The sequence below is a fragment of the Pseudomonas sp. Marseille-Q5299 genome (assembly GCF_943737035.1).
Taxonomy (GTDB): Bacteria; Pseudomonadota; Gammaproteobacteria; order Pseudomonadales; family Pseudomonadaceae; genus Aquipseudomonas; species Aquipseudomonas putida_E.
On sequence record NZ_CALSFR010000007.1, the window covers coordinates 230,687 to 287,668 of the forward strand.

Here is a 56,982-nt window from a genome sequence, read left to right on the forward strand (position 1 = left end):
GTTTTGAACAGCGCATAAGCCGACAGGTTGGTGCCCCAGAAGCGCGCCGGGGTGTTGTCGGCAAACACCAGTTGTTCACCGGATGCTTTGACGAAACCACGTTTGCCGGCTGGTATTTCCCCCGCGTTGAGGAACGACAGGTCCACAGGTGACGTGCGCCAGTCCAACTGGTCATCCGGCCATTGCGTGGGGTCGGCCAGGCCGAAGCGTTCGCTGGGCGTGGGGCCTATGGCAATATCCCCGGCAACGGTCAGCACCGCCTTGATCTGTTGGCGGCCAGGCAGAATCGGGTCGGTGTAGAAGAAGGTTCGCACCTGGCTGGTATCGCCCCGCTCGAAATAGACCTTGGCCAACGGGGGATCGAAGCGCATTTGCACACGTGGCCCGCCGCTGTTCTTGCCCCAAGCCCAACCGCGGTTGCCGGGCAACAGCACCGGGTCGCCCATTTCCCCGGCGATCAGCGCCGGGTCGAAGCGCCAGACGATGCCGCCGCCCATCACATCGGCCTGCTTGCTCTGTGCCTGCAGGTCGAAGTGCCAGGTCAGGGTTTGCCCCTGGTCCTTCTGGATATCGGCTTTCAGGTCGAAATCAAGGTCCTTGTTTCGCCCCGTCAAGGTGTAGCGGTAAGGCCCCTGAACCTTGAGTGTCGGGTAGAAGCCCGTCCAGCTCCAGTCTTCACCCCAGAAGTCGAAGCTTGAGGCAAAGGCAGGGCCGCCTCCGCGCGTCAGGTTGGGCAGGCCGTTCTGTTCGTCGACGCTGACGACCCACTCCGAGGCCATGCCGGCCAGCGGCAGCATCAGCAGGCCAACCAGTGCCGTTGCCCGGGTCAAGGGGCAGAATGAAGTGCAGGTCATTGAACTACCTCGGTTGCAGGCTGGCGTTGGCAGGGTGTTCGGCATCGGCGAAAGCGTGCCTGCGGACCATCTGGATGTAGGCGATGCCGAGCCCGGCAATCGACCAGTACACCACCGGGATTACCGTGATGCTGCTTACCGTGAAAATGGTCACCAGGATGCCCAGCAAGGTCGCCAACAGCACCCTGCCGAGCTGGCGGTAAGGGTCACTCTTGTCGGGGAAGGTACGCATGCTCTTGTTGATGCCCATCAGGACGCAGGCGAAGAACCCCACGAACAGCGCCAGCCCTACCAGGCCGATCCTAAGCGCCAGGCCGATGTAGGTGTTGACGATGTCGATGATGCCCTCGCCCTGGATCATCGATTGCATTTCCGGCGTGTTGCGGAAATCGAACGATCCGAACAACGGGTAGCGCTGAATGACGATCCACGAATTGTCGAGCAGACGCTCGCGGTAGGTTATGTTCTCATTGTCCACGCTGCCGATGAACGGCAGCAGGTCGAGGATCTTTTCGCCGCCGGGCACGATGGTCAGCAGCGGAATGCTCAGCACCCCTGCCAGTGCGAGCAGGGACAGGCGCGTGACTGCACGCTTGCCCATGGCGATGAACACGACAATCATCACCACCGCGCCCACCCAGGGGCCCCGTGACAGTGGCGCAAACAGGCCGGCGGCCAGCAGCAAGGCCCCAAGGGTGCGCTGCAGCTGGCTGCGCACGAAGCCCTGCACGAACAGGAACAGACCAATCGCAACCGTGATCACATAGCCCAGGGCAATGGCCTGGCCGGCGGTGACGCTGGCGCGCAACGAACCGCCCCGGCTCAGGTAGCCTTTCATGCTCCACTGCACACCCAGGGCGTCGAGCAACGCGTTGTACAGCAGCCAGTGGCGCGCGTACTCAGCGACGGCCAGCAGCGACAGGACCAAAGCGGCAATGACGAAGGCCAGCATCGCGTCCTTGAAGTCGCTCAGCTCCCTCAACCCGCGGCTGGCGACGTAGTAGGGCAAGAACACGTCGACATACAAGTACACCGCCTGGCGCAGGGTATCGGTAATCGTGGTCTCGCGCAGGTACAGCAGCCCCATCAGCAACAGGCTGGCGGCCAGCAGCTTGTCGGCCCACAGGCGGCCGAAACGCAGCGTATCGCTCTGCTTGCTCAGCACCAGTGCGGCGGGGAGCAGCACGCACAGGGTCAGGATGCGCTGATGGTTCAGCTCGATCAGGTAGTTGACCACGCCAAAGCCGGGCACCTCTTTCGACGCGGGCGGTATGACGAACAGCAACAGGAAGAACAGCGCCATGGGGTTGCGCTCGCGGCGCCTGGCCGTGAGCAGCATGACGGCGGCAACGGCGGTGTAGATCCAGTAGCTGTGGGCAAAAAAGGCCACCAGTGTCAACGCGAACCACAGGTTGCGGCGGCGCTTGAAATCGCTCTCGGCAATCAGGTCCTTTGCCGGGCTGCGTGCGAGAAAGAACACCACGCAAGCCAGGAACAAAATGACGATCAGCGCACGTAAATGTTCGGGCATGGGAGAGGTCACCTGTCCCCGGGTGGATGGGCACTAGCATCATGGCTAATTGAAACTATAGTGACTTCTAGCCATTCAGTCAGAGATTCAAGTCATGCCGTCGATTGATGTGCAAGCACCTGCCAGTCTGCGCAAGCGTGCCATGGGCGCAGGCGCATGGAACCTGGTCTCGCTGGTGGCCTCGCAGGTGCTGCGCTTGGGCGGCAACCTGATCATGGCGCGGATACTGCTGCCGGAAATGTTTGGGGTGATGGTCATTGCCACCACCGTTTCTGTGCTGCTGCACCTGCTGTCCGATGTCGGCCTGCGGCAGAACATCATCCAGAGCCACCGCGGCGACGACCCATTGTTCCTCAACACCGCCTGGACGGTGCAGATCGTGCGCGGCTTTGTGCTGTTCGCGCTGACGCTGCTGCTGGCCCTCGGCGCCTGGTGGGCGCAACTGGCCGATCTGTGGCCGGCGCATTCCACTTATGCAGCGCCAGAGCTGCCGCTGGTGCTGGCGGTGACCGGCATTTCAGCGATCATCTGGGGTTTCCAGTCCACCAAGATAGACGTCGCGGTACGCGCCTTCCAGCAAAAGCGCGTGGTGCTGATAGAGCTCGCATCGCAGGTCGTCGGGCTGGTCACGATGCTGGTGATCGGCTATTTCACCCGGTCCATCTGGTCTTTGGTGGTCGCCGGCCTGGCCTCGGCGCTGGTTGGCACGTTACTGGGCCATTTCGCCTTGCATGGCCCGCACAACCGCCTGCAATGGGACCGTGCAGCGCTCACCGAACTGATCGTGTTCGGGCGCTGGATACTGCTGTCTTCGATGGTCGGGGTATTGGCCATGTATGGCGACCGCATCTGGTTCGGCGGCACGATGACGGTGGCGCAGCTTGGGGTGTATTCCATTGCCGTGCTGATTCTCGGGTCGATCCAGACCGGCTTGCTCAAACTGGTCGGGTCAGTGGCGCTTCCAGCCTTCAGCGAAGCGGCCAGGGCCGGTGACCAGGCGCGCCTGAAAAAACTCTACTTCCACTTCAGGCTGCTGGTCGATCTGGTCATGCTGTTCCTGTGTGGCGGTTTCCTGACTGCCAGCCCGCTGCTGATCGGCTGGATGTACGATGAGCGCTATGCCGACGCAGGCCCGATGCTGGCCATCCTGTCGCTGTCGTTCTTCACCTTGCGCTATACCTTGGCACATCAGTTGTGGATCGCTTTGGGCCATACCAAGTACCAGGCGATGGACAACATCATCCGGCTCGTCTCTTTGTGGGCACTGATACCGTTGTTGCTGGCCATTGGCGGAGTGAAATACGCCATATGGGGGGCCGCTCTGCATACCTTCCCGACGCTGGCACTGATCGTCTATGTCAATTCCAAGCTGAATATCTGGAGTATGAAGCGTGAACTTGTGGTGCTACCGATGATTGCGGTCGGCGCATTGTGTGGCTTCCTGATCACGCGTTTGTTCGACTGGCTCTGAAGCCTTCCCGGCAGGCTGCACATAACGATACCGGGCTAGATAAAATCAACGGCATAGGTCTTGTGATCATGGGGAAGCTACAGTTTCTTGATCGGCAATCGGGTCGCCGCGGCTTTCTTCGCAATGGCGTGTTGCTGGGCGTCGGCGTAGCTGTTTTCGGTATCGTCCCTGGCGCTGGGCGCAAACCGGCGGAAAAGGGCGGGTTCGTTGTGATCAACGGCTGGGTCTTGCCTTCGGAATACTTCAAGGACGGTCGAGCATGATCAAGGACTTCGAGGCTGAGAAAACCCTGCGCGAAGCCTACGACGTGTGCATCATCGGTGCCGGCCCGGCCGGCATCACCCTGGCCCTGCAGCTGGCGCAGGCGGGGTGGAGTGTGGTGCTGCTCGAGGGGGGAGGGCGTGAGTATGAGCCGCGCTCGCAGGAACTCTACGCGTGCACCTCGACCGGCCTTGAGCTGTATGCCGAACAGACGCGCCTGCGTTACCTGGGCGGCACCTCCAATCATTGGGCAGGCCGTTGTCGCCCCTTCACTTCGTCCGATTTTGCCGTAGCGCCGCCTGTCGGCCTGCCGGGCTGGCCGATCGACTATGCGCAGATCGAGCGCTACCTGCCGGCGGCCATGGCGATCGTTGACCTGCCGAACGGGGCTGGTTTTAAAACCGTGAACACCGGCTTGAACGGTGGCGAATTCGATGCTGACTGTTTTCTGCTGAGCCCGCCAACACGGTTTGCGCAAAAGTACGCATCGGCGCTCAACGAAACGCCCGGGCTGGAAGTGTTCATCAACTGCAACTGTGTCGACCTCGAATTCGATCAGGCTTCAGGGCAATTGAAGGCAGCGGTGGTGTCCGATTACGACCAGCATCGCGAGCGTGTCGCGGCCAGTCAGTTCGTCCTGGCGATGGGGGCGATCGAGAATGCCAGGCAATTGCTCAACAGCGCTTCGCTGGTGGGTGCTGGCGTGGTGAAAAAGGAGGGCCTGACCGGGCGTTGCCTGATGGAACACCTGAACATCGACTTGGGTACCTTCATACTCAAAGATGGCTTGGGCACCGAGCCGCGCCAGTATTACACCACTGATGCATTCGTCGCTGAGTACCATGCCGGCAAGGGCAATGTTTCCGCTACGGTGCTCTCCGATGTGCAGACCTACGGCAGAACGGCCGAGGTCAAATACTTTCTGGAAACCCTGGCGTGTCAGATGGGGCTGGCCAGCAAGATCGAGTTCGTCGCCAAGTTCAGTTGCCCCGGCGATGGCGTCATGACCACGATGATCGAACAGTTCCCGGATGCACAAAGCCGCATTTCGCTGCTCGACGAAACAGATGAGCTGGGCGTGGCCAAGGTCAATGTCAATTGGGTACTCAGTGCCACCGACAGGCATACCATCAAGTGCATCGGCGCTGAACTGGCCAAGCAATTCGCCCAGGCGGGGCTCGGCTTCGTCAAGCTCAACGATTTTGTCTATGACACCGAGTTGCCCCTGAAACTGTCGCCCCATGCCCATCACATGGGCACCACACGCATGGCGGCATCCCCCGAGTTCGGCGTGGTCGACGCCAACTGCAAGGTGTTCGGCAGTGAAAACCTCTATATAGCGGGCAGCAGCATTTTTGCCACAGGTGGCGCCTCGAACCCGACGATGCCGCTGTTGCAGTTCGCACTCAGATTGGCCGACCACCTCGATACGAAGATGAAGGCGGCCAGTGGGGCAGTTGTTCGAAGGGATGAGCAATGTGGGGAAAGGGTTGAGCGCGATACGGTCAGCATAAAGAAGAACGAGACCGGTTCGCCTCAGGGACAGTCCAGGACCGCTTGACGTGCGAGGGTAGCAGAATGATTGGATGGATACGCAATGCCATGACGCAGTATGTCTACTCAACAGGACGGGGAGGCTCGGCTTACAAGAAATTCTGCAACCCGACGCCCTTGGAGTGGGGTACCTACCTGGCACGGTGGGGCAAATTCCACTCGGTGGGCAGCAATGTCTATATCAATTGCGGCTGCAATGTCACCGACCCCACTCTGGTACGCATCGGTAGCAATGTGGGCCTGTCGGACTGCACCTTGATCGGACACGACGGTGTGGTTGCGCTGATCGAGATCTGTTACGGCAAACACCTTGATTCGGTCGGCTACATTGACATCAAGGACAACTGTTTTGTCGGGCATGGTGCGATCGTCATGCCGCGCGTGACCATAGGGCCGAACGCTGTGGTCGCTGCAGGCGCTGTCGTCACCAAGGATGTTCCACCCGGCACGGTGGTCGGGGGCAACCCGGCCAAAGTCATCTGTACGACTGAAGAACTGATCAGCCGGGTCGAGGCGCGCTGCAATGCCTACCCCTGGATCGAGACGGTCAAGCAACGCAAAGGTGCTTACGACCCGACCGTGGAACCTGCGCTGGCACGCCAACGCAGCGAGTATTTCTTCGGAGACGGCAGCAATGGATAGCAAACCCGTCGACGTGATGGTCGTCAATTTCAATACCGCATCGTTGCTGCAGCCGATGTTCGATGCGCTGCGCCAAGCCGGGAGTGAACGGCTGGCCAGTTACCTGGTAGTGGACAACGCATCCGTCGATGATTCGGTGCAGCGCCTGGCCGAGGTCTGCCCGGAAGCTGTGCTGCTGAGCAACACGCATAATGTCGGCTTTGGCCGCGCCAACAACCAGTTGCTGGCGCACCTGCAGGGCAAGTACGCGCTGCTGCTCAACACCGACGCCTTCGTCGCTGCTGACAGCCTGCAAAAAACCGTCGATTACATGGACGCGCACCCGGACTGTGGCGTTCTGGGCGTGCGCCTGGTGGGGCGCGACGGTGACCTGCAACCCAGTTGCCGCTACTTCCCCACGCCCTTGAATGTGTTTGTCGCGCGTACCGGCCTGGGGCGCTTTTTCCCCGGGCTGAAGATGGTCGACGAGATGGCCTGGGACCATGCCTCGGTGCGTGAATGCGACTGGTTGCCGGGCTGCTTTTACCTGGTGCGCCGCGAGGTGCTCGATCAGGTGGGCCTGTTCGATCCGCGCTACTTTCTTTATTACGAGGAAGTCGACCATTGCAAGCGAGTGAAGGAGGCCGGTTGGAAGGTGGTGTTCTACCCGCACACCACCGTGGTGCACATTGGCGGGGAAAGCTCCAAGTCGGTCGCCGAACTGGAGGCTGCAAGCCGGCAGATCTCCAGCTACCAGATCGAGAGCGAGCTGCTGTACTTTCGCAAGCACCATGGCGTGCCGGGCTTGATCCTGCACATGCTGCTGGTGAGCCTGGGTGACCTGGTGCTGGCGCTCAAGGCATTGCTCAAGGGGCGAGGCTGGGGCGCGATCAAGGCCTGTTGGCTGCACACGCGCGCCACCTGGTCACTGTTGCTCAAGACCCAGTTTGCCAGCCAACCCACACGGTAGGTGAAGCCATGTTCCAGAACATACGCGCGGACTTGCGTGCACACGGTGGAGATTGGGGTGCCCAGGGCTTCTGGGTACTGCTGGTCTATCGTTTTGGCCGCTGGCGCTACGGCGTGCGGCCGGCACCTTTGCGTAAAGTGCTGTCGTTCGTCTACAAGGTGCTGTTCAAGTTCGTACAGATCATCACCGGCGTCGAGTTACCGTGTGAAGTGGTGATCGGTCGCAACTTCGTCATCGACCATTTCGGCGGCATCGTCATCAGCGGCTATGCGCGATTCGGTGATGACTGTCGGATTCGCAATGGTGTGGTGGTCGGCCTGAAGAATGTCAATGAACCGATTGCGCCCGTCTTTGGCAACAACGTCGATATCGGCGCCGGGGCCAAGGTGCTGGGCAACATTCGCATCGGCAACAACGTGTCGATCGGCTCCAACGCTGTAGTGTTGATCGATGTGCCGGACAATTCACTGGCTGTGGGCGTGCCTGCGACCATCAAGGCCCGAAAACCCAGCGAAGCGATGGAGTTCACATGAGCCAGGCAATGGCTGACCGTACCCGGGGTGGTTCCCTCAAGCGCTGCGAGTGAGGCTCAAGGTGACAGGCATTGGAGTGGTGGTTATCGGCCGTAACGAAGGCCTTCGCCTGGAACGCTGCCTGGCGTCGCTGGCGGGGCGTGCGGACAAGGTGGTGTACGTGGACTCAGGCTCCACGGACGGCTCCGTGCAACGAGCATCGGCCTTGGGCGTCGAGGTGCTGACGTTGGACATGACCATACCTTTCACCGCCGCGCGTGCACGCAATGAGGGTTTTGCCTGCCTGCAAAAGGCCCTGCCTGCAGTACACCATGTGCAGTTCGTCGATGGCGATTGCGAAGTGCATGCCGGCTGGCTCGTCACGGCGCAAGCCTTTCTCGACACCCACCCGCAGGTGGCGGTGGTATGTGGGCGGCGCCGCGAGCGCTTTCCCCAGCACTCTGTCTACAACTGGCTGTGTGACCTGGAGTGGGATACCCCGCTGGGGGAAACCAAGGCCTGTGGCGGTGATGCACTCATGCGTGTCGATGCCTTCGTGGCCGTCGCAGGTTATCGCTCTGCACTGATCGCTGGGGAAGAGCCCGAACTGTGCGTGCGGCTGAGGGCGGCCGGCTGGAAGGTCTGGCGCCTGGCTGCTGAGATGACCCTGCACGATGCCGCCATGACGCGCTTCGGCCAGTGGTGGCGGCGCAGCGTACGCGCAGGTTATGCCTATGCCGAGGGCGCCTCACTGCATGGCGCACCGCCGGAGCGGCATTGGCTGCGCGAGTCGCGCCGTGCCTGGGTTTGGGGCTTGGGCATTCCACTGCTGGTCGCGTTAGCAAGCATCTGGATGGGCCTGTGGGCACTGGTACTGCTGCTGGTCTACCCGCTGCAGATGCTGCGCCTGGCGCGCCGTGGCGGTAGGTCGGCGCGTGAAAACGCAGTACAGGCGGTATTTCTGGTGCTGGGCAAATTCCCGGAGATGCTGGGCCAGATGAGGTTTGTGCTGAACAGGTTCATGGCCGGTAACCCGGCGTTGATCGAGTACAAATGAGATGCCTAAGATGCTCGGATCGTTAGCCAGAAGCGTATTCACCTTGCAACCCGGCTATTCGCTGCGGGCGCTTAACAACAAGTACAAGCTGGCCACAGCAATGATCAGGCAGTGGCCGGACTTGCGCACGTTCATGCAGCGCATGTCAGGTGCGCTGGGCAACGAGCGCTTCGCCAGGCTGGGCGTGGACTGCATCGGGGTGGTGCAGTGGCCCTACATCAGCAAATGCTGGGACGCCCGTGAACGGCTCGATGTGGTGGCATCGCACTATGAAGTGGTCGCCAGCCATTGCCCGGCACTGTTGCTGTTGGAGCGCGAGGAGCGCCAGGTTGTCTGCGACCTGTCCGCCTACTCCAACGGGTGCACCCTGGTGCTGGATCGGCCCATCTGGTTCAAGCGGGAAGGGGAGTTGGTGATCAACCTGTTCCAGGCTGACCTGCGTGTGGCGTCGCTGGCGTTCACGCTGTGCCGCACAGAGGGCGAGCTGTGCCTGTTCATTGGTGCCGTGCAGGGCATCCATAAAGGCATCGACAGCGAAACCTCGCTGAACATCTACCGCGACCTGACCAAGGATTTCGAAGGGTTGCGCCCCAGAAGCTTTCTGCTAGAAGCCCTCAAGTGCCTGGCCAGAGCGGCCGGGGTCGCCCGCATCTATGCTGTCGGCGATCAGTGCCGGCACCACCGTCACCCGTATTTCGGGGTTGAGAAGGCTCAGGACCTGGCAGCCAACTATGATGTGATATGGCAGGAGAGCGGTGCCGAAACGTCGGAGCGTGAGGACTTCTTTGTGGTCCCCCTGGCAGCTGCCAGGCGTAACCTGGAGGACATCGCGCCGAAGAAACGGGCCATGTACCGACGGCGTAACGCGCTACTGGACGACGTTTTCGCCAAGATAGAAGCAGCACTGCCCGGCACCGCCGCGCAAACAGAGCTGCCGTTGCATCCTCAGCTAGCCTGTAGTCAGTGAGCCACAGCATGAGGTAAAGGTCAGGGCGTCGCAGAAGCGGCCCGACCCTATCAGTAAACGGATTTCGATTTGGGGGCGTATGCGCATTGCTTATTTCATCAATCAGTATCCCAAGGTCAGTCACAGCTTCATTCGTCGCGAAATTCTGGCGCTCGAACGTCAAGGCATGGAGGTTCAACGCATCGCCCTGCGCGGCTGGGACGCCGAGTTGCAGGACGATGAAGACATCGCCGAGCGGGGCAAGACCCGCTACGTGCTGCAAGGGGGCGTCAAGGGCCTGCTCAAACCGATGCTGCAGGTAGCGCGCGCCGAGCCGCGGCGTTTCATGTCAGCGTTGCGCCTGGCGTTGCGCATGGGGGTGCGCGCCGACCGACCCTGGCCCTATCACCTGGTCTACCTGGCGGAAGCCTGCCGTGTCGTGCAGTGGTTGCAAGGCGCTGATGCTGAGCACGTGCACGCGCACTTTGGCACCAACTCCACCGAAGTGGTCATGCTGGCCAACGCGCTCGGTGGCCCCCGCTACAGCTTCACCGTGCATGGCCCCGAGGAGTTCGACAAGCCGCAATTCCTGCACATGGATGAGAAGGTCCGCCGCGCAGCATTCGTCGCTGCGGTGAGCTCCTACGGGCGCAGCCAGTTGTTTCGCTGGGTGGCACATGAGCACTGGGTCAAGGTGAAGGTGGTGCATTGCGGCCTGGAGCGCAGTTTCCATGAAGGTTCGGCCATTGCGCCCCCGGCAACGCCGCGGCTGGTGTGCGTAGGGCGGCTGTGCGAGCAGAAGGGCCAACTGCTGCTGCTCGAAGCGGCCCGAATCCTGCTGGCCAAGGGCGTAGCGTTTGAACTGGTGCTGGCCGGCGATGGTGAAAAGCGTGAGCAGATCGACGCGTTGATTGCCCGCCATGGCTTGCAGGCACAGGTGCGCGTCACTGGCTGGATCAGCAGCGCCCAGGTACGTGAAGAAATCCTGGCCGCCCGCGCACTGGTGCTGCCGAGTTTCGCCGAAGGGTTGCCGGTGGTCATCATGGAGGCCATGGCCCTGCGTCGGCCGGTATTGACTACCTATGTGGCCGGCATACCCGAGCTGGTTCGGCAGGGGGAAAACGGTTGGCTGTTCCCGGCAGGCGAAGTGCAGGAGTTGGCTGCGGCCATGGCCGATTGCCTGGCGCAGCCTGCCGAAGCCCTGCAGCGTATGGGGCAAGCGGCTTACGAGCGCGTGCTCCAGCGCCACGATATCGATACCGAAGCGGCCAGGCTGGTTCGCTATTTCAAGGCAATTGCATGATTACTTTACTGAGTTGGCTGCTGGGCATCGTGGCACTGCTTGTGCTTCTGCCGGTACTGGTGCTGTTGGTCCAGGTGCTGTTGGCCTGCCTGCCGGCGCGGCCGGTGCCACAGCCCAAGGGCGCACGCCCACGGGTGGCGGTGTTGGTACCGGCGCATAACGAGGCGCTGGTCATCGAGTCGGCACTTGCGGCCATCGGCGCGCAATTGCGCGAGGGCGACCAGTTGCTGGTGGTGGCGGACAACTGCACCGACGATACCGCCGCACTGGCGCGTGCTGCCGGTGCGCAGGTGATCGAGCGCCAGGACGCGCACCTGCGGGGCAAGGGCTATGCGCTGGACTACGGTGTACGGCATCTGGCGCACAACCCGCCGCACGTGGTGCTGATCATCGACGCCGATTGCCAGGTCAGTGCCGGTGCCGTCGAGCGCTTGGCACACTGTTGCATCGAGGCCGGCCGGCCTGTGCAGTCCCTGTACCTGATGCATGCGCCTGCAGGCGCCGGGCTGAAAGTGCAGGTCGCCGAATTCGCCTGGCGCGTGAAGAATCTCGTGCGCCCGCGTGGATGGGCTCGGGCAGGCTTGCCGTGCCAGTTGATGGGGGCGGGCATGGCGTTCAGCTGGCAGGATGTGACCGCGGCCAACCTGGCGACCGGCCATCTGGTCGAAGACATCAAGCTGGGCCTGGAGCTGTGCCGCGATGGTAAACCGCCGCTGTTCTGCCCGGCTGCTACGGTCACCAGCCAGTTCCCGACCAGCCAGGAAGGTCTCACCAGCCAACGCACCCGCTGGGAACATGGCCATCTGGGGCTGCTGCTGACGGAGGGCCCCGGTTTGATTCGTCGCTCGCTGACGCAGGGTAACTGGCCTTTGCTGGCCATGGCCGTGGACCTGCTGGTACCGCCGCTGGCGCTGCTGGCATTGGCCATGATGGTGGTCTTCAGCGTGGCATGGCTGGCATTTCTGTTCTTCGGCATTTTACTGCCGGCAGTGCTTGCCACCGTCAACCTGGTGCTGTTGGTGGCCGCGGTATTGTTGGCCTGGTGGCGCTTCTCGCGTGAGGTGATCCCGTTTTCCGTATTGCTGTATGCCCCGTTCTACGCGGCGAAGAAGATTCCCCTGTACCTCGGTTTTCTGCTCAAGCGCCAGGTTGAATGGGTGCGCTCGAAACGGGATGACAACTGAATGGACGCATGGCCCTGGTTGCAACGCTGGAAGACAATCATCGGCAAGCTGCGCGTGGTCGATGACGCGGCTGATGAGCAGAAGGTGCTGCAGGCACTGAGCGCTCCGCGAACGGCAACGGTGCTCGGCTTCGTCAATGCCCATGCCATGAACCTGGTGGCTGCCAACCCCGACTATTGCACAGCGCTGGCGGCAGCGGACGTGCTGCTGCGCGACGGCTCCGGCATCGCGATACTGTATCGGCGCCTGGGGCTGGCGCCCGGGCTGAACATGAACGGCACCGACTTCATTCCCGAACTGCTCGCAGCTTACAACGGCAGGCGGGTAGCGTTCTGGGGCACCCAGGAGCCGTATCTGAGCCAGGCAGCCGAACAGGGTGAAGCGCTTTACGGGGTTAATGTCGTGTCGCTGCATGACGGTTTCGCCAGTATCGACACCTACATTGATCTGGCGCGGCAGCAGCAGCCGGAGCTGATCGTGCTGGGCATGGGCATGCCCAAGCAGGAGAACGTCGCGGCCCGCCTGGCTGAACTGGGCAGGCCCTGCCTGATCGTCTGCGGCGGAGCGATCCTGGACTTCATGGGCGGCAAGGTCACCCGGGCCCCGGACTGGTTACGCCGGTTGGGCGGCGAATGGGTGTACAGGCTGAGCAGGGAACCCAGGCGTCTGTTCGTGCGCTATGTGGTCGGCAACCCACTGTTCCTGCTGCGGGCGCTGCTGTGCAGCAAAGCGACCCTGCCAGAACCCTGAGCGAGGAGGATTCAGCCCCGCACGGGCTGCCGGGTACTGCTACAGTGATATCAAGCGGCGTGGGGTGGCGTGGCAGCTTTTTAATGATTTGGTATTGAACCTAAGGTTGGTTTTATCGCACGGGTGTAATGGCGACGCGTGGGTCACGCACATAAAAAGAGGCCTCATAATGGTATTCGAGCCTAGAAGCAGCCGTTCCTTGCTCCAGCGAAGAAGTAGCGTGAGTAACGCCATTCAAGCCGGCCTCGATGGCATAGCGGTCACCAGTGTCGCGTGGTATCTGATTTACGATCAGTTTGGTTATATTACTTCAGACTACGTCATCATGCTGCTGTTGCTGATCGGTGCGCTGGCCGTCATTTATGACCACTATGCCATTTATCGAAGTAACGTTGGCCTTTCCGTCAAAGCTTTCAGGCTGTTCAAGGCGTGGTCTGCGACGTTTTGTTTTCTGGTGGTTATCGCTTTTCTTACCAAACAAAGCGAAACGTATTCGCGGCTGTTGGTGGGGCAGTTGTTTATATTTGGTTACGCTGTGCAGTTGCTGTTGCATATTGTGGTGCGCGAACTGCAAAAGCGTTTTACTGCCCATGCTCGCCAGGACAACGCATTGATTATCGGTGGGGGCGACCTGGCCAACTTCCTCTACCAGAAAATAAGCAATAACCCCTGGTTCGGAGAGCGGGTGGTGGGTTGTGTGCTGATCGATGAACAGCTCGATGGGCAGGGCACTGCCGATGCAAAATTGCGCTTGCCTGTATTGGGCCGTATTGCCGACCTGGACGAGATCATCGCCAAGCAGGCTATCCGAACGGTGTACCTGGTGACGCCGCTCGGCGGCTCTGAGCTGATCAACGATGTCTACCTGAAACTTTTGGACAAGTGCATTGCGGTCAACTGGGTGCCCGACATTTTCTCGCTGCGCCTGATCAACCACAGCGTCCGTGAAATTGCCGGCATCCCGGTACTGACGTTGTCTGAAACCCCGCTCACGGGCATGAGCCTGTTCCTGAAGAACCTGGAAGACCGCGTGCTGGCCGCGTTCATTCTGCTGTGTGCGTCGCCGGTACTGCTGGTGGTCGCCGCCGTCATCAAGTTCGACAGCCCCGGGCCGGTGTTCTTCCGCCAGGAACGTACCGGGTGGACGGGGGAGTCTTTTCGCATCTGGAAGTTTCGAAGCATGCGCGTTCACCAACCCGACAGTGGCGTGGTCCAGCAGGCGCAAAAGAATGACCCCAGGCTGACCCGGGTCGGTGCCTTCATCCGACGCACCAGCCTGGATGAATTGCCGCAGCTTTTCAATGTGCTGACCGGCGAGATGTCGCTGGTGGGCCCACGCCCGCATGCGTTGCAACACGACACACTGTACTCCCAGGACATCGTCGATTATTTCGCCCGCCACAACATCAAGCCCGGCATGACAGGTTTGGCGCAAGTACGTGGCTACCGGGGGGAAACCAAGGACATCGAACAGATGATCCAGCGGGTGAACTCGGACATCGAGTACATCAACAACTGGTCGCTCTGGCTCGACTTCGTGATTCTGGTACGAACGCTCAATGCCTTTACCGGCAAGCAGGCTTATTGAAGGCCGGTACTCGACCGAGCGCCATCCAGAGGGTCAGTGATCAATGAAAACCATGTCTCGGCTGGGCGGTGTTGCCTCGAGGGTAGTGAAGGCAGAGTGGCCGGTTCTGCTGTTATGGTCGTTTCTGCTGTCGCCGTTGTTCGTAAGGCTACTGGCCGAGTGCAATTGCTCGAAAACGGATTTGCTGGTTATCTATACGTTTGCCATTTCAATGTTATGGCTGCTGGCCACGCGTTTCGTTTCAACCAATCAATTCAAGGTTCATCTTCTGTTGTTGCCATTTTATCTGGCGGCCAGCGTGGACCTGTTTCTGGTGCTGAACTTCGGTTCACGCTTGACGGCGGCCTATCTTTTTATCGGGCTGACCAATTACAAAGAGGCTACTGATTTCCTCAGTACCTACTGGCATTCGATCAGCGCGGTGCTGCTGGTATTCGTGCTGTGCTACGGCGTTGGGCTGGCAGGGTTGCACGGGCGCACGTTTTACAAGAACAAGGCAATTTTCGGTTTGACGATAAGTGCCTTGGTGTTGGGGTATGGCGCCTATTTTTATAAAACCGTAAAGCTCAACTCGCTGGGCAGGAGTGCAGTCCTGGACCTGGCAGCGAAGGACCAAAGTACCCCTGTGGGTTATTTGTCGCAAATCGGCTTGACGGTAACGTTGTATGCCGAGTCGAAGCGCTATATCAAACAGCGCCTGGAGTCCGAGGTAAAAATAACAGCAGTATCGGACGCCGCTGACGTGGAGACCCTCGTGTTCGTCATCGGCGAGTCTTCACGGCCACACAACTGGTCGCTGTATGGTTACCACCATTCCACCACGCCGAACCTTGACAAAGAGTCGGGGGTGTTCAAGTTCAACAACATGTGCACCACGGCGCCGCATACGTCGGTCGCGGTGCCCTCGATGCTCAGCCTGGAGCCGATCGAGCACTGGGACCTGATCGCCTCGACCAAATCGCTGGTTGGCATCTACCGCGCCGCCGGCTACAAGACGTACTGGCTGTCTTCCCAGGAAGTCGACAGTTTTGGCGGGATCATTCCGCAAATTGCTGCCGAGGCCCAGAGCCGGCAGTACTTTGAGCGCAGCTACGACGGTGCATTGATGTCGGCCTACGAAAACATCGTCGAGCAAGGCGGCACGCAAAAACAGGCGATCTTTATTCATATCAAGGGCAGCCATTTCGATTACGCCCGCCGCTACCCACGCGAGTTCGGCACATTCAAGCCTGCGACCGACAGCGCGAAGGACCGGATCACCGCAGATTACGATAACTCCATCTTGTACACCGACTGGCTGTTGGGAAGGATCATCGATCAACTCAAAAGCAGCCAGCGCAAGGCGCTGTTGGTCTATTCGTCAGACCATGGCGAGAATTTGCTGGATGACAGCCGCGGCCTGCTAGGGCACGGTATGGGCAATGAGTATGACCTTTCGGTCGCGGCGTTTTTCTGGGCTTCAGGCAGCCTGCTGCAGCGGCAGGCGCAAACGCTGCAAAAGCTCAAGCAGCGGGAAGGGCAGACCGTCAGTATTTCTTCTCTCCCGCATACGTTGTTGAACATCACAGGCATTTCCATGCCGGGTTATGACAGCGCCCAAGACCTGTTGAGCGACAACTTTGTCTCGTCCAAATGCCCACATTTGCTGGCCGGTGAGTACGTTCCCTCGTTTGATTTCGATGTGAAACGCGTTGCAGTCGAATGATTACGCGGGTGTGCGGGTGGACGCGGTACGGGCTTGAACAGGGTGCTGCAGGAGGAAGCTTTTGGCCTCTTCCACCAGCCAGTCGTGTACCGCACGAGCGCCCGGCTGGTTCAGCCCGCCTGGCGGGTAATGCACTACATAGCGCTTGTGGTTGGCGATCGGCACACCGAAGGGCACGATCAGCGCACCCCGTTCCAGTTCATCATTGAGTAAGGTGCGACGGGCTATGGCCACGCCGATCCCGGCAATCGCCGCTTCTATCGTCAGGTGATTGCGGTTGAAGGTATGCCCCCGGCGCACATCCAGCCGTGGCGCACCAATGCCCTCCAGGTAGAACTCCCATTCGGCAAAGTCTGAACTGCCGCGCCAGGCAGTGATGTCGTGCAGCAGTGGATAGTGGGCAAGGTCCGCAGGCCCGTGCAGTGGCGGGCGGCCGCGCAGCAGGGCTGGCGAGCAGACGGGGAAGATCTGTTCGTCCAGCAGCGGGGTCGAGAGCATGCCCGGGTAGCTGCCATCATTCAGGTCAATGGCCAGGTCGAAGTCGCCCGGGTTCAACGCCTGCGCACTGTCTTCGGCCACCAGGCGCAATTCGATATCCGGATACCGCTGCTGGAAGCGCGGCAGGCGCGGTGTCAGCCACTTGGCCAGGAACGAGGGAATCGAGCGTACGCGCAAGGTGCCGCGGATCTCGCCGGCGTCCAGGCGCAGCAATTCGGCTTCGATACTGCCGTAGGCCTCGGCCACGGTCTGCGCCAGGCGCTGCCCCTCGGCGCTCAGCTCTACCCCCCGCGCCCGGCGCAGGAACAGGCGGTAACCAAGGCGCTCCTCCAGCTGGCGCATCTGCTGGCTGACCGCACCGGGGGTGATGTGCAGTTCCTCGGCGCAGCGGGTGAAAGAGAGATGCCGTGCCGCACAGGAAAAAACATGCAGCCAGACGAACATCTGGCCGTTCATTTGTCGTCGCATCGTTTAGTTCTGCTAAAGCCTTGCTTAGAAAGTTTCGTTGGTCATCAACAGGTGAGCGCGGCAGTATCGCGCAAATCCGCAATAGCGTTCAATTTATCCAGACAGCCGCGTAACGGTGATACAGGCCGGCGCGGTCAGGCATTAGCATGGCTATCAGTGTTTTCGACCTTTTCAAAATCGGCATCGGCCCATCCAGTTCCCACACCGTCGGCCCCATGCGGGCAGCCGCCACCTTTGCCCAGGCATTGCGCACCCAGGGCTTGCTGGGCCAGGTAAGGCGTATCGAAGTACGGCTTTATGGTTCGCTTTCCGCCACGGGTGTGGGCCATGCCACTGACCGCGCCTGCCTGCTCGGCCTGATGGGGGAGTGGCCGGACCGGATCGACCCGGCCACCATCGAGTCACGCATTGGCCAGGTGATGCAGGAGCAATGCCTGATGCTCGACGCCAGCCACCCGCTGACTTTCATCTATGCACGCGACATGCTGCTGCTGGAGGAAAACCTGGCGTACCACCCCAATGCCATGACCCTGGAGGCAATGGACGAGCAGGGCAGCCTGCTCAGCCAGACCTACTACTCCGTTGGTGGCGGCTTCATTGTCGAACAGGGTGAAATCGACGCGCCCCAGAACCAGGCGGCTGCAGTCCCGCTGCCCTACGAATTCTCCAGTGCCGCCCAGTTGCTGGCGCTGTGCAAGGCCCACCAGTTGAGCGTTGCCCAGCTGATGCTGGCCAATGAATGCGCGTGGCGCCCTGAAGCCGAGGTGCGCGAAGGGCTGCTGCGGATATGGGCGGCGATGTGTGAATGCGTCGACAACGGCCTGCGCAATGAGGGCATCCTGCCTGGCGGGCTTGGCGTCAAGCGCCGCGCTGCACGCCTGCATCGCAGCCTGCAGGAACTGGGCAAACCCAATGTGATCGGCTCGACCCTGAGTGCCATGGAGTGGGTGAACCTGTTCGCCCTGGCGGTCAATGAAGAGAACGCCGCTGGCGGGCGCATGGTCACAGCGCCGACCAACGGCGCGGCGGGCATCATCCCCGCGGTGTTGCACTACTACATGAAATTCAACCCCGCTACCTGTGACGACGATGTGGTGGCGTTCCTGCTGGCCGCTGCCGCTGTCGGCATCCTGTGCAAGAAGAATGCATCGATCTCCGGTGCCGAGGTGGGTTGCCAGGGCGAGGTGGGGTCGGCGTGCTCGATGGCCGCGGCAGGCCTCGCCCAAGTGCTCGGCGCTACACCGCCGCAGTTGGAAAACGCCGCCGAAATTGCCCTGGAACACAACCTGGGCTTGACCTGTGACCCGGTCGCAGGCCTGGTCCAGGTGCCGTGTATCGAGCGCAATGCGATTGCCGCGGTCAAGGCGATCAATGCCGTGCAGATGGCCCTGCGCGGTGATGGCGAGCACTTCATCTCGCTTGATCGGGTAATCCGCACCATGCGCGATACCGGTGCCGACATGCATGCCAATTACAAGGAAACCTCGCGTGGTGGTTTGGCGGTGGCGTTCGTCGAGTGCTGAGTCAACCCAGCACCTCGCGCACCCGATACCACAGCATCCCCAACGCCAGCAGCGGCGAGCGCAACGCCTTGCCGCCCGGGAAGGTAAGGTGGGGTACGGCGCTGAAGACATCCAGCCCCTGGCTGTGCCCGGCAGCGATCCCTTCAGCCAGCAGTCTGGCCGTCCAGTGCGTCACATTCAGGCCATGCCCAGAGTAGCCCTGGGCGTAGTAGACATTCGGGTACTGGCTCAGCCGCCCGACCTGAGGGAAGCGGTTGGCGGTGATGCCGATCATCCCGCCCCATTGGTAATCGATGCGCACGTCGGCCAGTTGCGGGAACACCTTGAGCACCTTGGGCCGCATGTAGGCGGCGATGTCCTTCGGGTCGCGCCCTGAATAATGGCAGGCCCCGCCGAACAACAGCCGACGATCTGCGGTGAGGCGGTAGTAATCCAGGCCGACCTTCTGGTCGCACATCGCCATGTTCTGCGGGATAAGCGCCTTGGCCACAGCCTCGGGCAGTGGCTCGGTGGCCACCACGTAGCTGCCGGCAGGCAGCACTTTACCGCTCAGGCGTGGCTCCAGTTCGTCCAGGTGGGCGTTGCAACCGAGCACCAGGCTTTGTGCCCTGACCTTGCCCCGAGCGGTGTGCAGGGTGACCGTGGTGCCATGCTCGATGCGCAGCACCGGGCTCTGCTCAAAAATGCGTACCCCCAGGCCATGGGCCGCGCGCGCTTCACCCTGGACCAGGTCGAGCGGGTGCAGATGGCCCGACCCCATGTCCACCAGCCCGCCGGCGTACTGGTCGCTGGCAACGATCTCATGCAGTCGCTCAGGGCCGACCAGGCGCGTTTCATGGCCATAGCCAAGCTCCGCCAGCTCGCGCTGCTCGTCCTTGAACGCCGCGAACTGGGCAGGTGTATTGGCCAGTTCGCAGAAGCCCCAGCGCAGGTCGCAGGCAATGCCGTACTGCTCGATACGCCTGGCCACCAGGGCCACCGAGTCGATGCCGGCCTGTTTCAGGTAGCGCACGCCGTCCTGGCCGACATAGCGCGCAAAACCGCTGACGTCATGGCCGATGCCGCGGATCAACTGGCCTCCGTTGCGCCCGCTGGCGCCCCAGCCGACGCGCCGGCCTTCGAGCAGGATCACCGACAGGCCACGCTCGGCCAGTTCCAGCGCCGTATTGACCCCAGTCAGGCCAGCGCCGACCACGCACACATCAGCGGTCAGTTCGCCGTCCAGGCTGGGGTAGGGCGCGGTATCACGCGCGGTAGCGGCGTAGTACGACGCAGTGTGTTGGGTGTCGAATGGCATGGCGCGCTCTCGGCTCAGCGGTTGGACTTGATCTTGCTCCAGGAGCGGGTCATGACCCGCATGATCTTCGGGCTCGGCGTGCTGGAAATGTACAGCTTGTCCAGCACCTCCTGGGGTGGGTAGATCTCGGGGTTGTTGACCAGCGACTCATCCATGTAGGCCTTGGCGTCGGGGTTGGCATTGGCATAGCCGACGGTGGCACTGACCTTGGCGATCACCTGTGGTTCGAGCAGGTAGTTGATGAAGGCCAGCGCCTGCTCGGGGTTGCTGGCGTCCTTGGGAATGGCCAGCAGGTCGAACCACAGGTTGCTGCCTTCCTTGGGGATGCTGTAGGCGATCTTCACGCCGTTTTTCGCCTCGACAGCGCGGTTGGCGGCCTGGAACACATCGCCGGAGTAGCCGAAGGCAATACAGATGTCGCCATTGGCCAGGTCCGAAACGTATTTGGACGAGTGGAAGTAGGTGATATAGGGGCGCAGTTCAAGCAGGTGCGCTTCGGCCTTGGCGTAGTCAGCCGGCTTTTCGCTGCGCGGGTCCATGCCCAGGTAATTGAGCATGGCCGGGAACAATTCGTCGGGCGAGTCCATGAAGGCCACCCCGCACTGCTTGAGTTTCTTCAGGTTCTCTGGCTCGAACAGCACCGCCCAGGAGTCGATACGCTCGATGCCCAGTGCGGCTTTGACCTTCTCGACGTTGTAGCCAATGCCGTTGGTGCCCCACAGGTAGGGCACCGCGTACTGGTTGCCGGGGTCGTTCTGCTCAAGTTGCTTGAGCAGTTTCGGGTCCAGGTGCTTCCAGTTCGGCAGCTTGCTGCGGTCCAGTGGAAGGAAGGCACCGGCCTGCGCCTGGCGGGCGAGGAAGTGGTTGGACGGCACGACCACATCGTAGCCGGTGCGCCCGGCAAGCAGCTTGCCCTCCAGGGTTTCGTTGGAATCGAACACGTCATAGACCACCTTGATCCCGCTGCTGGCCTGGAAGTCGGCCAGGGTGGTATCGCCAATGTAGTCGGTCCAGTTGTACACGCTGACCGTGGGCTGAGCCTGGGCGGCTGCACCGAACAGCAGGGTGAATGCTGCAGGAATCAGGGCTTGCAGATGACGCATGTCGACACCTCGTTGGTCTTGTTCTTTGGGTTGGGTGTGAGGGGCTGCACGGCAGCCCCCGCAGATCAGACGCTGAGCAGCAGGAATTCACGCTCCCACGAACTGATCACACGCTTGAAGTTTTCATGCTCGGCACGTTTGACCGCCACGTAACCCTGGACGAACTGCTTGCCCAGGTAACGCTGTACGGTCTGGCAGTCCTCCATGTGCTGCAGCGCGTCCTCGATGGTGATCGGCAGGCGCAGGTTGCGCCGCTCGTAGGCGCGGCCTTGTACCGGCGCACTGGGTTCGACCTTCTCGACCATGCCCAGGTAGCCGCACAGCAGGCTCGCGGCGATCGCCAGGTAGGGGTTGGCGTCAGCACCCGGCAGGCGGTTTTCCACGCGCATGGCGTCGGGGCTCGAGGTCGGCACGCGCAGGCCGGCGGTGCGGTTTTCCTCGCCCCATTCGACGTTGACCGGCGCCGAGGTGTCCGGCAGGAAGCGGCGGAAGGAGTTGACGTTCGGGGCAAACATCGGCAACAGCTTGGGGATGTACTTCTGCAGGCCGCCGATGTGGTGCAGGAACAGCGCGCTCATGCTGCCATCGTCGTTGGCGAACACCGGCTTGCCGCTGGCGATGTCGACCACGCTCTGGTGCAGGTGCATGGCACTGCCCGGTTCATCGGTGATCGGCTTGGCCATGAAGGTGGCCGTCACGTTGTGCTTGAGCGCCGCCTCACGCATCGTGCGCTTGAACACGGTGATCTGGTCGGCCAGGTCCAGCGCATCGCCATGGCGGAAATTGATCTCCATCTGCGCCGGGCCGTCTTCGTGGATCAGCGTGTCGAGGTCCAGGCCTTGCAGTTCGCACCAGTCATAGACGTCTTCGAACAAGGGGTCGAATTCGTTGGCGGCATCGATGGAAAACGACTGGCGCCCGCTTTCGGCGCGGCCGGAGCGGCCCAGTGGCACTTGCAGTGGCAAGTCCGGGTCTTCGCAACGCTTGGTCAGGTAGAACTCCATCTCCGGAGCGACGATCGGCCGCCAGCCCTTGTCGGCATAGAGCTTGAGCACCTTCTTCAGCACGTTGCGCGGCGACAGTTCGATGGGGTTACCCTGTTTGTCGAAGGTGTCGTGGATCACGATGGCGGTCGGTTCGATGGCCCAGGGGATCTGATACACCGCAGTCGGGTCGGGGCGGCAGACCATGTCGATGTCAGCGGCATCGAGCAGGCTGTAGTAGATGTCATCGTCGACGTAGTCGCCGGTGACGGTCTGCAGCAGCACGCTCTCGGGCAGGCGCATGCCACGCTCATGGAGGAACTTGGCGGTCGGTGCGATCTTGCCGCGGGCGATGCCGGTCAGGTCGCTGATCACGCATTCGACTTCGGTGATCCGGTGTTCTTTCAGCCAGGTGGAAAGCTGATCGAAGGGGGCGTTCATACAGACCTCTTGGTTGGGTTTTTGTGGCACTGGTGTGCAGGAGCCTTCCCACATGCCGTGCTGAGGGCTATCTTGGGCGCAGCCCCCAGGGGCAATCTATCCACTTTCTTCGGCAATGAATGCACCAAAAGAGTGCAATTAGGACGCAGCGTGACAACGCCCAATGCCTTGCAGGTCCAGGCCTTCCATACCACCGATGTGACCGAACAGGTGCGCGCCACCCCCGGTTGGCAGCAGCAGTACCGGCAGATGTCGCCCGGCCACTTCAGCGGCCAGCTGCGTTGCCTGGGCCTGGATGGCGTGCAGGTGTACGAAGAGCGCCTGAACACGCGGGTCGAGCAGTTTTTCCGTGCCCCCAGCGGCGCGTTGGCGTTTTGCTTCGACCGCAGCGAAAACAGCCTGTACCTGCTCAACGAACAGAGCCGCAATATCTGGATCACACCGGAGAACTACCAGGAGGTGGCGGTGGTGTTCGACCAGGCCTTCCTGGCCAGCCACGGCCTCGACCCGCAGCGCCTTGACGGCTTGTTCATGGTGCCGCTGGGCAGCGGCCAGAATGCGCTGTTCGGCAGCTGGCTCAGCGCTACCCTGACGCGACTGGGGCAAGCCGATTGCCCACTTGCGGGGCAAGCGTTGGCCGAACAGTTGCTGGAAGACTGCCTGTTCATCCTGGATAACGCCTGCCAGCAGCTGCAGGGCGGAGCGCTGGGGCGGCGGGGAGAGGAGCGGGCGATCATGCAGCGGGTCAGTGAGTGGGCTGCCGACTGCCCCGAAGAAACCCTTAACCTGCTGGAGTTGGCAGACGTTGCCGGCGTTTCCCTGCGCCAGCTGCAGCAGGCATTCAAGGCGTTTACCGGCATGCCGCCGGCCCATTGGCTGCGGCTTCGCCGGCTCAATGGGGCGCGGCGCGACCTGTTGCGCGGTGGCGAGGTGACGGTTGCCGAAGTGGCCATGCGCTGGTCGTTCTGGCATTTGGGGCGCTTTTCCGAAAGCTATCGGCAGTTGTTCCGGGAACTGCCCAGCGAGACGCTCAAGCGGGGCCGGCCGGTTCGCGGTTAAACCCAGCATTGCCTCGGGAAAGTTGCTATCGTGCCCGGCAGTGTTCACCCGAGGTCCCGATGTTCTACCTGCCTTTGCCCAGCGACCAGGCCGAGCGCCTCGCCAGCGCCCCCCCAGCCACCGATTTTTTCCCTGGCGCCAGCGTGCTGCAGGCGGCCGCCGTGCTGTTCGTGCAGAACCTGCCGCGCCAGCCTGCCAGCGTTTCGGCTGACGCACAGGAACGCCGCTTCGCTGAAATCGTGCGTATTGCCAATGAGGTCGAAACGGCGGCGCCTGGCCGTTTTCAGGGCCAGGTAGCGCAGCATTTCGACCGCGAGGCGTTTGCCATGGGGCTCGGCATGCTGGGTGAGAACGGCGTCGCGCTGGTATCACCCGAAGTCGACTACCCGGCAGAGGAATTTCAGGACGCCGAAGGCCAGTGGAACTTCCAGTTCGCCGACAGCTACCGGCAGCGGGTCACGCCGTTGCACCCGGTGTACCTGCCGTCGTTGGCCAGCGACCTCATGCTCAGCGACCAGCAGAACCGCCTGCTGCGCGAGTTCTTGTCCGGGGTGGACGAGTCGGTGGCGGTGCAGGGGTTCGCCGGTACCGGCAAAACCTTCCTGATCCACCAGTTCGCGCGCCTGCTCGACCCGCAACGCACCTTGCTGCTGGCCCTCACCGAAGGCCAGCTCAGGGCACTGCGGGCACGGGTCAAGGATGCTGAGGCGTACACGGCGATGACCTTTGGCCAACTGGCCGACGAGATTCTCAACCGCGACCTCACCAGCAACGGTTGGCGCCTGCGCGATCCGTACCGAACCAAGTTGTCATGGCGCCCGCAAGAGGCGCAGGTGGTGAAATGGCTGGCCATCCCGGATATCGGCCCCTTGGCCGCCCGGGACGTGGTCGCCCTGTGCATCAAGGCCGTGCGCAGCTTCTGCCGCAGCGGCGACAACCAGTTGCAGCTGCATCACTTGCCCTGGGCCGGCCCGGGGACCTCGCCGCTGGATCAGGAAGTGCTGCTGGAAAAGGCCAGGTTGTACTGGCAGGAGCTGACCCGCCCATCGTCGCGCGAGATCCAGTTGCCGGTGCGCGATTACCATCGGGTCAAACTGTTGTCGCTGACGGCCGAACTGATCGACAGCCGCTATACCCATGTGATCGTCGATGAAGCCCACGAGTTGTCCGCACCCATGGTCGCCGTGCTGGACCGCAGCCCGCAATCTGTCATTGCCCTGGGCGATGAGCTGCAGAACCTCAATGGTTTGAGCCCGCACCATGGCGGCTTCATCCGCCAGCGTTACATCGACCATTCATTACGCGCAGGGCCTGCCATGGACAGCGTACTCAACCCGTTGATCCAGGCCCACCCGGCGGCCATCCAGGCAGCCTTCAGCGGCAGTGCCGAGCATTACACGCGGGTCAGTTTCTTCGATGCTGTGACGGTACCCGAGCAGCCCACCGCGTTGATCGTCGATGACGAGTGGGGGTTGTTCGGTTGGTTCCAGCGCCTGACCCACCAGGGTGTGCCGTTCGTGCTGCTGCAAAGCGCGCGCAAGGATTTCGAGCTGTTCGTCGAGGATTGCATCGAGTTGTACCGCTATGGCACGCGGCCGCGTCACCCGATGCTGTTCCGATACCCAAGCTGGCAGGCGCTTGAGCAAGACAAGGGGGACGACAAGGCGTTCGTTGCCGTGGCCAATATGCTGCGCAAGGGCTACACCCCGGAGCACTTTGCCAAGGCCAAGAGCCGCTACCGCTGGGACAAGGCGCCCAAGCTGTTCCTTGGCCGTGTACGCGATGTGAAGAACATGGAGTTCGCCCGGGTGATGGTCTCGCCGGAGCTGATGGTTGCGCCGGTAACGGCCGGCAACCGCAATGAGCGGGCACGGATGCTGGCCGGGCTGTACACCGCATGTTCGCGGGCGCGGCACGAGCTGATCGTGCCAGGGGGGATGCTGGACTGGGTCAAGGACCAGGTTCGCGATTGAGCGTGCCGGGGCTGCAAAGCAGCCCCGGCTCACGAAATCAGTTGCGATCCAGCCACACGGTTTGCGCGTTGGTGAACTCGCGCACGCCAAAATGCGACAGCTCACGCCCGAAGCCACTCTTTTTCACCCCACCAAAGGCCACGCGGGGGTCAGAAGCGCAATAGCCGTTGATGAACACCCCACCGGTGTCCAGCGCTGCCGTCATGCGCTCGGCCAGGGCATAGTCTGCGGTGTAGATGGTCGATGCCAGGCCGAATTCGCTGTCGTTGGCCAGCTCCACCGCATGTTCGGCATCGCGGGCAGTGATGATCGCAGCCACGGGGCCGAACAGCTCCTGCTTGAACGCGGTCATGTCCGGGGTGACGTTGGCGAACACGGTCGGTGCGTAGAAGTTGCCCACGCCTTCGACCTTGTTGCCGCCCAACAGCAAGGTGGCGCCCTCGGCGAGGGTCGCCTGGACCTGGCCATCGAGCTCGTCGCGCAGGTCGTAGCGCGCCATCGGGCCGATGTAGGTGTCATCTTCCAGCGGGTTGCCGACCTTCAACTGGCGTGTCGCCTCGACGAACTTGCGCGTGAATGCCTCGACGATGCTCTCTTCCACGATCAGGCGCTTGGCCGCGGCGCAGACCTGCCCGGTGTTCTGGTAGCGGCCAACCACGGCGGCTTTCACCGCAGCATCCAGGTCGGCGTCGGCCAGCACGATGAACGGGTCGGAACCACCCAGCTCGAGCACGCATTTCTTCAGCGCGGCACCGGCCTGAGCGCCGATCGCCATGCCGGCACGCACGCTGCCGGTCAACGTCACGGCAGCGATGCGCGGGTCGTTGATGGCGCGGGTGACGCCGTCCGGGGTCACGTTGAGTACCTCGAACACGCCTTCGGGCAAGCCGGCATCCTTGAACAGGTCGGCCATCAGATAGGCGCTGCCCATGACGTTCGGCGCATGCTTGAGCACATAGGTGTTGCCGGCCAGGATCGCCGGTACGGCGCCACGCAGCACCTGCCAGATCGGGAAATTCCACGGCATCACGGCCAGGATCGGGCCCAGCGGGCGGTATTCGATACGCGCTTTTTCGACCTGGGTCGGCTCAGCCGCAAGCATCGCCGGGCCGTGCTCGGCGTACCAGCGGCACAGGCCGACGCACTTGTTCACTTCACCCCGGGCCTGGCTGATCGGCTTGCCGATTTCGCGGCTGATCATCTGCGCGAAGGTTTCGGCTTTGGCCTCAAGGGTGTCGGCCAGGGCAAGCAGGTTCTCGCTGCGCTGACCCAGCGACACCTGGCGCCACTGGCGATAGCCAGCCTTGGCACGTTGCAGCGCCGCTTCCAGTGCGGCGTCGGTGTCGAAAGGGTAGCTGCCGATCTGCTCGCCGCTGTGCGGGTCGATGGAGATGGCGTGGGTCAGGCTGCTGATCTGGCTCATGGCTGCACACTCGTTGTTGTTCATCAGTGAGGCCAGACTAGTGGGCTAGGGGTTTAATGAAAACTGAATAATAATGAGCGAAACATTCACGTTTGGAGAATGACTGTGGATCTGGTGCAATTGGAGATCTTCAAGGCAGTGGCCGAACAGGGCAGCATCAGCGCCGCCGCCCAGCACATCCATCGGGTGCCGTCTAACCTGACCACGCGCATCAAGCAGCTGGAGAAAGACCTGGGTGTCGAGTTGTTCATCCGTGAAAAAAGCCGCCTGCGCCTGTCGCCGGCTGGCTGGAACTTCCTCGAATACACCCGGCGCATCCTCGACCTGGTGCACGAGGCCCGGTTGACGGTGGCGGGCGAAGACCCGCAAGGCACCTTCGCCCTGGGTTCGCTGGAGAGCACCGCAGCCGTGCGTATACCGGCATTGCTGGCCGCCTATAACCAGCGCTACCCGAAAGTCGACCTGGACCTTTCCACCGGGCCGTCGGGGACCATGCTTGAAGGCGTGCTGTCCGGGCGCCTGGTGGCAGCATTCGTCGATGGCCCGTTGTTGCACCCCACGCTTGAAGGCATGCCGGTATTCGAGGAGGAGATGGTGATCATCTCGCCGCTCAACCATGCCCCGGTAACCCGTGCGCAGGACGTCAACGGTGCGAGTATCTACGCCTTCCGTGCCAACTGCTCGTACCGCCATCATTTCGAGAACTGGTTCGTCCAGGACCAGGCGGTACCAGGCAAGATCCATGAAATGGAGTCCTACCACGGCATGCTCGCCTGCGTCAGCGCAGGTGCCGGCCTGGCCATGTTGCCACGCAGCATGCTCGACAACATGCCCGGCTGCACCACGGTTAGCGCCTGGCCCATGTCGGAGGATTTTCGCTACCTCAAGACCTGGCTGGTGTGGCGCCGCGGTACCGTATCGCGCAGCTTGAGCATGTTCGTTAAGCTGCTTGAGGAGCGGCGCGCTGGCTCAGACCGTACTGAACATTAGCCATTGGTGGCAATTCACTTCCAACTTTCTGATTAATTGGACAATAATCAGAAAAGTATTACCTCGTGTGACCGGTTGGATGCACCGGCCACCGTAAAAATCGAGGGGCAAAAGCCCCCGCTTGCCCGTGTTGACCATCAGGAGATGTCATCGATGAAAACCCGTCTTGCCACTATGCTCGCAGCCGCCGCATTGGCTGTTGCCGGGGCCAATCTGGCCCAGGCCGCGCAGGTGTCCGGCGCCGTGGGCGCCACCAGCCAGGGCGACATGACTTACCGTATCGGCCTGGCCTTCGACTGGGACAAGAAATGGCTGCAAAGCAGCACCGGCTTCGTGACCGGTTATTGGGATGCAGCCTACACCTACTGGGAAGGTGGCGAGGCCAGCGGTGCTCACTCGCTGTCGTTCAGCCCGGTGTTCACCTACGAATTCAGCGGCTTCACCTACACCCCGTACATCGAGGCAGGCATCGGCCTGGCAGCATTTTCCAAGACCGATGTCGGCGATCAACACCTGGGTTCGTCGGTCAATTTCGAGGACCGCATCGGCTTCGGCCTGAAGTTGCCGGGCGAGCAGAAAGTCGGCATCCGTGCCATGCACTACTCCAACGCCGGTATCAAACAGCCGAACGACGGCATCGAATCCTACTCGCTGTTCTACAGCAAGGCGTTCTGAAACGGCGGGCCGCGCCAGCGGCCCCGGCCATTCAGAAGGTGTACGCAACCCCGGCTTGCACCGTGCGCGGTGCACCCGGGTACACGTAAGTGTTGAACGCCCCTTCGTCATAGCCCTTGTTGAACACGTTCTTCACGTCCAGGTTCAGCCGTACATGCTCGTTGACCTTGTAGAAGCTGTGCAGGTCGACCACGCTGTAGCTCGCCATGGTGTAGGTCGTCGCGGCGGTCTGCCCGGCACGGTCATCGATGTACTTCACCCCAACCCCCAGCCCCAGGCCCTTGGCCAGTCCATCCTGAAACTCGTAGGTGTTCAGCAGGCTGAAGCTGTTGCGCGGGATGTTCGCCAGGCGCGTGCCGCTGGGCACGGTGTTGTCCTGGGTGACCTCGGCGTCGACATAGGCATAGCCACCGATCACACGCCACTCAGGGGTGAGGTTGCCGGCAATGTTGATGTCCAGCCCGCGGCTGCGCACCTCGCCGGCGGCGATGCTGTAGGTACCAGAAGGGTCATTGGGGTCGCGGGTCAGCACGTTTTCCTTGACGATGTGGTAGACAGCCGCGTCGATGCTTAGCTGGCGATCGGGCGCTTCCCACTTCACACCCAACTCATACGACTTGCCTTTCTCAGGGTCGAAACCACTGCCTTGCAGGCTGGCGCCGCTGTTGGGTTTGAACGAGCGCGCGGTGTTGGCGTACACGGCAAGCGTGTCGGTGATGTCATACAGCAGGCCGAAACGAGGGGTGACGCCGTTTTCGCCCTTGCTGAAGTCACCAGCATTGTTCAGCTTGTTGTCGTAGTCATGCTCGTAACGCTCGAAGCGCACCCCGGCCAGTGCCTTCAGGCGCTCGGTCAGGGCGACCTGGTCCTGGATGAAGGCGGCCCAGGTCTTGAGGTTTTCCTTGTCGTGGGTAGTCGTGCGGGTCAGGGCAGGGCGGGGCTGGCCCAGCACCGGGTCGAAGATGTCGATCGGATAGGCGCCGGCACCGGCGGCCGAACGTTGAATGATCGAGCTGTAGTCATAGTCTTCATATTCGATACCGGTAAGCAGGGTGTGGGCGAAGCCACCTGTGTCGAAGTGGCCGGTCAGGTTGAGCTGGTAGTCACGGTCGGTCCATTCGAGCTTGCGGTAGTTGAAGTTGCGCCCAAGGGTTTGGCCATCAGCCTGCAACGCATTGGCTTCCACGGCGTTGCCCTTGAGTGAGCCGTCCAGCCACTGCATGCCGCCACCCAAGGTCCAGTCTTCGCTGAGCGCGTGCTCGAAGCGCAACTGCGCCATGTTGTTGTCGTTGTGCAGCAGGTTGTCGCTGCCTTTTTCCCAGATATTGGTGTCACGCGAGGCGGTGCCGCGCTGGCCGGGCAGGCGGGTAAGGCCCCGGTCCAGCGGGTGGTTGTTGCGCATGAAGTCGCCCTCGAAGACGATCTTCGTGGCGTCATTGACCTGCCAGCTCAGCACGGGCGCAACGTCGTAGCGTTCGCTCTCGACATCGTCGCGGAAGCTTTCGCCACCTTCACCCAGCACGTTCAGGCGGTAGGCGAGCGAGCCCTCTTCATTGAGCGGACCGGTGGCATCGAGGGTTGCCCGGTGCATGCCCTGGTCGTCGAGCTGGCTGCCAAGCGTCACCTTGGGTTCGGCCAGTGGCTGCTTGCTGACCACGTTGAAGGTCCCGCCCGGGTCGCCACGGCCATAGAGGCTGGTGGCTGGGCCGCGTATCACTTCCAGCCGCTCGACGCTGTTGGCATCGGGGGCATTGGGGTAGCCACGGTTGATCGGGAAGCCATTGCGGTAGAACTCGCCCGTGGTGAAACCGCGCACCGTGAAAGTGGTCAGGCCCTGGCCGCCAAAGTTGTTGGCGCGGCCAACGCCGCCTGCGTAGTCAAGGCCGTCCTGCAGCCGCGTGGCGCCGGTGTCTTCGAGTACATCCTTGGGTACGACGCTAATCGACTGCGGTATTTCGTGCAGCGCGGTGTCTGTGCGCGTGGCACTGGCCGAACGACTGGCTTTGTAGCCCTCGACCGGTCCATCGGCGCGTTCGCTGTCGGCGGTACCGTTAATGTTCAAGGCCTGGAGTTCGATCTGGGCGGGGTTACCGAGTGTTTCAGCCTCGGCGAAAGCCAACGGGGAGACAGCATGTAGTACACAAAGCGAAACGAACGTGCGACGCATCGACGGTACGATCCTGAAGTAGGGCGCTAGGAAGGGGATTGATACGTCGCGAAAGTACTACGAATCATTATCAAATGCATTATTTTTAAGTGGGTCGGGAGTACCAGTTTGGTGCTGGTCGTGCGATTGACTGGGCTGTCAGATCAAGCACCGCGCAGCCGGCGCTCGATCCGACAGCCCAAAAATCTCAGCTGATGCCTCAACGCACCCCTTTGACCGCCAGCACATTGCACAACGGATGCTCCAGCACATGCGCCGTGGTCCCGCCCAGGAACGTCTGCATGGCGTCATGCCGGTGGTTGCCCATCACGATCACATCGACCCGGCCGTGGCTGACGAACTGGGCGATCGCCCGAATCGCTGCACCTTCCAGAAAGTGTCGGCGTTCCAGCGGGACCTGGTGATGGTCACCCAGGCGATTGAACGCTGCCCGTTGCGCGGTGCGCACACTGCCCTCGAAACCGGGCATGGTCACCGTGCCGGCGCCGAAGTCGGCGAGATGGGTCCTGGCCGCATCGCATACATGCAACAGGTGCAGTTCGGCGTTGCACTGCAGGGCCAAGGCATGGGCGCAGTGGATCACCTGCTCGTCCAGGTGTTCGCCGGCACCGTGGCTGTTGAGGTCGACGGCGACGGCGATTTGCCGGGGCAGCGGCAGGCGAATGTCGCTGACCAGGTGCACGGCCACCGGGCTGTCCTTGAGCAGTTGCCAGTCCAGCGGTGTGACCAACAGGCGCTTGAGCACCGGTTCGTGCTGTACATCCTTGATCAGCAAATCACAGCCCAACTGCTCGATGCGCTCGATCACGCTGCCCAGCGGATCACGGGTGAGCAGCAGTTCGGTGGACACATCCAGGCCGTCATCGCGCAATTGCTCGGTGGCATCGGCCAGCCACTGGCGGTTGTCGGCAAGCAGCCGCTCGCGCTCACGGCCGTCGCTCATCAGGCCAAAGGTGTCGACATCGTCGACGAAGACATTGATATCCAGCAGGGCACCGCTGGATTCAGCCAACGCCGCCGCGCGTTGCAGCGCGGGCGTGTAACGCATCTGCGGGCCGAGCATGACTAACAAACGCTTGAACTGGCTCATCGCACACCTCCACGTGTGGGCAGCCCCCCGGTTCATGCCTGTTGATCTGGTCTGTTCAGTCTAGGCGGCAGCGGGCTTGCCCGCGAATACGCAGGCGTCTACTGCCAAAGGGTTTGTCGGGTATGATGCCAGCCCCATCATTTCACGAGGCCCGTTTCATGTCCCTGAGTGCTGAACAGACCGGCGAATTCCGCGCCTTCGCCGAGCAGTTGGCCGATGCCGCTGCAGCCGCGATCCAGCCGTACTTTCGTGCCAGCCTGGACGTCGAGGACAAGGGCGGGCGCCTGTACGACCCGGTGACCGTGGCCGACAAGGCTGCCGAAGACGCCATGCGCACGCTGATCCAGGCGCGTTACCCGGAACACGGCATTCTTGGCGAAGAGCAGGGTGTGGCAATCGGCAGCAGCCCATTGACCTGGGTGCTCGACCCCATCGATGGCACTCGCGCCTTCATCACCGGCCTGCCACTGTGGGGCACGCTGATCGCCCTGAACGATGGTACCCGCCCCGTGCTGGGGGTGATGAACCAACCTTTCACCGGTGAGCGTTTCGTCGGTACCCCCGAAGGTGCGTGGCGCAGCGGCACGCCATTGAAGACCCGCGCCTGTGCAGACCTGGCGGCGGCAACCTTGATGTGCACGACGCCAGACATGTTCGATACCCCAGAGCGCAAGGCTGCGTTCCAGGCCGTGGCTGACAAGGCGCGGCTGATGCGCTACGGCGGCGATTGCTACGCCTACTGCATGCTGGCCTCGGGGTTTGTCGATGTGATCGTCGAAGCGAGCCTGCAACCGTATGACGTGCAGGCGCTGATGCCGATCATCGAAGGGGCGGGCGGGGTGATCACCGCTTGGGATGGCAGTTCGGCACAGCACGGCGGCTGTGTGGTGGCGTGTGGTGATCCGGTACTGCACGCTCAAGTGGTGCAGATGCTGCGCCACGCCATGTGATCGCTGGTTGCAGGGCTTTCATGGGCGCCAGCCTGGCAGACCTAGGCAAGCCGGCGAGCAGGTGCACTGACTTGCGGTAGCCCCGCCATCGCACTTTTTCCGGTTTGCGGGCTCTATGCTTGGCCAGGCCGCGCCGATCCCCGGCACGGCCGCCGATTTCGACCCGGTGCCGATGGTTGCAAGCAAACCCGTATTCTTCCCGCGCCTGCTGCTGGCAGGCACACTGGTCTGCCTGGGCGCCTGCACCCAGCAGCAAGGCCAGGACATCGTCAGCCAGTTCGGCAACGGCAAGCCCAGCGAGCTGTTCCAGACCAGTGTCGACCGCATGGCGACGCTGGCCATGCGCGACAACCTGCAGAGCCTGTACCTGCTGATGAACAAGCTGTACCTGCGCAACCCCAGCCAGTGGAAGATGTCCGGTTACCTCGATGCCGCCACTGCAGAGCGGCAGATCCGCATTGCCATCGAACAGCGTCAACCCTTGGCGCAGCTTGGCAACCGTCGCGACCTCGTTGCCTTGAGTTATGCCCTGAGCCCGGAGTTTCGCGGTGACCGGGTCGGTGCGTTCATCTACGCCATCGGCAGCATGCTGATCACCGCACACGGTGGGCGAACCGAGTTCTACATGACGGACACCATCGACCCTTTGTTCGTCAACAACGCCGCTCGCAACATCGAAAAGGCCACCTGGATGCTCAGCCAGCGCCAGGATGCCAATGGGGTATTGCTGTTATTTTCCAACGAGATTTCGCAGGAGGGCAGCAACCTGAGTTTTGCAGTGGAGTTCGGCAAGATCGTGGCGCGGCTGGATCTGCTGGCGCAACTGTTAGATGAGCGCTACCGGCGGATCGGGCTCAACTACGCGCAAAGCCTGTTGCTGATGAATTTCCTGCCGGTGCAGTGAACCCCGTTACAGCAATGCCCGAATCGCACGCTGATAGCGCTGGCCGGCGCGGCTCATGCTGTTGTTGTGGCTGGCCCCCGGTACCAGCAACAAGGTTTTGGGCTCCTGCGCCGCTTCGAACAATTGCTGGCTGAAGCGCGGCGGCACGAAACGGTCGTCGAGCCCGTGCACCAGCAACAATGGCAGGCCGACGTCCTTGATCTTGTCCAGCGAATCGAATTTCTGCGACAGCAACCAGCGCACCGGGAGGGTGGTATCGGCCACGGCAGCGGCGACATCCCCCAGTGAAGTGAAGGTCGACTCCAGGATCAACCCCCGCGCCGGTGCTGTACCGCCGTCTTTCTGCGCCTGGCGCGAAAGGTCGGCAGCCAGCTCCACCGCCACTGCGCCGCCCAGTGAATGGCCAAAGATCAGGCGTTTGCCTGCATCGGGTTGCAGTTGGGCAAACCGCTCCCAGGCAATGCGCGCGTCTTCGTAAACTGTCGCTTCGGACGGCAGGCCGCCGCGGCTTTGGCCGAAGCCTCGGTAATCCACGGCCAGCACCGAATACCCCATGGCATGCAGCTGTTCGATGCGAAACAGCTGGCCGGTGAGGTTCCAGCGTACGCCGTGCAGGTAGAGGATGGCCGGCGCATCGGCGCGGCGGGCCGGCCACCACCAGGCGTGCAGGCTCTGGTTGGCGGCGAAGCTGCGCGGGCGCAGGTCCAGTTCCTGCACACCCTTGGGCAGGCCGCGGAACCAGCTGGCCTGGCCAGGTTCGATACGGAATACCAGTTCGCGTTCCTTGTGCTGCAGCACGGCGCAGCCGGCCGGCAGGCCGACCATCAGGAAGGTGGCACACAGCCAGGTGAGCCAGCGACGGCGCAGGTGCGTAAGGAAGTAGGTGGGCATGCGGTTTTTTAACAGATCTGCAGGTTCTGATGTGGGAAAAGTTACCGGGTGGACGTGCAGGTTGGTTGCAAGCTGTTTCGTTCGATAACCGCCCAAGCGCTGCTCGCGCCTGTCCGATAGCCGCCCGGCCAATCCGAACATCTCATTGCCCAACCCCCATCTTTTGCTTAGTGTGGGACCAAGCCACCGGCGGTCAGCTGCCTTTAGAAACCCGACCCCGGCCCGGTAGAATGACCGTGAACGACCGCAACCACAGGCCCCAGGCCAGTAGGGTGCGGCGCCCAGAACAATAACGATGCCGAGTGCCTTGCCTATGGAAAGCCGCCTGCTGAGCGAGCGCAGTAGCGTGTTCCATCACGCCGACCCTTATGCGGTGTCCGATTACGTCAACCGTCATGTGGGCCAGCACTGCATCGGGCTGTCGCGCACCACGCATCCGCAGGCCAGCCTCAGCCACCGCAAGTTCGCCGAGCTCGACCTGTGCCGCATCAGCTACGGTGGCAGCGTGCGGGTCACCTCACCAGCCCTGGAAACCATCTATCACTTGCAGGTGCTACTCAACGGCAATTGCCTGTGGCGCGGGCATCAGCGCGAGCACCACCTGGTGCCGGGCGAGCTGCTGCTGATCAACCCCGACGACCCGGTGGACCTTACCTATTCCGAAGACTGCGAGAAGTTCATTCTCAAGGTGCCGACGCACATGCTCGACTCGATCTGCGAGGAGCAGCGCTGGCAGCGGCCTGAGGGAGGGGTACGGTTTTTGCGCAACCACTACCGGCTCGAAGAGCTGGACGGTTTCGTCAACCTGCTGGCCATGGTCTGCCATGAGGCCGAGGTGAGTGATTCGCTGCCGCGGGTGCAGGGGCACTACAGCCAGATCGTCGCCAGCAAGCTGTTGACGCTGATGAGCACCAACATCCGCCGGGAAAGCCTGGCTACGCCGGGGGCCAGCCTGGAGCGGATCCTGGACTACATCGACCGCAACCTCAAACTGGAGCTGGCAGCCGAGACGCTGGCCGAACAGGCCTGCATGAGTGTGCGTTCATTGTATGCGTTGTTCGATCGCCACTTGGGCACCACGCCCAAGCAGTACGTACGCCAACGCAAACTGGAGCGGCTGCATGCGTGCCTGAGTGATGGCAGTTGCGCGGTGCGCAGTGTGACGGAACTGGCAATGGATTACGGCTTCCTGCACCTGGGGCGGTTTTCCGAGACCTACCGCGAGCGTTTTGGGCAGCTGCCTTCGCAGACCTTCAAGCAACGGCGCTGACTTGACGGGCACAATCGCTGGCAAGCCAGTTGCTCCCACAGGAGCCCTGCCAGCCTGGCGGGCAGGGCTTTACCTGTGGGCCCCAGCGAGGAACATCACAACGGATAGTGCTTCAACTCCCTGGCAATCAACATCCGCTGGATCTCGCTCGACCCTTCATAGATCTGCGTGATGCGTGCGTCACGGTAATAGCGCTCGACCGGGTAATCTTCCAGGTAGCCATAGCCGCCATGCACCTGGATCGCCATCGAGCACACCCGCTCGGCCATCTCCGATGCGAACAGCTTGGCCTGTGACGCCTCCGACAGGCAGGGTCTGCCTGCGCTGCGCAGACGTGCGGCATGCAGGATCAGCAGCCGTGCGGCATTGACCTGCACCTGCATGTCGGCCAGCAGGTTGGCGATGCTCTGGTGCTCGTTGATCGGCTTGCCGAACTGCACCCGGTCGCGGGAATAGACCAGCGCAGCCTCGAACGCGGCACGGGCGATGCCCAGGGCCTGGGCCGCGATGCCGATACGCCCGCCTTCGAGGTTGGACAAGGCAATGGCCAGGCCCTTGCCACGCTCGCCCAACAGGTTGGCGGCGGGGATGCGGCAATTGTCGAAGGTGACGGCGCAGGTGTCGGATGCGCGGATCCCCATCTTGTGCTCGCTGCGATCGACCTTGAACCCCGGGTTGTCGGTGGGTACCAGGAATGCGGAGAGGCCTTTCTTGCCCAGCTCTGGGTCGGTCACGGCAAAGACGATCGCCAGGCCCGCGCGGCGGGCGTTGCTGACGAACTGCTTGGCGCCATTGATCACCCATTGGCCGTCGATCAACTCGGCGCGGGTGCGCAGGTTGTGCGCTTCGGAACCGGCCTGTGGCTCGGTCAGGCAGAAGCAGCCGATCACCTCGCCGCTGGCCAGGCGCGGTAGCCATGCCTGCTGCTGCTCGGGCGTGCCATAGGCCAGCAGCGGGCCGCAGCCCACCGAATTGTGGATGCTCATCATCGCACCGGTGGCGCCACAGCCTGCGGAGATTTCCTCGACGGCCAGGGCATAGGCCACGTAGTCGGTGTAGCTGCCGCCGAAGTCTTCCGGCACCACCATGCCCAAGAGGCCCAGCTCACCCATCTTGCGCACCACGCCGTCATCGATCCAGCCGGCTTTTTCCCAGGCCTGGGCATGCGGGGCGATTTCGCCGCGGGCGAAGTCCCGGGCCATGTCGCGGATCATGATCTGCTCTTCGCTCAGTTCCAGGTCTTGCATCTGTGTACTCCCCGGCTCACAGGCCTTCGAAGAATTGGTCGACGCGCTGGCGTTGCAGGCCCACCAAGGTCGGCGGGTTCCAGCGTGGCTGCTTGTCCTTGTCGATGATCAGGGCGCGCACACCTTCGATGATGTCGCCGTGCTGGAACCACTGGCGGTCAAGGTGCAGCTCCATGGCGAAGCACGCTTCCAGCGGCAGGTAACGGCCGCGGCGCAACATCTCCAGGGTAACCGCCATGGCCAGTGGCGAGCGGCTTTCCAGCTGGTCGGCGGTGGCCAGCGCCCACTGGTGGCTGTCGCCGATGCTGACTGCCCGCAGTTGCTCGATGATTGCTGCCATATCAGGCAGGGCGAAGAAGTGGTCGATGACCGGGCGCAGTTTTTCCAGCGGCGCATCGTCCAGCACCTGGCTGCCCAGCTTCGCGAGCAGGTTTTGCAACGCCTTGAGCGGATGGGCGCCGAAGTCCAGTTGGTCGAGGCCTTCATCCAGTTCAGCGAGTTTTTCGCTTGGCAGGTACCAGTCGGCCAGCCCGCAATACAGCGCGTCGGCCGCCTGGATCTGCGCGCCACTGACGCCCAGGTAGGTGCCCAGCTCCCCGGGGATGCGCGAGAGGAAGTAGCTGCCGCCAACGTCGGGGAAATAGCCGATGCCGACTTCGGGCATCCCCAGCCGGCTGCGCTCGGTGACGATACGCAGGTCGCAGCCCTGTGCCAGGCCCATGCCGCCACCCAGGGTGAAGCCGTCCATCAGCACCAGCACCGGTTTGCGGTAGCGGTGGATCGCTAGGTCAAGGGCGTATTCCTCGACGAAGAAGTCTTCGTGCAGCGTGTCGCCAGCCTTGTAGCTGTCATGCAGCGAGCGGATGTCGCCGCCGGCGCAAAAGCTTTTGGGGCCTTCGCCGCGCAGCACCACCGCTTGCACCTGCGGGTCATCGGCCCAGTGGTCCAGGTGCTGGCGCAGGCTGCGCACCATGTCGAGGGTCAGGGCGTTGAGGCCACTGGGGCGGTTGAGGGTGAGGTGGCCAATCTGGTTGCGGACCTCGGCCAGAACATGGGCCGTTGCCGAGGTATTAGCGTGCGCGGTCATCGCGTTCTCCCTGCTTTGTTATTGATTTTCCAAGTGAAGTCTGGAATGCGCTGGAGGATCGGTGGATCCTGTCATGCAAAATTGCCCTGCACAATGGATATATCTGCAGGTGAGGCGTGCGTTTTTGCCATGGCTACGGCTTTGAGTTTTTCAGGGTCGTGCATTGCAGGCAACCCCATTGCAACCATTACCCTGACCGTAACGATCAGCCCCCCAGCTTGATTGATCACCAAACCCCCGCGTCCTACTGTGCCCCCACGACAGCGAACCCGTGGAGTCACCCATGACCATAACGAAGAATCCACCGCCGCAATGGTCCAGGCGGCGCGCCGAGAAGCAGCGCCGCCTGGAGCGGGTCCGTCACCTGGCCGACGGTGTGGTGCTGCCAACCGAGCGCATCGTCGAGGCACTGGAGCTGTTGATCGCCCCAGGGGACCGGGTGGTGCTCGAAGGCAACAACCAGAAGCAGGCCGACTTCCTCTCCCGTTCGCTGGCCAAGGCCGACCCCGAGCGCCTGCACGACCTGCACATGATCATGCCCAGCGTCAGCCGTGCCGAGCATCTGGACCTGTTCGAACGGGGTATCGCCCGCAAGCTCGACTTTTCTTTCGCCGGCCCGCAGAGCCTGCGCATCGGCCAGTTGCTGGAAGACGGCCAGCTCGAAGTCGGCGCCATTCATACCTACATCGAGTTGTATTCGCGCCTGCTGGTCGACCTGATCCCCAATGTAACCCTGGTCGCCGGGTTCATGGCCGACCGTGACGGCAACCTGTATACCGGCCCCAGTACCGAGGACACGCCGGCACTGGTGGAGCCGGCCGCCTTCAGCGATGGCCTGGTGATCGCCCAGGTCAACCAGCTGGTCGACCGCGTCGACGACCTGCCGCGCGTGGACATTCCGGCTTCCTGGGTGGACTTCGTGGTGGTCGCTGACCAGCCGTTTTATATCGAGCCACTGTTCACCCGCGACCCACGGCACATCAAACCGGTGCACGTGCTGATGGCGATGATGGCCATCCGCGGCATCTACGAAAAACACAACGTGCAGTCGCTCAACCACGGCATTGGTTTCAACACGGCCGCCATCGAGCTGATTTTGCCGACCTACGGCGAGTCGCTGGGCCTGAAGGGCAAGATCTGCCGCAACTGGACGCTCAACCCGCACCCCACGCTGATCCCGGCCATCGAGACCGGCTGGGTCGAAAGCGTGCATTGCTTCGGCACCGAACTGGGCATGGAAGACTACATCGCGCAACGCCCGGATGTGTTTTTCACCGGCCGCGACGGCTCGCTGCGCTCCAACCGCATGATGTGCCAGCTGGCCGGGCAGTACGCGGTCGACCTGTTCATCGGCGCCACCTTGCAGGTCGATGGTGATGGCCATTCCTCGACCGTCACCCGCGGCCGCCTGGCCGGCTTCGGCGGCGCGCCCAACATGGGCCACGACCCCCGCGGCCGGCGCCACGCCACCCCGGCCTGGCTCGACATGACGGTGCCCGACACCTTGCTCGAACGCGGCCGCAAGCTGGTGGTGCAGATGGTCGAAACCTACCAAGAAGGCGGCAAACCGACCTTCGTCGAAACCCTGGACGCCGTGGACGTGGCGAAGAAGGCCGGCATGCCGCTGGCACCGGTGATGATCTACGGCGATGACGTCACCCACCTGCTCACCGAAGAGGGTATCGCGTACCTGTACAAGGCCCGCAGCCTGCAAGAGCGCCAGCAGATGATCGCCGCCGTGGCCGGGGTCACCGCCATCGGCTTGCGCCATGACCCCAAGGACACCTTGCGCCTGCGCCAGCAAGGCCTGGTGGCCTTGCCCGAAGACCTGGGCATCCGCCGTACCGATGCCAGCCGTGAACTGCTCGCTGCGCGCAGCATCGCCGACCTGGTGGAGTGGTCCGGTGGCCTGTACAACCCGCCCGCACGGTTCAGGAGCTGGTGATGCAACTATTCGATCTGCAACCCTATGATCCCCTTCACCGGGCCGGCCGCCCGCTTGAAAACTGCACGATCCCTGTGGGGGCAGGCTTGCCGGCGATCAGGCCGGCACCTGAAAACGCCATTCCCCTTGCCGACCGGCTGGCCGACCTGGCCGTGGAAGCCCTGCTGGACGAGGCCGACCTGTCACCCAAGCCCGGCCTGGTGGACCGGCGCAGCAGCGGCGCGCACAGCGACATGACGCTGGCCCTTATGCATGCCTCGGCGCTTGCCCTTTGGCCTTGCTTGCGGCAAATGGCCGACGCCGCCCAGGCCCATGGCGAGGTTGGCCTGGCGCTGCGCATCGAGCTGGGCCGTATCGGCCGTGAAGGGGAGGCTGCGATGCTGGCCACCACCGCCGGGGTCAATACCCACCGCGGCGCGATATGGGCCCTTGGCTTGCTGGTGGCCGCCCGGGCCCTGGATGCCCAGGCTGACGCGAGTACCGTCGCAGCCCGTGCCGGGCGCATCGCCCTGATCGATGACCCGGCCGCCACCGCCCACGACAGCCACGGCACCCAGGTGCGCCACCGTTACGGCGCCGGCGGTGCCCGCGAACAGGCGCAACAGGGCTTTCCTGCCGTGATCGAACACGGCCTGCCGCAACTGCGCCGCAGCCGCGCCAACGGTGTCAGCGAAAACCACGCACGCCTCGATGCCTTGCTGGCGATCATGGCCGCGCTGAGTGACACCTGCGTGCTCTGGCGCGCCGGCCCCGAGGGCCTGCAAACGCTCCAACAGGGCGCCCGCCATGTGCTCGCAGCCGGTGGCAGTGCCACCCTCGACGGCCGCCGCCACTTGCGCCTGCTGGACACCCAACTGTTGCAACTGAACGCCTCACCGGGCGGTGCCGCCGACCTGCTGGCCGCCTGCCTGTTCCTCGACAAAGCCGGGAGCCTGTGACATGGAAACCCTGACCTTTCAATTCCCTGCCGCCGAGCCTGGCCGTGGCCGCACCCTGGTGGGTTGCGTCAGCTCGGGCGACCTGGAAGTCCTGATGGAGCCCGGCACGGCCGGCAGCCTGAACATCCAGGTGGTGACCTCGGTCAACGGCAGCGGCGCCCGCTGGGAGCAACTCTTCCAGCGCCTGTTCCAAGGGCGCACGTGGCCGGCGGTGAACATCGACATCCATGATTTCGGCGCCACGCCTGGCGTGGTACGCCTGCGCCTTGAGCAAGGTTTCGAGGAGATCGCCCATGACTGACACCGAACGCTTGCTGCAGAGCCGCAGCTTCGTCGAACTGGGAGCGCGCCAGCGTGCCCGCACCTTGCTCGACCCAGGCAGTTTTCGCGAACTGCTAGGCCCGTTCGAGCGGCTGATGTCGCCGTGGTTGCCGCGCCAGGGCATCGTGCCCCAGGCCGACGACGGCGTGGTCATCGCCAAGGGCTTGCTCGGTGGCCGCAACACGGTCATCGCCGCCATCGAAGGCGCGTTCCAGGGCGGCAGCATGGGCGAAGTGGGCGGGGCCAAGATTGCCGGTGCGCTGGAGCTGGCCATAGAAGACAACCGCAACGGCACCCCGACCTGCGCCGTGCTGCTGCTGGAGACCGGCGGGGTGCGCCTGCAGGAGGCCAACCTGGGCCTTGCGGCGATTGCCGAGATCCAGGCGGCCATCGTCGAGCTGCGCCGCCATCAGCCGGTGGTCGGGCTGGTCGCAGGCTCGGTGGGCTGCTTTGGCGGCATGTCCATCGCAGCGGGGCTGTGCAGCCACCTGCTGGTGACCCGTGAGGCGCGCCTGGGCCTCAACGGCCCGCAGGTGATCGAGCAGGAAGCTGGCATCGCCGAGTACGACGCCAAGGACCGCCCCTTCATCTGGAGCCTGACCGGTGGCGAGCAACGATATGCCAGCGGCCTGGTGGATGGTTATGTGGCCGATGACGTCGACAGCATTCGCCAGCAGCTGCTGCAGTTGCTCGACGTACCCAGTGCCAACCGCGCAGGCCGCCACGCCTGGTACCTCGAGCGGCTTGCCAGCCTGGGCAATGACTGCCCGCAACTGGACGCCGCCGCCGTACGCGCCCTTTACCAAGGAGATGCCCCATGAACCGTGCCCTGAACTGGCTGCCAGGCCTGGCCGGCAGCGAAGCACTGCCAGGATATCCCGCCTCGCTGCGGGTCATCGACGGCGAGCTGGACAACCGCACGGCGCGCTTCATTGCCGTGGTGCCGGATGCGCACAACCCGTTCCCCCGGGCGCGCAACGGTGAAGTCGGCCTGCTCGAAGGCTGGGCCTTGGCCAAGGCGGTGAGCGAGGCGATTGAGCTGGACCGCGATGGCGAGAAGCGCGCCATCGTCGCGGTCATTGATGTGCCCAGCCAGGCCTATGGCCGCCGCGAGGAAGCCTTGGGCATCCACCAGGCGCTGGCCGCTGCGGTGCAGGCCTATGCCCAGGCACGCCTGGCCGGGCACCCGGTTATTGGCCTGCTGGTGGGCAAGGCCATGTCCGGTGCGTTTCTGGCCCACGGCTACCAGGCCCAGCGGCTGATTGCGCTGGATGACAGCGGGGTGATGGTGCACGCGATGGGCAAGGCGGCGGCGGCGCGGATCACCTTGCGCAGCGTCGAAGAATTGGAAACCTTGGCCGCCGAGGTGCCGCCGATGGCCTACGACCTGGCCAGCTATGCCTCGCTGGGCCTTTTGTGGCGGCGCCTGAGTGTGGACAACGCGGATACCCCGAGCGCAAGCGATCTGGCCCAGGTGCGTGCGTGCCTGGCCGAAGCGCTGCGCGATATCGGCAACACGACCGACCTGACGTCACGGTTGGCCGGCGAGCACCGCAGTGCGTCCCGCGAAGTGCGTGCACGCTTGCGCAGCCAGTGGCAGGAGGCCTGAGATGAGCGCGCCGCAGCCACATGACCTGCTCTGGGGGATGACCCCGGCCGCGCTGCCTGTCGATGCCCCTGCCTGGGCCACGCAGGTACTGGCGGCCGGGCAGCCGGTGGTGGTGCGCCGTGCCTGCTGCGCGGCAGGTTGGGTGGCGGTGGGGCTGCGCGGGGAGGGGCGCGCGCAGCGCCTGGGTGTTCAGATGCGCGTGGCGGACATTCGCCGGCAACTGCGCCCCGAAGCCTTGCGCGGGCAGGGCGCGAGCCCCTGGGCCGCGCTACAGGCGCTGGCCAGCGTGGCCCCTGTGCTCGACGCCTGCGGGCTGGCCTGGGGGCCGACGGGTGGGGTGGGTTACCAGCTGGCTACAGGGGTCGAGGTGCTGCACGCGGCCAGCGACCTCGACCTGCTGCTACGCACACCGCGGCCCATGAGCCGGGCAAAGGCGCGTGAGTTGCTCGATAGCCTCGACTGCGGCCCTTGCCGTATCGACGTGCAACTGCAAACCCCTGCAGGTGGCATCGCCCTTCGCGAATGGGCCGGGGTGGCGCAGCGCGTGCTGCTCAAGTCGGCGCTTGGCGCACGGCTGGTGGCCGACCCATGGAACCTGCTGGAGTGCGCAGCGTGAGCAGCCTGTTCGCCTTCCCTGGCCAGGGCGCGCAGCAGGCGGGGATGCTGCATCGCCTGCCCGAAGGCTCGGCAGCGTTGCTGGAAGAGGCCAGCGATACGCTCAATGAACAGGTGCTGGCCCTGGACAGCCAGCAGGCATTGCAATCGACCCGCGCCGTGCAGTTGTGTTTGCTGTTGGCCGGGGTGGCCTGGGCGCGCACGTTATTGCAACGCAGCCCGGCCCCCGACTATGTGGCAGGGCTGTCGATAGGCGCCTACCCTGCCGCCGTCACCGCGGGCGCCCTGGCCTTTACCGATGCCGTACGCCTTGTGGCCCTGCGTGGTGAGCTCATGCAACGTGCCTACCCACAAGGCTACGGCATGACCGCTCTGAGTGGCCTGGATCTGGCCAGTGTCGAGCGCTTGTTGGCGCAGGTGGGCGGCGAGGTGTACCTGGCCAACCTCAACAGCGACAACCAGATCGTCATCGCCGGCAGCGACACGGCCATGGCCGAGGTTGCCGCCAGGGCGCGCAGCCGTGGCCAGGGCGTGGCCAGGCGCCTGGCGGTCAGCGTGCCCTCCCATTGCCGCTTGCTCGACGGCCCGGCGGCCGAGCTGGCACACGCGTTTGCCAGCGTTAAGATCAACCGCCCGCGCATCACCTACCTGAGTGGCAGCAGCGCGCGGCCGCTGTTGGACCCGCAACGCCTGCGTGACGACCTTGCCGGCAACATGGCCCGGCTCGTCGACTGGCGTGCTACGTTGCGCAACGCCTATGAGCGCGGCGTGCGCCTGCACCTGGAGCTACCGCCGGGCAGCGTGCTGACCGGCCTGGCCCGCCCGGTGTTCGAACAGGGGCGCGTGCTTGCCCTGGAGCAAACCCGACTCGATACAGTGGACGCCCTGCTGCGTCAGGAGGTCAGCCAGCGCCCATAAATGCCGTGTTTTTCGAAGGACAACAACAAGCAACTTCGACCCAACGCGAGGACAACAACAATGATCATCTACGGTGTGGCCTTTCTGGCCCTGTGTACCCTTGTAGGCCTGTTTATCGGTGAACTCCTGGGCAAGCTCCTGGGCGTACCAGCCAACGTCGGCGGTGTCGGCATCGCCATGCTGCTGCTGATTTTCATCGGCAGTTACCTCAACAAGCGTGGCCTGATCAAGGCCAAGTCCGAACAGGGCGTGGAATTCTGGAGCGCCATTTACATCCCCATCGTGGTGGCCATGGCCGCCCAGCAGAATGTGCTGGGCGCGTTGTCCGGTGGGCCGATGGCGATAACGGCAGGCGTCGTGGCGGTGGTCGCAAGCTTTGCCATGGTGCCGCTGCTGGACCGCATCGGGCAAAAGAAGCCTGAGGCGGGCACCGACAAACCCCTGACTGCTTCGCAACGGTGACCGCCATGTACGAATCCATGATGAAAGTGATCAACGGTTATGGCCTGGTCAGTGGTTTCGCGGTGATCGGCGTGACCATGTGGCTGTCCTACTGGTTCTCCGACAAGCTGACCCGCGGGCGTTTGCACGGCTCTGCCATCGCTATTTTCCTGGGCCTGGCGTTGTCTTACGTCGGCGGGGTGATGACGGGCGGGCAAAAAGGGCTGGTGGACATTCCGCTGCTGTCGGGCATCGGCCTGCTGGGCGGGGCCATGTTGCGGGACTTTGCCATCGTCGCCACGGCCTTTGGCGTCAACATCGAAGAACTCAAGCGCGCCGGGGTGTCCGGGGTGATATCGCTGTTCTTCGGCATCGGCACCTCGTTCGTCGCAGGGGTAGGGGTGGCCATGGCCTTTGGTTACACCGATGCGGTCAGCCTGACCACCATCGGCGCCGGGGCAGTGACCTATATCGTCGGGCCGGTGACGGGCGCTGCGATTGGCGCAAGCTCCGAGGTGATGGCGCTGTCGATTGCCGCCGGGCTGGTCAAAGCGATCCTGGTCATGGTGGTGACGCCGTTCGTGGCACCGATGATCGGTTTGAACAACCCGCGCACTGCGGTGATCTTCGGTGGCTTGATGGGCACCTCCAGCGGTGTGGCCGGTGGGCTGGCGGCGACCGACCCCAAGCTGGTGCCCTATGGCTGCCTGACCGCAGCGTTCTACACCGCCTTGGGCTGCCTGCTGGGGCCTTCGCTGCTGTACTTCTGCATGCGTGGCCTGGTGGCGTAGGCCGGCTTTGTCGCGGTGGTTCTGGCGAACCGCCGCGGTGTGCGCCGCTCAGTTTTCCCGGCTGTACATTCGGCATTCCGCCAGCAGCGCCAGCAGGTTGGGCTCGCGCTCCCGGGCCTTGAGGAACACCACGCCGATATGTTGCTGCAGCCGGTAACGCGGCTGCAGCGCAATCAGCTTCACCCGGTTTTCGTACACCGCAGCAATGCGCCCCGGCAACAGTGCAAAGCCCACCCCCGAACTGACCATGCTGAGCAGGGTGAAGATGTCGTTCACCTGCATCGCCACCTTCGGCTCGAACCCGGCCTGCTGGAACACCCGTGCGCCATCGCGGTGGGTGGCAAAGCCTTGGGTCAGGGTGATGAAGGTGGACTCGGCCAGGTCCGCCAGGTCCACCTCCTGCTGCTCGGCAAACGGCGAATCAGTGGGCACGGCGAGGTAGATATCGTCGGAGAACAGCGGCAATTGCTCGCAGGCAGGGTCGGCCACGCTTTCATCCAGCGACACCAGCACCGCCTCCAGTTCATGGTTCTTCAGCCGCTGCAGCAGGTCGACATTCGAGCCCAGGGTCAGGTCGATGTTCAGCTCGCTGCGCCGCAGCTTCAGGCCCATCACCAGTTTGGGCACGGTCTTCACGGTCAGTGAATACAGGGCCCCGAGGCGGAAGCGCTCGGCGTAGAAACCAGCCGCCTCGCGGGTCTGGCGCACCATCTGCTCAGCGTCCTGGATCAACTGGCGGGCTTTCTTTTCCAGCACATAGGCGCTTTCCAGCGGAATCAGCTGACGGCCTTCGTGCTTGAACAGCGGGCAGCGCAGGGCGCTTTCCAGCGAATGAATGGCCCGGTGCACGCTGACCGCGCTGGTGGACAACTCGGCGGCGGCGCGCCCGAGGTTGCCGCTGCGCATGAAGGCGAGGAAGGTCTCGAGTTTTTTCAGGGTCAGTTCTTCGTCGATCAGCATGTTCAGGCCCTGAAATGAAAGAGCTGCAGAGCATGCCACAACCTCACCCCGAAGGGTGATGGCCGCCCCCGGCATCCCATGCAAGAATCCCAACCATGACCACCCCGGCATGGGACGACGACAATGAGCAAAGACCGGCTGAAATCGCCCGACTGGTACGCGCAGATGGCCCGTGTCATCGACGCCCAAGGCACGCCGGGCTTCGTCGAGGCGCTGTTCGCCGCGCTCAAGTTGCTTGCGCCGTGCCAGGCCATCACGGTGTTTCTTTACCCACGCAAGGGCCTGCCCTCGGCGTTGTTCGTCAAGGACGAGGAGGGCCCATGGCTGCCCGAAGGCAACGTGCAGCGCTACCTGGAAGGCTACTACCTGCTGTGCCCGTTCTACCGTGCCTGCATGGACGGTGTGGCTGCCGGCTGCTTTCGCCTCAGCGACGTTGCCCCCGACCATTTCAAGCGCAGCGAGTACTACCTGTCGTTCTACCAGCACGCACACCTGGAGGACGAACTGAACTTCATCGTCCCTCTGGATGAACACCTGACCATCGCCGTGGCCCTGGCCAGTACCCGACGCCTGGACCGTCAGCAGGTCAGCGACCTCAAATGTGTGGCGCCCTGGGTGGTGGCCGTGGTGCGGCGCCAGTGGAGCCACCTGGATGTCGATGCCGTGGGCGGGCGCTTCGAAAGTGCCCTGGGCCGGCAGATCAACGCCGCGCTGAACAACTTCGGCTCCTCGCTGCTCACCGAGCGCGAGTGCCGCATCGCCCAGTACCTGCTGCGCGGCCACTCCACGCGCTCGCTGGCCGAGCGCCTGGGCATCAGTGAAGACACGGTCAAGACCCACCGCAAGAACCTCTACACCAAGCTCGATATCGCCAAGCAGTCCGAGCTGTTCTCGCTGTTCATCGATTCGCTGGCCCAGGCCCAGGAAGGCTTGAGCAAGGACCCGTTGGAAAGTTACCTGCGAAGGCGCTGACGGCGCCACGGCCACCCACACCTACAACAACTGCAACCGGCCGCCCGCGCGGCCGCAAGGGAGACCTGCGTGCATACGAAAAGCGATTGGCAGCAGCGCGCTGCAAGGCAAAGCTTCATCACCACGGCGCTGATCGACGGCCGCCCGCTGGCGGCGCAGTCAGGGGTGACCTTTGATGCCATCAACCCGGCCAACCGGCAGTTGCTGGCCCAGGTCGCCGCTTGCGGCGATACCGAAATCGACCAGGCTGTGCGTTCGGCGCGTCGCGCCTTCGAGCAAGGCCCCTGGGCGCGCATGGCACCTGCGGCACGCAAGGGCGTGTTGCTGCGCTTGGCCGAACTGATGATGGCCCACCGCGAGGAGCTGGCGTTGCTCGACTCGCTGAACATGGGCAAGCCGGTGATGGACGCCTACACCATCGATGTGCCCGGCGCGGCCAACGTATTCGCCTGGTACGGCGAGGCGCTGGACAAGGTCTACGATCAGGTCGCGCCAACCGCAGGCAATGCCCTGGCCACGGTCACGCGCGAAGCGCTGGGCGTGGTCGGCGCCGTGGTGCCGTGGAATTTCCCGCTGGACATGGCTGCCTGGAAGGTCGCCCCGGCGCTGGCCGCCGGCAACAGCGTGGTGCTCAAACCCGCCGAGCAGTCGCCGTTCTCGGCCCTGCGCCTGGCCCAACTGGCGCTTGAGGCAGGCGTGCCCGAAGGTGTGCTGAACGTGGTGCCGGGCCTGGGTGAAAGCGCTGGCCGTGCCCTTGGCCTGCACCCGGATGTGGATTGCCTGGTGTTCACCGGCTCCACCCAGGTGGGCAAGTACTTCATGCAGTACTCGGCGCAATCCAACCTCAAACAGGTGTGGCTGGAGTGTGGCGGCAAGAGCCCGAACCTGGTGTTCGACGACTGTCAGGACCTGGACCTGGCAGCGGAGAAAGCGGCCTTCGGCATCTTCTTCAACCAGGGCGAAGTGTGCTCTGCCAATTCGCGCTTGTATGTGCAGCGCTCGGTCCACGACGAGTTCGTCGAGCGCCTGCTGGCCAAGGCCCGCCAGTGGCTGCCCGGCGACCCCCTGGACCCGGCCAGCCGCGCCGGTGCCATCGTCGACGACGCCCAGAGCGCACGTGTCATGGCTGCCATCGAGCAGGCCCAGGGCGACGGCGCACGCCTGTTGTGCGGCGGCCAGCGGCTGACCTTCAACGGCTCGAACAACTTCATCGCGCCAACGGTGTTCGCCGACGTGCGCCCGGATTCGGCCCTGGCCCGCGAAGAAGTGTTCGGCCCGGTGCTGGCGATCACTGCCTTTGACGACGAAGCGCAGGCCGTACGCCTGGCCAACGACAGCGTTTATGGCCTGGCCGCTTCGCTGTGGAGCGACGACCTCAACCGCGCCCACCGCGTGGCCCGGCAGTTGAAGGCGGGCACCGTCTCGGTCAACACGGTCGATGCCCTCGATGTGGCGGTGCCCTTTGGCGGCGGCCGCCAGTCGGGCTTTGGCCGCGACCTGTCGCTGCACGCCTTCGACAAGTACACCCAGCTCAAGACCACCTGGTTCCAGCTGCGCTGACCCTCACTCACGGAGAACAACAATGAACGCACCCTTCCAGCCGCAACGCGACACCCGCGACTACCAGGCCAGCGACGCGGCCCACCACATCCACGCTTTCCTTGACCAGAAGGCGCTCAACGCCGAAGGCCCACGGGTCATCACCCGCGGCGAACGCCTGTACCTGTGGGACAACGACGGCAGGCGCTACCTGGACGGCATGTCCGGGCTGTGGTGCACCCAGCTGGGTTACGGGCGCAAGGACCTGACCGCCGCCGCCGCCGCGCAGATGGACCAGCTGGCGTACTACAACATGTTCTTCCACACCACCCACCCGGCGGTGATCGAGCTGTCCGAACTGCTCTTCAGCTTGCTGCCCGGGCACTACAGCCACGCGATCTACACCAACTCCGGCTCCGAGGCCAACGAGGTGTTGATCCGCACCGTGCGCCGTTACTGGCAGGTGGTCGGCCAGCCGAACAAGAAGGTCATGATCGGCCGCTGGAACGGCTACCACGGCTCTACTCTGGCCGCCACAGCGCTAGGGGGCATGAAGTTCATGCATGAGATGGGCGGGTTGATTCCGGATGTGGCACACATCGACGAGCCGTACTGGTACGCCGAGGGTGGCGAGCTGACGCCGGCCGAGTTCGGCCGCCGCTGCGCCCTGCAGCTGGAAGAGAAAATCCTCGAGCTGGGCGCAGAGAATGTCGCAGGCTTTGTGGCCGAGCCGTTCCAGGGCGCGGGCGGCATGATCTTCCCGCCGGAAAGCTACTGGCCGGAAATCCAGCGCATCTGCCGCCAGTATGATGTGCTGCTGTGCGCCGACGAGGTGATCGGTGGCTTTGGCCGTACCGGTGAATGGTTCGCCCACGAGTACTTCGGCTTCGAGCCGGACACCCTGTCCATCGCCAAAGGCCTGACGTCAGGTTATGTACCCATGGGCGGCCTGGTGCTGAGCAAGCGCATCGCCGAGGCGCTGGTGGAGCGTGGCGGGGTATTCGCCCACGGCCTGACCTATTCCGGGCACCCGGTGGCGGCCGCAGTGGCCATCGCCAACCTCAAGGCGCTGCGCGACGAAGGTATCGTGCGCCAGGTCAAGGACGATACCGGCCCGTATCTGCAGCGTATCCTGCGTGAGGTGTTTGCCAACCATCCGTTGATTGGCCAGGTGCAAGGCGCGGGGCTGGTGGCGGCGTTGCAGTTCGCCGAGGACAAGGGCAGCCGCAAGCGTTACGCCAACGAGAACGACCTGGCCTGGCAGTGCCGCACCTACGGGTTCGAGGAAGGTGTGATCATCCGTTCGACGCTGGGGCGGATGATCATGGCGCCGGCGCTGGTGGCCACGCATGGCGAGCTCGATGAGCTGGTGGACAAGACGCGCATTGCCGTGGACCGGACGGCACGGGGGCTGGGAATTTTGTGATGGTGTAAAGGCGGCCGCTGCGCAGGTCTCGCGGTTGTTGTAGGAGCGGCCTTGTGTCGCGAAAGGGCTGCGCAGCGGCCCCAGGTTTTTGCATCGCTGCTGGTCAGCTGGGGCCGCTTCGCAGCCCTTTCCGACCGGTCCGGCGCCCCGGCAAGGCCGCTCCTACAGGCCACAGGGGCGTATCACCCTCAGTGCGGTGCCCGCGGGATGGTCTTGAGCAGGTCTTCCGGGCTGATGTGCCCGACCACCTGAGCCACCGCACTGCCGGGTGTCGGCAGGTCGATGATGTGGCTCTTCATCTTGCCGACCACGTGCATTTCGCACGGCTTGCAGTCGAACTTCAGGGTCAGCACTTCATCGCCCTGGATCAACTGCATCGGCGCCACCTTGGTGCGCACGCCGGTCACACCCTTGGCCTGTTTGGGGCACAGGTTGAACGAGAAACGCAGGCAGTGCTTGGTGATCATCACCGGCACTTCGCCGTGCTCCTCGTGCGCTTCGTACGCCGCATCGATCAATTGCACGCCGTGGCGGTGGTAGAAGTCGCGGGCCTTCTGGTTGTAGACGTTGGCCAGGAACGACAGGTGCGACTCCGGGTACACCGGCGGCGGCGTGGTCTCGGCCTTGCGCCCGCCACGCGGGTGGGCCTTGATGCGCGCCTCGGTCAGCGCCTCGATGGCTTCGCGGCGCAGGGCCTTGAGCTGCGAGTTGGGGATGAAGTACGCCTGCGGTGCGTCCAGCACGATGGCATTGGCGTGGTACATCGTGGTACCCAGCTGGCCGAGCAGGTCGTGCAACTGGTCCAGGGCCTGCTGCGGCTTGTTGGCTGCGCCGAACGGGCCATCCAGGGCGACCTGCACGCTGACGCCTTCTTCACTGCAGACGCTGAGCATCAGGCGCTGCTCGGTGAGCACGGCGTGCCACTCCACACCTACCCGGCGCTCGGCCGAGGTGCGCTGCAGGGCCTGCTGCCAGTTGTGGTCCAGGTTGCGCGACAGCGGGTGGTTGGGCCGCAGCTTGTGCAGGCCCTCGGGCATCTCGTTGGGTTCGACCCGGTAGCGGTAGCGCTTGTGGCCGTCTTCTTCGAACTCGCCACGCGGCTCGGCGATGTTGGCACGGAAGCCCACCACGTCACGCTTGACCAGCACGTTGAGGCCGTCGCCGTTGGTCAGTGGCACTTCGGTGACCACCTGCAGGTCGCGCTTGCCGACCTTTTCCACCACACCTACCGGCAGGCCGGTGAAGGTTGGTGAGTCGAAGGCGCCGATGTCCACCTTGCGGTCGGTGACGAAGTAGTCGGTGCTGCCGCGGTGGAAGGTCTTGTCCGGGTCGGGTACGAAGAAGTGCTCGGTGCGGCCGCTGGAGGCGCGGGCCAGGCCCGGGCGGTCTTCGAGAATGGCGTCGAGTTCTTTGCGGTAGTGGGCGGTGATGTTCTTCACATAGCCCATGTCCTTGTAGCGGCCCTCGATCTTGAACGAGCGCACGCCGGCATCGACCAGGTCGCGCAGGTTGGCGGTCTGGTTGTTGTCCTTCATCGACAGCAGGTGCTTCTCGAACGCCACCACACGGCCCTGGTCGTCCTTGAGGGTGTACGGCAGGCGGCAGGCCTGCGAGCAGTCACCACGGTTGGCGCTGCGGCCGGTCTGGGCGTGGGAAATGTTGCACTGGCCGGAGAAGGCCACGCACAGCGCGCCGTGGATGAAGAACTCGATGGCCGCGTCGGTTTCGGCGGCGATGGTGCGGATCTGCTGCAGGTTCAGTTCACGGGCCAGTACCAGCTGGGAGAAGCCGGCCTGGTCGAGGAACTTGGCCCGCTCCAGGGTACGGATGTCGGTCTGGGTGCTGGCATGCAGCTCGATCGGCGGGATGTCCAGTTCCATCACCCCCAGGTCCTGCACGATCAGCGCATCGACGCCGGCGTCGTACAGCTGATGGATAAGCTTGCGCGCTGGTTCCAGCTCGTTGTCGTGCAGGATGGTGTTGATGGTGGTGAACACGCGGGCGTGATAGCGCCGGGCGAACTCTACCAGCTCGGCGATTTCGCCCACTTCGTTGCAGGCGTTGTGGCGCGCGCCAAAGCTCGGGCCACCGATGTAGATGGCGTCAGCGCCGTGCAGGATCGCTTCACGGGCGATGGCCACGTCACGGGCAGGGCTGAGCAGTTCCAGGTGATTCTTTGGAAGGGACATGTCGTTATAGGTTCGGGCTGTCACGGTAGGGCGGCATTGTAGCGGGGAAATGGGCGGGTGGCATGCTTTGGCTGCCCAGAGGTGTTTTGCCGGTACTGCGTCCTGCTTGGGTTGGGGCCGCTTTGCAGCCCCTGGCGGTGAGGCAACCGCTGTGTCAGCCCTTGGCCGCCATCGCGGTCACTTCTACACGCATTTGCGGGTACGCCAGCGCCGCCACGCCCACGGCAGCGCGCACCGGCCACGGCTTGCTGAAGAAACGCTGGTACACCTCGTTGAAGGCGGCGCGGTCGGCCATGTCGGTGAGGTAGATGGTCAGGTGCATGACCCGGTCCATGCCGCTGCCGGCCTTTTCCAAGGCTTCTTTCAGTGCCTGCAGGGTGCTTTCGCTCTGCTGCACGATATCGCCGTCCAGATCGGCTGGAATCTGGGTGGTGACCAGCACGCCGTTGAACTCGGCGACGTCGGAAGAAATGGACTCGGCATCGGAATCCGGGGTGAAGATGATGTTGGCCATAAAGTGGTTTTGCCTTGCGACGGAAGGAAAGCCGCAAGCCTACGCGAGCACGGCGCAGGGGTCGAGCCACAGGGCACCGCTTGGCCCGCGCGCATTGTAATACCGCGCCACGGCGGTCAGAATCGCGCCGATTGTTGAGCAAGGGGCTTGAGTTGAACGAACAGACATTGTCGATGCGCCTGGAGCGTGTGGCGGCGCATGTGCCGCAAGGCGCGCGCCTGGCCGATATCGGCTCGGACCACGGCTACCTGCCGGTGGCCTTGGCGTTGCGTGGGGTGATCGAAGCGGGGGTGGCCGGGGAAGTGGCGCAAACGCCTTATGCTTCGGCCCAGCGCAACGTGCGCCGCAACGGCCTGCAGGAACACATCACCATTCGCCTGGCCGATGGCCTGGAGGCGATCCAGGCGCAAGACCGCATTTCGGCGGTGAGTATCTGCGGCATGGGCGGCGACACCATGTGCGAAATCCTGGAGCGGGGCAAGGCACGCCTGAGCGGCAGCGAGCGGTTGATCCTGCAACCCAATGGCGGTGAGGGTGAGCTACGGGCCTGGCTGATGGCCAACGGCTACCGGATCGTTTGCGAAGAGGTGTTGCGCGAGAACCGCTTCGACTACGAGATCATCGTTGCCGAGCCGGGCGGGGCAGTCGTCTATAGCGCCGAAGAGCTGTATTTCGGCCCGCTGCTGATGCGGGAGAAAAGTCCGGCGTTTGTCACCAAGTGGCAGCGCATGCTGCGTCAGAAGCAGCAGACCTTGGCCAACTTCGAACGTGCCCGGGATGCGATCGCGCCACACAAGCTGCAGGACTTTGCCAGGCAGGTTGGCTGGATCACCCAGGTGCTGGCCTGAATCACTGCTGCGAGCAGTTACCCATCTCCTGGTAGTTGACCTCGTGGGTCTGGCCCTGATGGTCGACATAGACCATGTGTGCGGTGCCCACCTGGCAATCGGCAATGTTGCTGGCCGGGGAGATCGACACCACTTTGGCTACATCCAGCGGCATGCCGTATTCGTAGTTGGCGCTGTCGTTGGCGGCCGGCTGGGCGGCGCCTGGGGCGGCCAAGGCGCCGAACGAGGCGAAGGTGGCAGAGAGCGCAAGCAGCGCGATCGAGCGTTTGATGTTCATGGCAGGCTCCTTCTTCAATGTTTTACCAATGATGTATTGTTTGGCTGTGCACAATAAATGGGCTAAGCCGTGATAGATTCCTGCCTGGAACGTACGAATAAGAACGAACAAGGAGCCGAGCCCCATGGACATGCTGCACGCCATGCGCACCTTCACCCGGGTAGTGGAGTGCGGCAGCTTCGCTGCGGCTGCCAATGCCCTGGACATTTCAGCCGCGCAGGTGTCGCGGATCGTCGCCGAGCTTGAGAATCAGCTGCAGACTCGCCTGCTGCACCGCACCACCCGGCGCTTGCGCATGAGCGAGGCCGGCGAGCGGTTTCTTGAGCGCTCGCGGCAAATCATGCTGTTGACCGAAGAGGCGGTGGGCGAAGCGCGTGGCGCGCACCTGACCCCCCGTGGCCGGCTGCGCCTGCATTGCCCGCACGGCCTTGGCCTGTTGCTGATGCCGCTGGTGGCCGGCTACAACGCGCTATGCCCGGAGGTGGTGGTGGAGCTGACCCTGTCCCAGCGCAACCCCGACCCGCTGGCCGAAGGGCACGATGTGGTGATCACCGTGGACGACGCGTTGCCCGACTCACAGCTGATCGCTGTGCCGCTGGGTACCATCTTCAGCATCCCCTGCGCCGCGCCCAGTTACCTGGAGGCCCATGGTGTGCCCGAGCGGCCCGAAGACCTGCATGAGCACCGCTGCCTGCGCATGGCGTACCCGATGTATGAGGGCGACTGGGTGTTTCCCCAAGGGCTGGACCATTGCGTGATCGCGCCGCGCGACAGCTTCCTGACCAACGTCGCCGACGCGATGCTGGTGGCCAGTGAACTGGGCATGGGCATCGGGCTGCTGCCGTTCTACACGGCCAGCCAGGCGATCGAGCAAGGGCGCTTGCGGCGGTTGTTGGCACCTTACCGGTTGCGTGAGTGTGCGTTGTACGCAATGTACCCGTCGCGGCACTATCTGGATGCCAAGGTGCGGACCTGGATCGATTACCTCAAGGAGCAGTTGCCGGCGCTGTTTGCAGGGCATGAACAGATTGTCGATGACACGCAGTACTGGCGGTGAGTGAGATCAGGTCCTGTGGCGGGCGACCCTTATTGGCGCAGGTCGCATTTTTTGCCCCTCATTGGTGCGCAGATGGCGTACTGAGGCCATGGCTACCTGCCTAATCATTAGCTTGCATACGAGTTGGCGTAGTACTTGCTATCACTTTGCCATTGTGATGTCGCGTATGGTGAAGATAATGTCGCTTTCAAGTGGTTCCATGCAGTTGTCATCGGCTGAGAAGCATTGGCTGCCGTGGTTCGGAAAAACCGGCAAGCTCAGCATGCGCTGGTCCTGCGGGCTCAACCGATCGACTTATCCGGTCATCGAGCAGACGTTCGAAGCCATAGCCCAGACCCGCATGCAGTTGCTGCAAAGCTGGGCGAGAGAACAGTGGGAACACCTGGCGGAACTTGCTGAAAACCTTGGCCCGGCCCTGGCTCACGACCGCACGCCATTGCTGGACAAGCTCGCCCAAGCGAACGACTTCTCGGAACTGTTCATCATCGACACCAGTGGCACGGTTGTGTTGTCGAGTTGGGCGCAACGCAGTAACGGCCAACGCATCGGGCAACTGGGCGCCTTGGCCCAGGGGTTGAAGGCGCCGTTTTTGCACGGCCCCTACAGTGATCCGCTGACCTTGCAGATCGGCCCCTCGTCGTCGCGGTTTCACGACGAAGTGACACTGATGTTCTATCAGCCGCTCAAAGCGCAAGGGAAGGTCTACGGATGCCTCTGCGGTCGGGTGCCCAATGACGTATTGGGCGACCTGATCCAGCGCGAGGCCGGGCATATCTATGCCGAGTCCGGTGACAATTACCTGTTCATGGCGCAATCGCATTTCGACCCTGCTATCAAACCGGGTACCGCCTTGTCGCGCTCGCGTTTCGAGGACGGCACTTTCACCCACGGGGAAAACCTCAAGAGCGGGGTGCATACGCCATGGAGCACCGTGCAGGTCCAGCGCCATACCGAGCTTGAGCTGCGCTTTACCGACCCTGCCACCCGTGAGCTTCATCCAGGCGTTCGGGAAACCATCCGCCAGGGCGCCAACCTGTTCGTGACTTACCCTGGCTATTCGGACTATCGCCATGTGCCAGTGGTGGGCAAAGGTGTCACATTCCAGTTGCCGGGCTCGCCGGACCGGTGGGGCATGATGTGCGAAGCCGATCTGGAGGAGGTCTACCGGCGACGCTCACTCAGCTACGGGTTGATGAAGCCGTACATCGCGATCATGGCCGGCCTGTTTGGTTGCAACTTCCTGGTGCAGCACTACGCGGGCTTGGCGCAAGGCATC

General features: G+C 63.1%; 51 protein-coding genes and 1 pseudogene (2 of these 52 only partly in view). 35 read left to right on the plus strand and 17 right to left on the minus strand.

Annotated features, from left to right (window positions below):
* Window positions 1-854, minus strand: the start of a protein-coding gene (locus NGJ21_RS20110; RefSeq protein WP_237858600.1) for a glycoside hydrolase 5 family protein. It extends 1,747 nt beyond the left edge of the window; only the first 854 of its 2,601 coding nucleotides appear in the window; the start codon lies at window positions 852-854; the stop codon falls past the left edge of the window.
* A gap of 4 nt (window positions 855-858) precedes the next feature.
* The gene (locus NGJ21_RS20115) at window positions 859-2,385 is read right to left on the minus strand and encodes an O-antigen ligase family protein (protein WP_251962567.1); all 1,527 of its coding nucleotides are present in this window, start codon (window positions 2,383-2,385) and stop codon (window positions 859-861) included.
* Between the two features lie 94 nt (window positions 2,386-2,479).
* Between NGJ21_RS20115 and NGJ21_RS20120 the strand changes: the two genes are divergently transcribed.
* The 12 genes and pseudogenes from NGJ21_RS20120 to NGJ21_RS20175 all read left to right on the plus strand — a co-directional run bounded on the left by NGJ21_RS20120 (window position 2,480) and on the right by NGJ21_RS20175 (window position 16,307).
* Window positions 2,480-3,856 carry an oligosaccharide flippase family protein gene (locus NGJ21_RS20120; protein ID WP_115274618.1) on the plus strand — a complete coding sequence of 459 codons (1,377 nt, stop codon included), beginning with the start codon at window positions 2,480-2,482 and terminating at the stop codon, window positions 3,854-3,856.
* Window positions 3,857-4,115: 259 nt separating this feature from the next.
* Window positions 4,116-5,573, plus strand: a pseudogene (locus tag NGJ21_RS20125) (FAD-dependent oxidoreductase); the annotation flags it as partial.
* 122 nt (window positions 5,574-5,695) lie between these two features.
* Window positions 5,696-6,313 carry an acyltransferase gene (locus tag NGJ21_RS20130; protein ID WP_046785994.1) on the plus strand — a complete coding sequence of 206 codons (618 nt, stop codon included), beginning with the start codon at window positions 5,696-5,698 and terminating at the stop codon, window positions 6,311-6,313.
* Window positions 6,306-7,262, plus strand: coding sequence for a glycosyltransferase family 2 protein (locus tag NGJ21_RS20135; RefSeq protein ID WP_046785995.1), 957 nt, complete (start codon window positions 6,306-6,308; stop codon window positions 7,260-7,262). The genes NGJ21_RS20130 and NGJ21_RS20135 overlap by 8 nt, the downstream gene beginning before the upstream one ends.
* 8 nt (window positions 7,263-7,270) lie before the next feature.
* Window positions 7,271-7,795 (plus strand): serine O-acetyltransferase, encoded by a 525-nt coding sequence (locus NGJ21_RS20140; protein ID WP_046785996.1) that lies wholly within the window; start codon window positions 7,271-7,273, stop codon window positions 7,793-7,795.
* Between the two features lie 61 nt (window positions 7,796-7,856).
* On the plus strand, window positions 7,857-8,831 hold the full coding sequence (locus NGJ21_RS20145; protein ID WP_251962568.1) for a glycosyltransferase family 2 protein: 975 nt from the start codon (window positions 7,857-7,859) through the stop codon (window positions 8,829-8,831).
* A 10-nt stretch (window positions 8,832-8,841) separates the two neighbouring features.
* A complete protein-coding gene (locus tag NGJ21_RS20150; RefSeq protein WP_115274621.1) occupies window positions 8,842-9,798 on the plus strand; it encodes a VirK/YbjX family protein in 957 nt (318 codons plus the stop codon).
* Window positions 9,799-9,877: 79 nt separating this feature from the next.
* Window positions 9,878-11,080 (plus strand): glycosyltransferase, encoded by a 1,203-nt coding sequence (locus tag NGJ21_RS20155; RefSeq protein WP_119687151.1) that lies wholly within the window; start codon window positions 9,878-9,880, stop codon window positions 11,078-11,080.
* On the plus strand, window positions 11,077-12,264 hold the full coding sequence (locus NGJ21_RS20160; RefSeq protein WP_251962569.1) for a glycosyltransferase family 2 protein: 1,188 nt from the start codon (window positions 11,077-11,079) through the stop codon (window positions 12,262-12,264). The genes NGJ21_RS20155 and NGJ21_RS20160 overlap by 4 nt, the downstream gene beginning before the upstream one ends.
* Window positions 12,265-13,014 (plus strand): WecB/TagA/CpsF family glycosyltransferase, encoded by a 750-nt coding sequence (locus NGJ21_RS20165; protein WP_046786000.1) that lies wholly within the window; start codon window positions 12,265-12,267, stop codon window positions 13,012-13,014.
* A 169-nt stretch (window positions 13,015-13,183) separates the two neighbouring features.
* Entirely contained in the window at window positions 13,184-14,602 is a 1,419-nt protein-coding gene (locus NGJ21_RS20170) for an undecaprenyl-phosphate glucose phosphotransferase (protein WP_046786001.1), read from the plus strand.
* 43 nt (window positions 14,603-14,645) lie between these two features.
* Window positions 14,646-16,307, plus strand: a complete 1,662-nt coding sequence (locus tag NGJ21_RS20175; RefSeq protein WP_251962570.1) for a phosphoethanolamine transferase — start codon at window positions 14,646-14,648, stop codon at window positions 16,305-16,307.
* On the opposite strand, the gene NGJ21_RS20180 is transcribed toward NGJ21_RS20175, so the two are convergent.
* A complete protein-coding gene (locus NGJ21_RS20180; protein ID WP_046786003.1) occupies window positions 16,308-17,273 on the minus strand; it encodes a LysR substrate-binding domain-containing protein in 966 nt (321 codons plus the stop codon).
* A gap of 146 nt (window positions 17,274-17,419) precedes the next feature.
* Between NGJ21_RS20180 and NGJ21_RS20185 the strand changes: the two genes are divergently transcribed.
* Entirely contained in the window at window positions 17,420-18,796 is a 1,377-nt protein-coding gene (locus NGJ21_RS20185; RefSeq protein ID WP_251962571.1) for an L-serine ammonia-lyase, read from the plus strand.
* A gap of 1 nt (window position 18,797) precedes the next feature.
* Here the strand turns inward: NGJ21_RS20185 and NGJ21_RS20190 are convergent, their stop codons facing one another.
* From NGJ21_RS20190 to NGJ21_RS20200, 3 genes are all read right to left on the minus strand, one after another.
* Window positions 18,798-20,093, minus strand: a complete 1,296-nt coding sequence (locus NGJ21_RS20190; RefSeq protein ID WP_174141919.1) for an NAD(P)/FAD-dependent oxidoreductase — start codon at window positions 20,091-20,093, stop codon at window positions 18,798-18,800.
* A 14-nt stretch (window positions 20,094-20,107) separates the two neighbouring features.
* A complete protein-coding gene (locus NGJ21_RS20195; protein WP_046786006.1) occupies window positions 20,108-21,196 on the minus strand; it encodes a polyamine ABC transporter substrate-binding protein in 1,089 nt (362 codons plus the stop codon).
* A 65-nt stretch (window positions 21,197-21,261) separates the two neighbouring features.
* Window positions 21,262-22,620 (minus strand): glutamine synthetase family protein, encoded by a 1,359-nt coding sequence (locus NGJ21_RS20200; RefSeq protein WP_046786007.1) that lies wholly within the window; start codon window positions 22,618-22,620, stop codon window positions 21,262-21,264.
* A gap of 150 nt (window positions 22,621-22,770) precedes the next feature.
* On the opposite strand from NGJ21_RS20200, the gene NGJ21_RS20205 reads away from it, so the two are divergent.
* Entirely contained in the window at window positions 22,771-23,679 is a 909-nt protein-coding gene (locus tag NGJ21_RS20205) for a helix-turn-helix domain-containing protein (RefSeq protein ID WP_125923700.1), read from the plus strand.
* A gap of 59 nt (window positions 23,680-23,738) precedes the next feature.
* Window positions 23,739-25,652 carry a DEAD/DEAH box helicase gene (locus tag NGJ21_RS20210; RefSeq protein WP_115274628.1) on the plus strand — a complete coding sequence of 638 codons (1,914 nt, stop codon included), beginning with the start codon at window positions 23,739-23,741 and terminating at the stop codon, window positions 25,650-25,652.
* Between the two features lie 37 nt (window positions 25,653-25,689).
* Here NGJ21_RS20210 and NGJ21_RS20215 read toward each other — a convergent pair whose 3' ends face one another.
* A complete protein-coding gene (locus NGJ21_RS20215) occupies window positions 25,690-27,075 on the minus strand; it encodes an aldehyde dehydrogenase family protein (protein WP_251962572.1) in 1,386 nt (461 codons plus the stop codon).
* Window positions 27,076-27,180: 105 nt separating this feature from the next.
* Between NGJ21_RS20215 and ptrR the strand changes: the two genes are divergently transcribed.
* A complete protein-coding gene (gene ptrR, locus NGJ21_RS20220) occupies window positions 27,181-28,065 on the plus strand; it encodes a putrescine utilization regulator PtrR (RefSeq protein WP_251962600.1) in 885 nt (294 codons plus the stop codon).
* 153 nt (window positions 28,066-28,218) lie between these two features.
* Window positions 28,219-28,740, plus strand: coding sequence for an acyloxyacyl hydrolase (locus NGJ21_RS20225; protein WP_046786010.1), 522 nt, complete (start codon window positions 28,219-28,221; stop codon window positions 28,738-28,740).
* Window positions 28,741-28,771: 31 nt separating this feature from the next.
* Here NGJ21_RS20225 and NGJ21_RS20230 read toward each other — a convergent pair whose 3' ends face one another.
* Together NGJ21_RS20230 and NGJ21_RS20235 are read right to left on the minus strand one after the other, a co-directional pair.
* The gene (locus tag NGJ21_RS20230; protein ID WP_251962573.1) at window positions 28,772-30,907 is read right to left on the minus strand and encodes a TonB-dependent siderophore receptor; all 2,136 of its coding nucleotides are present in this window, start codon (window positions 30,905-30,907) and stop codon (window positions 28,772-28,774) included.
* A gap of 199 nt (window positions 30,908-31,106) precedes the next feature.
* Window positions 31,107-31,997 carry a universal stress protein gene (locus NGJ21_RS20235; protein WP_046786012.1) on the minus strand — a complete coding sequence of 297 codons (891 nt, stop codon included), beginning with the start codon at window positions 31,995-31,997 and terminating at the stop codon, window positions 31,107-31,109.
* Between the two features lie 158 nt (window positions 31,998-32,155).
* Between NGJ21_RS20235 and hisN the strand changes: the two genes are divergently transcribed.
* Both hisN and NGJ21_RS20245 read left to right on the plus strand, forming a co-directional pair.
* Entirely contained in the window at window positions 32,156-32,947 is a 792-nt protein-coding gene (gene hisN, locus NGJ21_RS20240; protein WP_115274630.1) for a histidinol-phosphatase, read from the plus strand.
* Between the two features lie 172 nt (window positions 32,948-33,119).
* Window positions 33,120-33,851, plus strand: a complete 732-nt coding sequence (locus tag NGJ21_RS20245) for a hypothetical protein (RefSeq protein WP_115275530.1) — start codon at window positions 33,120-33,122, stop codon at window positions 33,849-33,851.
* Window positions 33,852-33,857: 6 nt separating this feature from the next.
* On the opposite strand, the gene NGJ21_RS20250 is transcribed toward NGJ21_RS20245, so the two are convergent.
* Window positions 33,858-34,742, minus strand: a complete 885-nt coding sequence (locus NGJ21_RS20250; protein WP_251962574.1) for an alpha/beta hydrolase — start codon at window positions 34,740-34,742, stop codon at window positions 33,858-33,860.
* A gap of 313 nt (window positions 34,743-35,055) precedes the next feature.
* On the opposite strand from NGJ21_RS20250, the gene NGJ21_RS20255 reads away from it, so the two are divergent.
* Complete coding sequence (locus NGJ21_RS20255; RefSeq protein ID WP_119687142.1) at window positions 35,056-36,012, plus strand: helix-turn-helix transcriptional regulator; 957 nt, start codon at window positions 35,056-35,058, stop codon at window positions 36,010-36,012.
* 95 nt (window positions 36,013-36,107) lie between these two features.
* Here the strand turns inward: NGJ21_RS20255 and NGJ21_RS20260 are convergent, their stop codons facing one another.
* The 3 genes from NGJ21_RS20260 to NGJ21_RS20270 form a co-directional block, all read right to left on the minus strand.
* Window positions 36,108-37,259 carry an acyl-CoA dehydrogenase family protein gene (locus NGJ21_RS20260; protein WP_115274632.1) on the minus strand — a complete coding sequence of 384 codons (1,152 nt, stop codon included), beginning with the start codon at window positions 37,257-37,259 and terminating at the stop codon, window positions 36,108-36,110.
* A 16-nt stretch (window positions 37,260-37,275) separates the two neighbouring features.
* Window positions 37,276-38,346, minus strand: a complete 1,071-nt coding sequence (locus NGJ21_RS20265; RefSeq protein WP_251962575.1) for an enoyl-CoA hydratase/isomerase family protein — start codon at window positions 38,344-38,346, stop codon at window positions 37,276-37,278.
* A 71-nt stretch (window positions 38,347-38,417) separates the two neighbouring features.
* Entirely contained in the window at window positions 38,418-38,576 is a 159-nt protein-coding gene (locus tag NGJ21_RS20270; RefSeq protein WP_251962576.1) for a hypothetical protein, read from the minus strand.
* Between the two features lie 53 nt (window positions 38,577-38,629).
* On the opposite strand from NGJ21_RS20270, the gene mdcA reads away from it, so the two are divergent.
* From mdcA to madM, 9 genes are read left to right on the plus strand one after another with little or no spacing between them, the layout of a single operon-like run.
* Window positions 38,630-40,291, plus strand: coding sequence for a malonate decarboxylase subunit alpha (gene mdcA, locus NGJ21_RS20275; protein WP_251962577.1), 1,662 nt, complete (start codon window positions 38,630-38,632; stop codon window positions 40,289-40,291).
* The gene (locus NGJ21_RS20280; protein ID WP_204918124.1) at window positions 40,291-41,229 is read left to right on the plus strand and encodes a triphosphoribosyl-dephospho-CoA synthase; all 939 of its coding nucleotides are present in this window, start codon (window positions 40,291-40,293) and stop codon (window positions 41,227-41,229) included. The genes mdcA and NGJ21_RS20280 overlap by 1 nt, the downstream gene beginning before the upstream one ends.
* Before the next feature lies 1 nt (window position 41,230).
* Window positions 41,231-41,530, plus strand: a complete 300-nt coding sequence (locus NGJ21_RS20285; RefSeq protein WP_012314731.1) for a malonate decarboxylase subunit delta — start codon at window positions 41,231-41,233, stop codon at window positions 41,528-41,530.
* Entirely contained in the window at window positions 41,523-42,371 is an 849-nt protein-coding gene (locus tag NGJ21_RS20290) for a biotin-independent malonate decarboxylase subunit beta (protein ID WP_119687139.1), read from the plus strand. Before NGJ21_RS20285 ends, NGJ21_RS20290 begins: the two co-directional genes overlap by 8 nt.
* Entirely contained in the window at window positions 42,368-43,159 is a 792-nt protein-coding gene (mdcE, locus tag NGJ21_RS20295) for a biotin-independent malonate decarboxylase subunit gamma (RefSeq protein WP_046786020.1), read from the plus strand. Before NGJ21_RS20290 ends, mdcE begins: the two co-directional genes overlap by 4 nt.
* 1 nt (window position 43,160) lies before the next feature.
* Window positions 43,161-43,775 (plus strand): malonate decarboxylase holo-ACP synthase, encoded by a 615-nt coding sequence (locus NGJ21_RS20300; protein ID WP_115274636.1) that lies wholly within the window; start codon window positions 43,161-43,163, stop codon window positions 43,773-43,775.
* Entirely contained in the window at window positions 43,772-44,692 is a 921-nt protein-coding gene (mdcH, locus tag NGJ21_RS20305) for a malonate decarboxylase subunit epsilon (RefSeq protein WP_115275532.1), read from the plus strand. The genes NGJ21_RS20300 and mdcH overlap by 4 nt, the downstream gene beginning before the upstream one ends.
* 60 nt (window positions 44,693-44,752) lie before the next feature.
* Window positions 44,753-45,154: a malonate transporter subunit MadL gene (gene madL / locus NGJ21_RS20310; protein ID WP_115274637.1), complete on the plus strand. Its 402-nt coding sequence runs from the start codon at window positions 44,753-44,755 to the stop codon at window positions 45,152-45,154.
* Between the two features lie 5 nt (window positions 45,155-45,159).
* On the plus strand, window positions 45,160-45,924 hold the full coding sequence (madM, locus tag NGJ21_RS20315) for a malonate transporter subunit MadM (RefSeq protein ID WP_012314725.1): 765 nt from the start codon (window positions 45,160-45,162) through the stop codon (window positions 45,922-45,924).
* 48 nt (window positions 45,925-45,972) lie between these two features.
* Here madM and NGJ21_RS20320 read toward each other — a convergent pair whose 3' ends face one another.
* Window positions 45,973-46,884 (minus strand): LysR family transcriptional regulator, encoded by a 912-nt coding sequence (locus NGJ21_RS20320; RefSeq protein ID WP_012314724.1) that lies wholly within the window; start codon window positions 46,882-46,884, stop codon window positions 45,973-45,975.
* Between the two features lie 123 nt (window positions 46,885-47,007).
* On the opposite strand from NGJ21_RS20320, the gene NGJ21_RS20325 reads away from it, so the two are divergent.
* The 3 genes from NGJ21_RS20325 to NGJ21_RS20335 all read left to right on the plus strand — a co-directional run bounded on the left by NGJ21_RS20325 (window position 47,008) and on the right by NGJ21_RS20335 (window position 50,821).
* On the plus strand, window positions 47,008-47,856 hold the full coding sequence (locus NGJ21_RS20325) for a helix-turn-helix transcriptional regulator (protein ID WP_119687137.1): 849 nt from the start codon (window positions 47,008-47,010) through the stop codon (window positions 47,854-47,856).
* Window positions 47,857-47,925: 69 nt separating this feature from the next.
* Window positions 47,926-49,416, plus strand: a complete 1,491-nt coding sequence (locus NGJ21_RS20330) for an aldehyde dehydrogenase (RefSeq protein ID WP_115274638.1) — start codon at window positions 47,926-47,928, stop codon at window positions 49,414-49,416.
* 22 nt (window positions 49,417-49,438) lie between these two features.
* Window positions 49,439-50,821, plus strand: a complete 1,383-nt coding sequence (locus NGJ21_RS20335; RefSeq protein ID WP_012314721.1) for an aspartate aminotransferase family protein — start codon at window positions 49,439-49,441, stop codon at window positions 50,819-50,821.
* A gap of 188 nt (window positions 50,822-51,009) precedes the next feature.
* On the opposite strand, the gene NGJ21_RS20340 is transcribed toward NGJ21_RS20335, so the two are convergent.
* Window positions 51,010-53,010 (minus strand): peptidase U32 family protein, encoded by a 2,001-nt coding sequence (locus NGJ21_RS20340; protein WP_251962578.1) that lies wholly within the window; start codon window positions 53,008-53,010, stop codon window positions 51,010-51,012.
* 154 nt (window positions 53,011-53,164) lie between these two features.
* On the minus strand, window positions 53,165-53,524 hold the full coding sequence (locus tag NGJ21_RS20345) for a RidA family protein (protein ID WP_012314719.1): 360 nt from the start codon (window positions 53,522-53,524) through the stop codon (window positions 53,165-53,167).
* Between the two features lie 152 nt (window positions 53,525-53,676).
* Here NGJ21_RS20345 and NGJ21_RS20350 point away from each other — a divergent pair, with 152 nt between their 5' ends.
* Window positions 53,677-54,372 (plus strand): tRNA (adenine(22)-N(1))-methyltransferase, encoded by a 696-nt coding sequence (locus tag NGJ21_RS20350; protein WP_115274642.1) that lies wholly within the window; start codon window positions 53,677-53,679, stop codon window positions 54,370-54,372.
* A 1-nt stretch (window position 54,373) separates the two neighbouring features.
* Here NGJ21_RS20350 and NGJ21_RS20355 read toward each other — a convergent pair whose 3' ends face one another.
* Window positions 54,374-54,643, minus strand: coding sequence for a DUF2790 domain-containing protein (locus NGJ21_RS20355; protein WP_115275533.1), 270 nt, complete (start codon window positions 54,641-54,643; stop codon window positions 54,374-54,376).
* 130 nt (window positions 54,644-54,773) lie between these two features.
* Here NGJ21_RS20355 and NGJ21_RS20360 point away from each other — a divergent pair, with 130 nt between their 5' ends.
* Together NGJ21_RS20360 and NGJ21_RS20365 are read left to right on the plus strand one after the other, a co-directional pair.
* The gene (locus NGJ21_RS20360) at window positions 54,774-55,706 is read left to right on the plus strand and encodes a LysR family transcriptional regulator (protein ID WP_046786027.1); all 933 of its coding nucleotides are present in this window, start codon (window positions 54,774-54,776) and stop codon (window positions 55,704-55,706) included.
* Window positions 55,707-56,511: 805 nt separating this feature from the next.
* Window positions 56,512-56,982 carry the 5' portion of a methyl-accepting chemotaxis protein gene (locus NGJ21_RS20365; RefSeq protein WP_502943596.1) on the plus strand. 1,068 nt of this gene lie beyond the right edge of the window, so 471 of the gene's 1,539 nt are visible here — the first part of the coding sequence; the start codon lies at window positions 56,512-56,514; its stop codon lies off the right edge, out of view.

Bases quoted from the DNA above. Each gene is read 5' to 3' on its own strand.
- NGJ21_RS20115 (WP_251962567.1), bottom strand. From the start codon at position 2,385: ATGCCCGAACATTTACGTGCGCTGATCGTCATTTTGTTCCTGGCTTGC.
- NGJ21_RS20120 (WP_115274618.1), top strand. From the start codon at position 2,480: ATGCCGTCGATTGATGTGCAAGCACCTGCCAGTCTGCGCAAGCGTGCC.
- NGJ21_RS20130 (WP_046785994.1), top strand. From the start codon at position 5,696: ATGATTGGATGGATACGCAATGCCATGACGCAGTATGTCTACTCAACA.
- NGJ21_RS20135 (WP_046785995.1), top strand. From the start codon at position 6,306: ATGGATAGCAAACCCGTCGACGTGATGGTCGTCAATTTCAATACCGCA.
- NGJ21_RS20140 (WP_046785996.1), top strand. From the start codon at position 7,271: ATGTTCCAGAACATACGCGCGGACTTGCGTGCACACGGTGGAGATTGG.
- NGJ21_RS20150 (WP_115274621.1), top strand. From the start codon at position 8,842: ATGCTCGGATCGTTAGCCAGAAGCGTATTCACCTTGCAACCCGGCTAT.
- NGJ21_RS20155 (WP_119687151.1), top strand. From the start codon at position 9,878: ATGCGCATTGCTTATTTCATCAATCAGTATCCCAAGGTCAGTCACAGC.
- NGJ21_RS20160 (WP_251962569.1), top strand. From the start codon at position 11,077: ATGATTACTTTACTGAGTTGGCTGCTGGGCATCGTGGCACTGCTTGTG.
- NGJ21_RS20165 (WP_046786000.1), top strand. From the start codon at position 12,265: ATGGACGCATGGCCCTGGTTGCAACGCTGGAAGACAATCATCGGCAAG.
- NGJ21_RS20170 (WP_046786001.1), top strand. From the start codon at position 13,184: ATGGTATTCGAGCCTAGAAGCAGCCGTTCCTTGCTCCAGCGAAGAAGT.
- NGJ21_RS20175 (WP_251962570.1), top strand. From the start codon at position 14,646: ATGAAAACCATGTCTCGGCTGGGCGGTGTTGCCTCGAGGGTAGTGAAG.
- NGJ21_RS20180 (WP_046786003.1), bottom strand. From the start codon at position 17,273: ATGCGACGACAAATGAACGGCCAGATGTTCGTCTGGCTGCATGTTTTT.
- NGJ21_RS20185 (WP_251962571.1), top strand. From the start codon at position 17,420: ATGGCTATCAGTGTTTTCGACCTTTTCAAAATCGGCATCGGCCCATCC.
- NGJ21_RS20190 (WP_174141919.1), bottom strand. From the start codon at position 20,093: ATGCCATTCGACACCCAACACACTGCGTCGTACTACGCCGCTACCGCG.
- NGJ21_RS20195 (WP_046786006.1), bottom strand. From the start codon at position 21,196: ATGCGTCATCTGCAAGCCCTGATTCCTGCAGCATTCACCCTGCTGTTC.
- NGJ21_RS20200 (WP_046786007.1), bottom strand. From the start codon at position 22,620: ATGAACGCCCCCTTCGATCAGCTTTCCACCTGGCTGAAAGAACACCGG.
- NGJ21_RS20210 (WP_115274628.1), top strand. From the start codon at position 23,739: ATGTTCTACCTGCCTTTGCCCAGCGACCAGGCCGAGCGCCTCGCCAGC.
- NGJ21_RS20215 (WP_251962572.1), bottom strand. From the start codon at position 27,075: ATGAGCCAGATCAGCAGCCTGACCCACGCCATCTCCATCGACCCGCAC.
- NGJ21_RS20225 (WP_046786010.1), top strand. From the start codon at position 28,219: ATGAAAACCCGTCTTGCCACTATGCTCGCAGCCGCCGCATTGGCTGTT.
- NGJ21_RS20230 (WP_251962573.1), bottom strand. From the start codon at position 30,907: ATGCGTCGCACGTTCGTTTCGCTTTGTGTACTACATGCTGTCTCCCCG.
- NGJ21_RS20235 (WP_046786012.1), bottom strand. From the start codon at position 31,997: ATGAGCCAGTTCAAGCGTTTGTTAGTCATGCTCGGCCCGCAGATGCGT.
- hisN (WP_115274630.1), top strand. From the start codon at position 32,156: ATGTCCCTGAGTGCTGAACAGACCGGCGAATTCCGCGCCTTCGCCGAG.
- NGJ21_RS20245 (WP_115275530.1), top strand. From the start codon at position 33,120: ATGGTTGCAAGCAAACCCGTATTCTTCCCGCGCCTGCTGCTGGCAGGC.
- NGJ21_RS20250 (WP_251962574.1), bottom strand. From the start codon at position 34,742: ATGCCCACCTACTTCCTTACGCACCTGCGCCGTCGCTGGCTCACCTGG.
- NGJ21_RS20255 (WP_119687142.1), top strand. From the start codon at position 35,056: ATGGAAAGCCGCCTGCTGAGCGAGCGCAGTAGCGTGTTCCATCACGCC.
- NGJ21_RS20260 (WP_115274632.1), bottom strand. From the start codon at position 37,259: ATGCAAGACCTGGAACTGAGCGAAGAGCAGATCATGATCCGCGACATG.
- NGJ21_RS20265 (WP_251962575.1), bottom strand. From the start codon at position 38,346: ATGACCGCGCACGCTAATACCTCGGCAACGGCCCATGTTCTGGCCGAG.
- mdcA (WP_251962577.1), top strand. From the start codon at position 38,630: ATGACCATAACGAAGAATCCACCGCCGCAATGGTCCAGGCGGCGCGCC.
- NGJ21_RS20280 (WP_204918124.1), top strand. From the start codon at position 40,291: ATGCAACTATTCGATCTGCAACCCTATGATCCCCTTCACCGGGCCGGC.
- NGJ21_RS20285 (WP_012314731.1), top strand. From the start codon at position 41,231: ATGGAAACCCTGACCTTTCAATTCCCTGCCGCCGAGCCTGGCCGTGGC.
- NGJ21_RS20290 (WP_119687139.1), top strand. From the start codon at position 41,523: ATGACTGACACCGAACGCTTGCTGCAGAGCCGCAGCTTCGTCGAACTG.
- mdcE (WP_046786020.1), top strand. From the start codon at position 42,368: ATGAACCGTGCCCTGAACTGGCTGCCAGGCCTGGCCGGCAGCGAAGCA.
- NGJ21_RS20300 (WP_115274636.1), top strand. From the start codon at position 43,161: ATGAGCGCGCCGCAGCCACATGACCTGCTCTGGGGGATGACCCCGGCC.
- madL (WP_115274637.1), top strand. From the start codon at position 44,753: ATGATCATCTACGGTGTGGCCTTTCTGGCCCTGTGTACCCTTGTAGGC.
- madM (WP_012314725.1), top strand. From the start codon at position 45,160: ATGTACGAATCCATGATGAAAGTGATCAACGGTTATGGCCTGGTCAGT.
- NGJ21_RS20320 (WP_012314724.1), bottom strand. From the start codon at position 46,884: ATGCTGATCGACGAAGAACTGACCCTGAAAAAACTCGAGACCTTCCTC.
- NGJ21_RS20325 (WP_119687137.1), top strand. From the start codon at position 47,008: ATGAGCAAAGACCGGCTGAAATCGCCCGACTGGTACGCGCAGATGGCC.
- NGJ21_RS20335 (WP_012314721.1), top strand. From the start codon at position 49,439: ATGAACGCACCCTTCCAGCCGCAACGCGACACCCGCGACTACCAGGCC.
- NGJ21_RS20340 (WP_251962578.1), bottom strand. From the start codon at position 53,010: ATGTCCCTTCCAAAGAATCACCTGGAACTGCTCAGCCCTGCCCGTGAC.
- NGJ21_RS20345 (WP_012314719.1), bottom strand. From the start codon at position 53,524: ATGGCCAACATCATCTTCACCCCGGATTCCGATGCCGAGTCCATTTCT.
- NGJ21_RS20360 (WP_046786027.1), top strand. From the start codon at position 54,774: ATGGACATGCTGCACGCCATGCGCACCTTCACCCGGGTAGTGGAGTGC.